This is a genomic window from Streptomyces omiyaensis (assembly GCF_014650895.1).
GTDB lineage: Bacteria > Actinomycetota > Actinomycetes > Streptomycetales > Streptomycetaceae > Streptomyces > Streptomyces omiyaensis.
In genome coordinates, this window is the sequence record NZ_BMVV01000013.1 from 171,883 (window position 1) to 218,604 (window position 46,722).

The window sequence follows — 46,722 nt, forward strand, 5'->3', positions numbered from 1 at the left end:
GCCACGACGGCCCCCCGGCCCACCGCCACCACCGCCACGCCCGGCACCGCCGGGAAGAAGACCCCCACCGCCCGCCCGACCACGGCGAGCCCGACCCCGCAGCGCACCACCGCGAGCCCCACCGCCACCCCGGCGAAGAAGCCCTCCGCCCCGAAGCCCACCCGCACCGCCCCGAAGCCGACGGCCGACACCGACCCCGGCGGCGGCGCGCAGAACGACTCCGGCCAGACGTCGGCGGCGGACCAGGTCCTCTCCCTCGTCAACGCCGAACGCGCCAAGGCGGGCTGCGGGCCGCTCACCGCGAACGCCGCCCTCGCGCGCGCCGCGCAGGGCCACTCCGACGACATGGCCGCCCGGGACTTCTTCGACCACACCAACCCCGACGGCGCCGGCCCGGGCGAGCGGGTCACCGCGGCCGGGTACCCCTGGGCGACCTACGGCGAGAACATCGCGATGGGCCAGACCACGGCGGAGCAGGTCATGGAGGGCTGGATGAACAGCCCGGGCCACCGCGCCAACATCCTCAACTGCGACTTCAAGGAGATCGGGGTCGGCGTCCAGACCGACGGAGGCCCCTACTGGACCCAGGTCTTCGGCGCCCGCTGAACCGCCCGCCGAACCGCCCGCCGAACCGCCCCCGGGCCGCCCGCCGAGCGGCCCGGGCGGCCCGCGTCAGTGCCCCGGCCCCGGCCCCGTCCAGGACAGGGGTTCCGGTCCCGCCCCCGCGATCAGGGCGGACAGCTCGACCCGGGAGCGGATCTGGAGCCGGGCGTAGATCCCGCGCAGGTGGTGGTCGACGGTCCGGGGGCTCAGCGTCAGCCGGGCGGCGACCTCCTGGTTCGTGGCGCCGTCCGCGACCAGCCGGGCGATCCGCTGCTGCTGCGGGGTGAGATCGGCCAGCGCCGAGGGCTCCGGCGGCCGCGCGCCCGGCGCGCCCGTCGCCCGGAGTTCGGCGCGGGCCTGGCGGGCCCACCCCTCGGCGGCGGCACGCTCGAACGTGACCAGCGCGTCGCGCAGCGGGCCCCGCGCCTCTCCCGGGCGCCGGCGCCGGCGCAGCCAGGTGCCGTACGCGAAGAGCGTGCGGGCCCGTTCGAAGTCGTTGCCGCCGTCCTCGTGACGCCGCAGGGCCTCGCCGAACCAGCGGCTCGTCTCCTCGCCGTGCCGGGCCAGCAGCGCCCGGCACCGCGCCAGTTGGGCCGGGGCCGTACGGTCGATCCCGAAGTCGCTCCAGAGGGCGTACTCCTCCGTCGCCCCCCGCGCCTCCGCCACGCGCCCCGACGCCACCGCCGCCTCCACGAAGCACGGCACGGCCAGCATCCGGAGCGCGAAGTGCCCGCCGCGCGGTCCGGGGCGGACCAGGGGCGCGAGGCGCGCGGCGGCCTGGGCGGCCAGCCCGCCGCCCAGCTCCGCCCGGGCCAGCGCCCATTCGGCGAGCGTCACCGCCTGTGCGAGGCCGTGCGGGCGTCCGATCGCCAGCGCCCGCTCCGCGTGCTCCGCGACCGACGACCCGTCGCCCGTCACCGACGCCACCAGCGCCAGCACCGCGTGCTGGTGGGCGGCGGAGTTCGGCTGGCCGGTGGCGCGGGCCGCGCGCAGCCCCTCGCCGGCGGTGTGACCGGCCCGCGCGTACCGTCCGGCCCGCAGCTCGGCGTACGCGAGGTGCTCCAGGATCCGGGGCAGGAGCGAGGTCCGCTGCTCCGCCCGCGCCCGGGCCAGCGCCCTGCCGTGCAGCCGGGCCGCCGCCGTGACGTCCCCGAGCACCAGCGCCGCCGACCCGGCCCGCAGCAGCAGCCGGGGCTCGTCCCGCACCGCCCCGACCGCGACCACCGGGGCGAGCCGGGCCCGCGCCCGGTCCGGGCGGACCGTGAGCGCCGCCCGCAGCCCGTCGGCGAAGGCCCGTTCGGTGCCCGGCGCGGCCGGGGCCAGGTCGAGCGCGGCGAGGCAGGCGCCGACGTCCCCCGCCGCCCACGCCGCCTCCATCGCGAGGAACCGCGCGTCCGCCGCCTCGGCCGGCTCCCGGTCCCGCAGCACCTTCGCCGCCTGGAGGAACGCCTCGTGCGCGTCCATGACCGGCCCGCTCGCGAGCGCCGCGAACCCGCGCGTCACCAGCGTCCGCCCCCGGGCCGCCGCGGAGCGCGCGCGCACGGCCGGCGGCGGTCCGAGCCGATCGGCCCGGTGCCGCTCGTGCCGGTCGGGCAGACCGGACGCGGCGGCACCCGCACCGCTGAGCCGGGTCCGCTCCCGGGCCGGCTCCCGGTCCCGGGCCTGGACCCGGTCGTGGTCCGGGCGGACGGTCCGGTCCGGGCGGACGGTCCGGTCCGGGGCCGGCTTCGGTTCCCGGCCCCACCCCTGCTCCCTGTCCTGCTCCTGCTCCCGGTCCTGGCCCTGCTCCTCGTCCCGGTACCGGTCCGGGGTCCTGGTGCGGGTACCGGTGCGCGTGGCGTCGCCGCCGTGGACGGCCGCCCGGCGCAGGAACGGGTCGGGGAAGGCGAGTTCGTCGTCCCGGAGGTGCAGGAGACCGGCCGCCACCAGACCGTCGAGGGTCTCCGTCGGCACGCGCAGGGACCGGGCCAGGGCCAGGGCCGTGCGGACGTCCGTGCGGTCCGGGTCCCCGGGCGGAGGGCCCTCCGGGTCCGGGGCGCCGCAGGCCCGGGCCACCACGCCCAGCAGCCTGCGCCCGTCCACCGGGAGCGCGCCGAGCAGCCCGCCGTACACCGTGGTCAGGACGGCGTCGTCGACCAGCCTCCCCCGCGGGGGCGTCGTCCCGGCCAGCACGCCCGGCGCGAGCCGGCGCACCGCCTCGACCAGGACGCCGGGGTGCCCGGCCGCCTCGTCGAGGAGCCGCTCGGCCACGGCAGGTCCGGCGCGCCCCCCGGTGGCGTCCCGCAGCAGGGCCCGGGCGCTCGCGCGGCCCAGGCGCGGCAGCCGGACCAGCGGCGCGGCGTCCGCGGCGGGCAGTGGCCGGCCGGGCGCGGCCGCCACCAGCCAGCCGACGCGGACCGTGCCCCGCGCGCCCGGCGCGCGCCAGTGCGCGGCGAACGCGGCCCGCGAGTGGGCGTCCCACAGCGGGAAGTCGTCGAGGCAGAGCAGGACGGGCCCCCGGCCGGTCAGGCAGGCGGCCAGCGCCGCCGCGATCCCGTCCGTGCCCCGGGCGAGCCGGGCCGCCCGGCAGGCCGCGGCCCCGGACGGGGCCAGCGCCGTGAACAGCGCCCGTGCTCCGCTCCACGGCACGTGCCGGCGCGGCGGGTCGACCGTGTACGCCTCGCCCGGGAAGTCCCGCGCCGCGCGGGCCAGCAGCACCGAGCGCCCCTCGCCGGGGCCCCCGGTCACGCGCACCACCCGTTCGATCCCGGGCGGAGCACTCTTCGGACACAACAGCTGGGAGACGGCGGCGAGTTCGGCCTCCCGGCCGTACAGCACGGGTCCGGTGTCGGCGGTCACGCCCGTCACGCTAACGGGCCAGGCCGGGGGCGGGAACGGAGCGGTACGGGGGTCTGGGCCGGAGCCCAGCCCCCCGTACGACGGGCTGTGCCCGCGCACAGGACCGTCGAGAACCCCCCTCGGGAACCGTCAGGACCCCTCCCCGGGAACCGTCAGGACCCTTCGCGAACCGCCGGGGCCCTTTCGTGAACCGCCGGCGGCCTGGCGGGGCCCTTCGGAAGCCGTCGGCAACCGTCGGGACCCCTCGCGGCCGGTCAGGAACCGAGCGGGCACGTGCCCCGGTACTCGTCGATCGTCAGGCTCGGCCGCGGCAGCGGGCAGAGGAACTGCTCGTACCGGGTGTCGTCGTCGACGAAGCGCTTCAGCCACGCGATGCTGTACTTCGCGATCGTCGTGTTCGACGTGTTGGGCGTGAAGTGCGTGGCGCCGTTCAGCTCCAGGTACGCCTTGTCCAGGCCGGCGGAGAAGCTCTCGTAGAACGGCTCGGAGTGGGTCGCGACGGGCGCGACCGTGTCGCCGTCCGCGCCGATGACGAGGGTCGGCGTGGTGATCTCGGGCCAGCTCTTGTCCGTGTTCCAGCCGGTGAGCGGCACCGCGGCCTTCAGGCTCGGCCGGCTCTTCGCCGCCTCCAGCGTGCCGCCGCCGCCCATCGAGTGACCCATCACGCCCAGCCGCGAGGCGTCGATCCGGTCCCGGACCGAGCTCCTCTGGGTGAGGTGGTCGAGCGCGGCGAGGAGCTGGCGGCCCCGGCTGTCGGGCTGGTCGAGCGTGGTGAGCGTGTCGATGACGAAGACGACGAAGCCCTGGGACGCCAGGCGCGGTCCGAGCCAGGCGACCGACGACTGGGTGGCGGTGAAGCCGGGGGAGATCGCCACGGCGCCGAACGTGCCGTCGCCCGTGCTCGTCGGGTAGTAGATGGTGCCGCCGCCGAACCCGGACGCGGCGAGCGAGGAGACGGAGGTCTGCGCGACCGCGTACGGGCCGCGCAGCGCCTCGACGCTCGCCTGGGTGGGGGCGGGACCGCGCTCGTACGGGTTGCCGGCGGCGGCTCCCGCGCCGGGGGCGAGGAGCAGCGCGAGGCCGGCGGCTGCGGCGGTGGCCGCGGCAAGGTATCGCTTCACGACGAAGTCGTCCTCTCGTGTCGTGGTACGGCCGCCCCAGGGGGAGGGGAGGCCGCTGCCGTGGGGCGGCCCCGCCACTGTGGGGGCGGCGCGGAACGCCGTCATCGGCACAATCACCGGTCCCGGGCCGCCGGAAGCGGCCGCACCGCCGGGCCGGGACGTGTGCTCCCGCCCTCCTCGCCTTCCTCGCCCCCCCTGCCTTCCTCGTCCTCCCCGCCGCCCCCTCCCCGCCGTCCCCTGCTCGCCCGGCCTCCACAGCCTCCCGCCCGGCGGCCGCCGATGCCCGCTCGCCCCGATTCCGCCCCCGATTCCGCCCTCGGTTCCGCCCCGCTCCCGCCCCCGCCCGGGCCGCGGGCGCCGGGCCCGTGGCAGACTGCGGGCCTCACCGCTCACCCCGCGACCGGCCGACTGGAGGCCCGATGACCGTCCCTTCCCGGTCCGCCGCCCCGCCCGAGCTGCTCGTGCGGTACGGGACCGAGGCGCCCGCCGGTGCCGTGCTGCTGCTGCACGGGGGGCGCGCCGACGGGCTGGAGGCCCCGCCGCTGCTCAACCTGCCCGCCCTGCGCATGCGGCCCTTCGCCGGGGCGCTGCGGCGGGCCGTGCGCGGGCGGGCGGTCCTGGTCGCCGAGGCCCGCTACCGGCACCGTGGCTGGAACGGGGAGCGCGCCGACGCCGCCCGGGACGCCGAGGCCGCGCTCGCCGGGCTGCGGGCCCGCTTCGGGGAGACGCCGGTGGTCCTCGTCGGCCACTCCATGGGCGGCCGGGCCGCGCTCGCCGTCGCCGGGGACCCGGCCGTCCTGGGCGTCGTCGCCCTCGCGCCCTGGTGCCCCCCGGGCGAGCCGGTCGCGCACCTGGCGGGACGCCGCCTGCACCTCCTCCACGACGAGACGGACCGGGTCACGGCGGCCCGCGACTCATGGGCGTTCGTCCGCCGGGCCCGGGAGGCCGGCGCGGACGCCACCGGCGTCCCCATGCCGGCCGGCGGCCACGCCATGCTGCGCGACGCCCGCCTGTGGCACCGGCGCGCCACCGAGCTGGCCCTGGAGACCCTGGCGTCCTCACCCGCCTGACGCGACCCCGCCCCCGCCCCCGTACCTCCCCCCGCATCGCCCTCGTGTCGCTTCCGTATCGCGCTCGATTCGCGGGAAAGGGCATATCGGGACAGGATCGGGCGGAGAGGGGCGTGTGGCGACGCCCCCGCGCGGCCGCGGGGCCCGGTCCCGCCGTCCCGCGCGTGTCCGAGGAGGCGGCAGTGTCTGAGCTCATCGTGATCGGGTACGAGGACCGTGCCGTCGCCGAGGAGGCCCTCGGCACGGTGCAGGAGCTCCAGCGCGACCAGGTGGTGGTGCTCAACGGCCTGGCGGTCGTCTCCGTGGACACGGAGGGCCGCACGCACGTCGACACCTCGAACCGGGTCGTCGGGGTCACCGCCGCGACGGGCGCCCTGTGGGGCACCATCTTCGGCATCCTCTTCCTCGCCCCGGCGGTGGGCGCCCTCGCCGGGGCGGCGCTCGGCGGACTCGTCGGCCGGCTCAGCCGGTCCGGCGTCGACGAGCGGTTCCGGCAGCAGGTCGGCGACCTGCTGCGGCCCGGTTCGGCGGCCGTCGTGCTCATGGCCGCGAAGCTCACCGAGGACAAGTTCACCGCGGCGATGCAGCGCCACGGGGGCACCCTCCTCAAGACCTCGCTCAGCGACGCGGACGAGCGGGAACTGGCGGAGCAGCTCGCCGGCTCCGGGTGACCGGAGTGCGCGTGCCCGGGCCCACGTCCCGCGCGCTCCCGTGCCCCCGCCCCGTCCCCCACCCCCTCCCCGCCCCGCGCCTGCGTTCGCCCCGGCGGCGCCCGTCCGTCCGACCCCCACAGGAAGGCCCCCTCCATGGACCCCGTGCTCAGCAGTGAGGTGCTCGCGAAGCTGCGCCGGCCCCGGCCGTACCCGGCCGTCTCGCTGGTGATGCCGACGCACCGCCGCGAACCGGACAACACCCAGGACCCGGTGCGCCTGCGCAATCTCCTCGCCGAGGCCGAGAAGGCGCTCACGGCCGATCCGGACGTGCCGCGCGAGCGGCGTCTCGACATCCTCGACCAGCTGGGCCGCGCCGCCGCCGAGGTCGACCTCGCGCACGCCGAGGACGGGCTCGTCATCTACGCCGCGCAGGGCGAGCGGCAGGTGTGGTCGCTGCCCCGCACCGTGCCCGAGCGGGTCGTCCTCGCCGACACCTTCCTCACCCGGAACCTCGTCGCCGCCCGCGCCGCCGAACAGCCCTACTGGGCCCTGGCCGTCGCCGCCGACCGGGTCTCCCTCTGGAGCGGCGACCCCGAACGGGCCCGCGAGGCCACCCGGGACGGCTTCCCGCTGACCCGCGGCCTGGAGGACCCGGACGCCGAGCGCAAGGAGCGCGTCGGCGACCTGCCCAGCACCTTCCAGGACGAGGCCACGCGGCAGTTCCTGCGGGAGGCGCACGAGAAGCTGCGGGTCGTCCTCTCCGCCGATCCCCGCCCGCTGTACGTCCTCGGCGCGGCCGAGGCCCTCGCCCTCCTGGAGGAGCTGGGCCCGCTCGCCCCGGACGCGGTGACCGTCCGGCACGGCGGTCTCGCCGACGGCCCGGCCGCCGCCGTCCACACCGCCGTCGAGCCGTCCCGGGCCGCCCGCGCCGCCGACGCCGTGCGGGCGGTCGCGTCCGAGCTCGACGCGGCGCGCGGCAGGCGCGAGTTCGCGGGCGGCATCGACGAGGTGTGGCGGGCGGCCAAGGAGGGCCGGGCACGCCTCGTCGCCGTCGAGGACGACTACCGGACGGTCGTGCGCGAGGAGGGCGACCATCTGGAACCGGCCGACCCCGCCGACCCCGGAGCCCGCGACGACATGGTCGACGAGATCGTCGAGCGGGCCCTGGACACCGGCGCCGAGGTGAGGTTCGTCCCCGGCGGCGCGCTCGACGGCCAGGGTCACATCGCCGCGGTCCTCCGCTACTGAGGACCGCCCTTCCGCTCCGCGATCGCACCGCGGAGCGCCGGGCCGGGCCGCCCTCACGGGCGTCCCGGCCCGTGCGTGTCCGGTCGACGCACCGCCCGGCCCCGCGCGCGCCGACTCCGCGCGCCCGGTCCCGTGCACGCCGACTCCGCGCGCCCCGGCCCCGTGCGCGGCGCGGCGCACGGCCCGTGCGCGTACCCGCTCGCGGCTGGGCTGTATACGCTGGTCGGGTGGCCAGCGGAGAGGGGAAGCGGGACGTGCGGGACGGTCGGGGCGAGGACGGCGGGACGCCGGGCGGCGAGGACGTCGGGCTGCAGCGGTTCGCCGTCGCGCTGCGCCGCACCCTCGGCGAGGTGAACCGCGTGGCGCACGGGTTCGCCGCCGACCAGCGGCTGCACCCCACCGACGTCCAGGCCCTCTCCTTCGTCCTCGACCACGACGGCCCCGTCACCCCCGGCCTGCTCCGCACCCACCTGGGGCTGACCTCGGGCGCGGTGACCGCCTGCCTCGACCGGCTGGAGAAGGCCGGGCACGTCCGGCGCACCCGGGAGAGCGCCGACCGGCGGGTGGTGCACGTCGAGTACGCCGACGGAGCCAGGACCGCCGCCCGCGACCACTTCCGCCCGCTCGCCGAGGCGACGGAGAAGGCCAGGGCGCGCTTCGACGCGGACGAGCTCCGCACGGTCCTGCGCTTTCTCGAGGCCCTCAACGAGGAACTGGCCGAGCTCCGGGTGCCCCGGCGCTGACCGTCCGGCGGCGCGGGCGCGTCCGGGCCGCCGTCAAAGCTCCCCGTCCGCCCGGAAGGCCAGCAGCGCCGTGTCGTCGCGGTGGTCCGAGAGCCCCTGGAGGATCCTGAGCAGGTCGGGGAGGGACCGGCGGCGGCACAGCGTGGCCTCGGCGGCCAGCCGGCGCTGCCCCTCGTCGATGGGGGCGGAGGGCGTCTCGATGAGGCCGTCGGTGTAGAGGAGCAGCGTGTCCCCCGGGCGCAGGACGTGGCCGTGGGTCGCACGGGCGAGGTCCGAGGCCATGCAGAGCGGCGGGTCGGCCGCGCCGGGGAGGTAGCGGGCGTCGCCGCCGGCCGGGACGAGCAGGGGCGGCGGGTGGCCCGCGCTGGACCAGGTCAGCAGCCAGGTGCCGTCCCCGCGGCGGCGCAGGGCCGCGTGCAGCGCGGTGGCCAGCGGGGCGGTGGCCAGGCCCGCGGAGACCTGGTCGAGGCGGGCGAGGACCTCGTGCGGCGGGGCCTCGGAGCCGCCCGCGTACGCCAGTGCCCGCAGCATGCTGCGCATCTGCCCCATCGCGGTGGCCGCCGTCAGGTCGTGGCCCGCGACGTCCCCGATGCCGAGGACGAGCGTGCCGTCCGGCAGCGTGAAGGCGTCGTACCAGTCCCCGCCGATCTCGCCGGTGGAGCTGGCCGGCTGGTAGCGGGCGGCCAGCGTCGCGCCCCGCACCGCGGGCGGCTCCGTCAGGTGCGCCCGCTGGAGGCCGAGCGCCGTGCGCCGCGCCCGCTGGAGGTCCAGGACCCTGCGGATGGGGCGCTGGGCGTGGTGCAGCACCTCCCGCAGGAGCTCGGTCTCGGCCGGTCCGGGGATCGGGGTGTCGCCGTTGCTGCTGGTGGCGGCGTAGCCGAGCACGAGGTCGTCCACGATCAGCGGGACGAGGGTCAGGCTGGTGGCCCCGGAGGCGCGCAGCCAGCGCTCGCTGACGGTGGGGATGAGCCCGGGCGGCACGGGGGCGCCGGGTTCGAGGCGGAAGGTGACCGGTTCCCGCTTCACCAGGACGTCGCGGACCGCGGGCGTGACCGCCAGCCGCTGGCCGCGCAGCGCGGGCGGGGCGGGCAGCCCGGGCCGGGTCGCCGACGCGATCCGGCGAGCCGTCACGCCCGCGTGCTCCGGAAGCGGCCACTCGTCGTGCGACAGGAGCAGGATCAGGCAGGCGTCGGTGAGCTCGGGCACCACCACGTCCACGACCTCGGCGAAGGCCTCGGGCAGGTCGGTCCCGGAGACCGCCGCGACCTGGGCGAGCAGCCGCTCGCGCAGGCGGGTGCCCCAGGCGTCCTCGATGTCGGCGGTCGCCGACACCCACTCGGCGATCCGCCCGTCCCTCAGCACCGGCACCGAGCGGGTGGACAGATGCCGGTACGAACCGTCCCCCGCCCGCACCCGGAACGTCGCCTCGAAGACGCCCGGCCGGTCCCCGCCGTCCGCCGCCCGCCGCCACGCGGCGCTCAGCTTCTCGCGGTCGCGGGGGTGGATGCGCGGGTACCAGCCCTCGTCCGCGCGCGGGTGCCAGGGCGAGCCCGTCAGCTGCTCCCAGCCGGGGACGAGCTCCTCCATCGTCCCGTCGGCCCCCCTCACCCACACCATCTGCGAGACGGCGGAGACGAGGGCCTCGTACCGCTGGAGCGTCTGGGTCTCCGCGGTGGTGTCCATGGCCAGGACGAGGATCCCGGGGCCCTCGGCCGTGGTGACCGGGCTGCACGAGTAGACGAAGTGCCGGGCCTGTCCGGGGGCCCCGGGGTCGGTCCGCCGCTCGCCGACGACCTGCCGGGCCCGGCCCGTGGCCCGTACGGAGTCGAGGACGGCCAGGAAGCGGTACCCGTCGGAGTCGGGGAAGGCGGCGTGGGCCGGAAGGCCGTTCCGGCGGGCGCCGAACAGCCGGGCGAAGGCGGAGTTGGTGTACAGCAGCCGGTCCTCGGGCCCCGCGAGCACGGCCACGGCGGCGACGGTCCCGTCGAACATCCGCGGATCGAACGGCGGCCCGTCCCCGGCCCCAGCGTCCCCGGCCCCCTCGGTCCCGGCCCCCTCGGGACGCGGCCCCGCCCCGTCCCCGGCGAGATCCGCCCCGCCCCCGGACGGCCCGGCCCCGGACGCCCCGCCCTCGGACGCCCCGCCCTCGGACGGCCCGGCCTCGGACGGCCCGGCCTCGGACGGCCCGGCCTCGGACGGCCCGGCCTCGGACGGCCCGGCCCCCGACAGGCCGGCTCCGGACGGGCCGGCCCCCGACCCGGGCGCGTCCGTCCCCGGTCCCTCGGGCCCTCCCTGGCTGTCGCCGGCGTTCACGCTCCCATCATGGCGGCGCGGACGGATCCCGGCCCGCCGCGGTGCGGCCGGACGGCGGCGTCCGGGGTGGTTGACGCGCGTCGACCCGACAGGCCAGGCTTCCTCCCGACAGGCGCTTTCTGACAGATGCATGACATGCAAGGTCCCCGCTGTACGTGCCCACCGAGGTGGAGGTCCGTCCGATGTCCGCGCACACCCGCGCTCCCGTCCCGCACGCCCCGCACGCCCCGTCCGTCTCCCTCGTCTCCCTCGCGTCCCCCCTGGGCCGGCTCCTGCTCGCCCTGGTGCTGCTGGTCGCCGGCCTCGCCGGGGTCGTGGCCGGCGCGGGCCCCGCCCGCGCCGACGGCTGTTACACCTGGTCGCGCACCCTCTCCCAGGGGGCGACCGGGGCCGACGTCACCCAGCTCCAGATCCGCGTCGCCGGCTACCCCGGTTACGGCGGGGTCCTCGAGATCGACGGCTCCTACGGCCCGGCCACCGCCGCCGCCGTCACGCGCTTCCAGTCCGCCTACGGCCTGGCCGCGGACGGGGTCGCCGGGCCCGCGACCTTCAGCAAGCTCTACGCGCTCCAGGACGACGACTGCACGCCGATCCACTTCACCTACGCCGAGCTGAACACCTGCAACTCCACCTGGGCCGGCGGGGCGGTCAGCGCCGCCACCGCCAAGTCGAACGCCCTGCGCACCATGTGGAAGCTGGAGGCCCTCCGGCACGCCCTCGGCGACCAGCCCCTGCGGGTGACCAGCGGCTTCCGCAGCACCTCCTGCAACGCGGCGGTCGGCGGAGCGTCGAACAGCCGGCACCTCTACGGCGACGCGGCCGACCTCGGCGCCGGCCCGCACACGCTCTGCCGCCTCGCCCAGCAGGCCCGCAACCACGGCTTCAACGGCATCCTCGGCCCCGGCTACCCCGGGCACTCCGACCACGCCCACGTCGACCACCGGCCCAGCCGCTACTGGTCCGCCTCGTCCTGCGGGATCTGATCCGACGCCGCTCCGGCCCGGCCCCGCGGGCGCGGCGGCCGGGCCGGAGCGGCGAGCGGGTCAGTAGGTGACGCCGACGTGGGCCAGGGCCTGCTTGAGGAGGACGCCGTGGCCGCCGGGCATCTCGCTCTGGACGGCGGGGGAGGCGGCCTCCTGGGGGGTGAACCAGACCAGGTCGAGGGCGTCCTGGCGGGGCCGGCAGTCGCCGCTGACGGGGACGATGTAGGCGAGCGACACCGCGTGCTGGCGGGGGTCGTGGAACGGGGTGATGCCCGCGGTCGGGAAGTACTCCGCGACCGTGAAGGGCTGGAGCGCGGCCGGCACGCGGGGCAGGGCCACCGGGCCCAGGTCCTTCTCCAGGTGGCGCAGCAGGGCGTCCCGGACGCGCTCGTGGTGCATGACGCGCCCGGAGACGAGGGTGCGGTTGATCGTTCCGTCGGCGCCGATGCGGAGCAGAAGTCCGATGCTCGTGACTTCGCCGCTGTCGTCCACCCGCACGGGAATCGCGTCGACGTACAGGATCGGCATCCGGGCGCGGGCCGTGTCCAGCTCGTCCGAGGTCATCCAGCCGGGCGTGGTCTCAGTCATGTCAGACATCGCCTGATCATACTTTCCGCCACGGCCGCTCCGCCGCGATTCCGGCATCCGCCGTTCGAGTGGGTCTCCCGGGGCACCGGACGGAGGCCGGCGCCCCGGGAGCCATGGACTGCGGGTCGTGGGTCGTGAGTTCTGGACCGCAGGGCGGATCGTGGGTCGGTCTACTTCACCGAACCCGCCATCACCCCCCGTACGAAGTGCTTCTGGAAGGCGAAGAAGACCACCAGGGGGACGGCCAGGGAGAGGAACGCGCCGGGGGCGAGCACGCCGATGTTGCTGCCGAACTGCCGCATCTGCGACTGGAGCGCCACCGTCAGCGGCTGGGACTCCCCGTCGGCGAAGAGCAGCGCCACCAGCATGTCGTTCCACACCCAGAGGAACTGGAAGATCGCCAGACTCGCGAGCGCCGGTCTCCCCAGGGGCAGCACGAGCCGCCGGAAGATCCGCCACTCGCCGCCCCCGTCGAGCCGTGCCGCCTCCAGCATCTCGCGGGGGATCTCGGCGAAGAAGTTCCGCAGCAGGAAGACCCCGAACGGCAGCCCGTACGCCACGTGGAAGAGGACGACCCCGGCGACCGTCCCGAAGAGCCCGACGGCGCCGAAGAGCTTCGCCACCGGCAGCAGCCCGATCTGCACCGGGACCACCAGCAGTCCGACCACCACCAGGAAGAGGGCGTCGCGGCCGGGGAACTCCAGCCAGGCGAAGGCGTATCCGGCGAGCGCCGCCAGTCCGACGACGAGGACGGTGGTGGGCACCGAGATCAGGACCGTGTTCCAGAAGGCCTGGACGAGCCCCGAGTCCGCGAGCAGCGCGCGGTAGTTGTCGAAGGACAGCTGGGACGGTTCGAGGAGCGCGGTCCACCAGCCGTCCGAGGCGTTGTCCCGTTCCGAGCGCAGGGAGGAGAGCAGCAGCCCGGCCATCGGGGTGATCCAGACGAGGGCGACCAGCAGGAGCAGGGTCCGCACCGCCGTGCCGCCGAGCCACCGGGTGACGCGCGCGGGCCCGTTCACGATCCACCGCCCTTCCGGAAGCGCCGGATGTTGAAGACCATCGCCGGGACGACGAGCGCCAGCAGCAGCACGCTGAGGGCGCTGCCGAGCCCCTGGTCGTTGCCGCCGCCGAAGGAGACCAGCCACATCCGGGTGGCCAGCACGTTCGCCTCCTCCTGCACCGGGCCGGGGGCGATGACGTACACGAGGTCGAAGACCTTCATCACGTTGATGACCAGGGTCACGAAGACGACGGTGAGGACGGGGGCGAGCAGCGGGACCGTGATCCGGCGGAAGACCTGCCGCTCGTTCGCGCCGTCGACGCGGGCCGCCTCCAGGACGTCCCGGGGGAGGGCCGCGAGCCCCGCCCCGATCAGCACCATGGAGAAGCCGGTCCACACCCACAGGTAGGCGCCGATGATCGCCGGGGTGACGAGGGCCGGTCCGAGCCAGTCGACCCCGCCGTACCCGGCGGCGAAGTTGGCGGCGGGCACCCGCAGCCGGTACGTGCCGTCGCCGAGCCCGTCGAGCCGGAAGGTGCCGTCGGCGGCCGTCCGGGCGGACGCCACCACCCGGCCGTCGCCGACCGCCTCGACCGTCATCCCGGGCAGTCCCTTCTCCTGCCGGTCCACCACTCCCGGCCGGCCGCCCGTCCCGGGCGTGAAGTCCAGGTAGACGGTCCCGGCCAGCCCGTCCGGTGCCGGGGCCGGGGTCCGCGCCGGTTCCGGGCCGCCCGGTACGGCCCCGGGGGCCACGCCCACGAAGGGCAGGGCGGCGACGGAGCCGGGCCGGAGCTCGCCGGACAGGTAGCCGTCGGCCGGTCCGCCGGTCAGGCCCTCGCCCTCCCGGGCGCGGGCGGTCGGATAGGGGGCCGGCGCGTCGAAGGCGTCGTGGACGCCGACCACGACCGCGTTGAGGACGCCCCGGTCGGGGTCCTGCTCGTAGGTCAGCCGGAAGACGATGCCCGCGGCGAGGAAGGACACGGCCATCGGCAGGAACAGCACCAGCTTGAACGCGGTGGCCCAGCGGATCCTCTCGGTGAGGACGGCGAGGACCAGCCCGAGGCCGGTGAGCAGGGCGGGGGCGACGACCACCCAGATCGCGCTGTTGCGCAGGGCCTTCAGGGTGGCCGGGTCCCGGACCATCTCCACGTAGTTGTCCGCGCCGACGAACCGGTCGCCGCCCGCGTCGAAGAGGCTGCGGCCGACGGAGAAGACGACCGGGTAGGCGACGAGGGCGCCGAGGAGCAGGAGGGCGGGCAGGGCGAAGGCGGCGCCGAGGAGCCGCTTCCTGCGCAGGGCGCGCCGCCGCGGGTCCGCCGCGGCGCGCGTCGTCGGGTGCCGGTCCATGGCGGGCCGGCCTCAGTTCCCGTACGCCTTGGCCGCCGCGGCCTCCAGGGCGGCCGCGGTCCGCTCCGGGTCCGAGGGGTCGCGCAGGAAGTCCTGGAGGAGCTTCCACTCGCCGGCGCCCTTGGTGCCGCCGAAGGCGGCGGGAGCCTGGTCGGACATGTCGAAGCGGACCGAGTCGCCGGCGGCGACGAGCGAGGCGGCGGTGGCGCGGGCGGTGTCGTCCGCGTACGCCTCCGGCTTCACGTCCTTGTTGGGGGAGAGGAAGCCGCCGGCGCCGGCCCACACCGCCGCGGCCTCCGGGGTGGCCAGGAACTCCAGGAGCCTCATGCCCGCCTCGGCGTTCTTCGCGTCCTTGAGGACGACGGCGGCGTCGCCGCCGCTGACCACGGGCGCCTTCCCCGCGCCGACCGGCGGGAAGGCGAAGAACGCGGCGTCCTCGCCGGGCTTCCTGCCGAACTCGTCCCGGGCGACGCCACCGACGAAGTCGCCCTCGTAGACCAGGGCGGCCTCGGGTTCGGGCCCGAAGACCTTCTCGACGGAGCCGGGGAAGTCGGTGCGCAGCGCCTCGGCGGCGCCGCCGGCCACCAGCCGCTCGTCCTCGAACACCTCGGCGAGGGTGGTGAGCGCGGTGACGACGCTGGGGTCGGTCCACTTCAGCTCGTGGCGGGCGAGCAGGTCGTACTTCTCCGGTCCGGCCTGCGACAGGTAGACGTTCTCGAACCAGTCGGTGAGGGTCCAGCCGTCCTCTCCGGCGACGGCGAAGGCGGGCAGGCCGGAGTCGGCGAGCGTCCGGCCCGCGGCGAGGAGCTCGTCCCAGGTCTTCGGCTCGGTGACCCCGGCCCGTTCGAGCGCGTCGGGGGCGTACCAGACGGTCGACTTGTGGGCGGCCTTGAAGTAGAGGCCGTAGAAGGTGCCGTCGACCGTGCCGTACTCCTTCCACACCGGCGCCAGGTTGCCGCCGGCGGTCGCGGCGGCCCGTTCGGAGAGCGGCGCGAGCCAGCCGGCCCCGGCGAACTGCCGGAGCACGCCGACCTGGGGGACGAGCACCACGTCGGGGGCGTTGCCGCCCTCGATCTTGCTGCCGACGAAGGTGGAGACGTTGTCCCCGGAGGGGACGAAGACGGTCTTGGCGCCGGTCTTCGCGCCGAACGCGTCGAGGACCTTCTTGAAGTTCGTCTGCTCGCCGCCGGTCCACACGCCGGCGACGGTGACGGTGGTGCCGCTCAGCTCGCCGCCGGATCCGGGGGCGGCCGGATCGTCCCCGCAGCCGGTGGCGGTGAGGGCGAGGGCCGCGGCGAGCGCGCCGGCGGCCCGGAGGGTGGTGAGGGAGGGTCGTCGCATGGTCGTCCTTCCATCGCTTCGATGCATTCATGTTAAGTAGCGATGGCGAAGGCATGTCAACGGTCGCGTCTCAACCTGCTTGAGAACAAGCCTTCTTGGGCATGCATATGGAGGACGTCGAAACCCCTCTACCTAACGGGTAGGTAGAGGGGTCGGAGACGGAAGGGAGGGCCGTGACCTCAGGGACCGGCGGGACCCGGCGCCCCGCGCCCCGCGTGCGGGATCGCCGCCAGCTCCCGGGTCAGCCGCAGCACGCCCTCCTCCGGCGAGGTCCGCAGCGCGAGCACGTCCTGCGCCACCGCCTGCACCGCCAGGCTCACCTGGTCGTACCGCGCGCTCTTCGGCCGCGGCACCGCCGCCAGCACGCTCTCCCGCAGGATCGGCAGGTACGGATGGGCCGCCACCAGCTCCGGATCCGCGTACAGCGAGGCCCGCACCGGCGGCAGGGAACCCCGCGTCAGCACCTGGCGCTGCACCCGCTCGCTCGTCAGGTACGCCAGGAAGTCGGCGGCCGTCGCGGGATGCCGCGACCGGGCCGACACCGCCAGGTTGGAACCGCCCAGCACGCTCCTGCCCGGCCCGTACGGCCCCGGCAGCGGCGCCGCCTCGAAGCGGCCCGCCACCCTCGACCCCGCCCGTCCCGCGTCCGCGTACACGTACGGCCAGTTCCGCAGGAACAGCAGCCGCCCCTCCTCGAAGGCCGCCCGGGACTCCTCCTCCGTGAACCGCAGCGCCTCCGCCGGGATCCACCCCTCCCGCACCCCGCCCGCGAGGAACGCCAGGGCCGCCCGCGCGGCGTCCGAGTCCACCCCGACCCGCGCGCCCTCCTCGCTCAGCACCGCGCCGCCCGCCGACGCGATCGCCTCCGTGACGTTCACCGTCAGCCCCTCGTACGGCAGGAACTGGCCCGCGTACCCCGCGAGGCCGTGCCGCGGCGCCAGCGTCCGCGCGAGGCGCGCCAGCTCCGCCCAGGTGCGCGGCGCCCGCTCGCCCGCCGCGTCCAGCACGTCCTTGCGGTAGTACAGCAACCCCGCGTTGGTCACGTACGGCACCGCGTACAGCCGGCCCCGGAACGTCGCCGTCCCCACCACCGGCGGCAGGAAGGCCCCCAGGTCGAACCGCTCCGGCTCCAGGGGGGCGATCAGACCCGCCGCCGCGAACTCCGGCGTCCACGCCACGTCGATGTTCAGCACGTCGAAGCGGCGGCTCCCGGAGCGCAGCTCGCTCAGCATCTGCGCCCGCGTCTCGTCCGCCGAGTCCGGCAGCTCCACCAGCGCCACCGGCTCCGCCGGCCGCTCCGCGTTCCACTCCGCCACCAGCGGCGCCAGGTAGTCGGTGAGGTCCCCCGCCGTCACGAAGGTCAGCGCCCCGCGCCCCCCGGCCGGGCCCGCACCCGGCTCCGGCGCGCCCCCGGCGCACCCCGCGAGCAGCACCGCCACCACCAGCACGCCCCTGCCCACGGACCGTACCCACCCCATGCGTTCCTCCCGGACGTGGTGCCGAACGCGACGGTCCATCGTGGCAGACGCACCGAGGGCCCCATCGGCGATACTGGTCCGGCGGACCCGGCGACCGCCGGTCCACCGGCCCCCGGGCCGCCACCACCGGGCCGGGAACGGCGCACGACACAGAAGGGGGAGCGCGTGCGGCAGCAGCTGCTGGCACTCCTCACCCGGGGCCCCGCCCACGGCTACGAGCTCAAGCAGGGCCTTGAACAACTCCTCGGCTCCGCCTACCCTCAGCCCAACATCGGCCAGGTCTACGTGACCCTCGGCCGGCTGGAGAAGAGCGGACTCATCGAGGGCGAGGACGTCGAGCAGACGGGCCGCCCCAACAAGCGGATCTACCGCCTGACCGACGCCGGACGGGAGGCCGTCGCCGCGTGGTTCGAGGACACCGCCGACGAACCCCGGGTGCGCGACGGATTCTTCATGAAACTCGCCCTCGCCCCCCTCTCCGGACTCGCCGACCCGATCGCCCTGATCAACCGGCAGCGGCGGCAGCACCTCAACACCATGCGCAGCCTCTCCCGGCTCGCCGCGGGCGAGGACCGCGACAACAAGATCGCCCAACTCCTCATCGAGGGCGCCATGCTGCACCTCCAGGCCGACCTCGACTGGCTGGAGCGCTGTCAGGAGGAGCTCGAATGACCGGCGCCCGGCCACCCGCGGGGGCGATCGTGCACGCCGTGGGCCTGACCAAGACCCACCGAGGCGACCGCGCCCCCGTCCACGCCGTCCGCGGAGTCGACCTCACCGTCCGCGAGGGCGAGTTCGTCGCCGTCACCGGCCCCTCCGGCGCCGGCAAGTCCACCCTCCTCCACCTCGTCGGCGGCCTCGAACGCCTCGACGCGGGCAGCCTCTGGATCGGCGGCGAACGGGTCGACGGCCACGGCGAGGCCCGCTGGGCCGTGCTGCGCCGCCGCGGCGTCGGCATCGTCTTCCAGTTCTTCAACCTCGTCTCCCACCTCACCGTCGCCGACAACGTCGAGCTCCCCGCCCTCCTCGCCGGCGCCACCCCGCGGGCCGCCCGCGCGAGCCGCGCCGAGCTCCTCGCCGAACTCGGCCTCCGGGGAAGGGAGAACGCCCTGCCCGGCGCCCTCTCCGGCGGCGAACAGCAGCGCGTCGCCCTCGCCCGCGCCCTCGTCAACCGGCCCGCCCTGCTGCTCGCCGACGAACCCGCCGGCAGCCTCGACAGCAAGGGCACCCGAGACGTCCTGCGCCTCCTCGCCCGCTTCCACGCCCGGGGCCAGACCATCCTCATGGTCACCCACGACGCCCGGATGGCGAGCGCCGCCGACCGCGTCATCAGCTTCTTCGACGGCCGGATCGCCGACGACGCCACCCTCGGCGACCCCGCCGCCACCCGCCCGGGGGTGACCGGCGTACTCGACCTGGAGGACTGACCGCACCGGCAGGACGGAAGCACCGAGGAGGGGGAGGGCGACATGCGGGCGACCTGGCGATGGGCCCACTCCGACCTCCGCACCCACCGCGGCGAGGCCCTCTTCGCCGTCCTCGCCAGCGCCGGCGTCATCGCCTCCCTCCTGCTGGCCGCCGCCCTCCTCAGCTACGCGGTCAACCCCTGGCAGCGCGTCTTCAACCAGTCCCGGGGGAGCCACGTCTGGATCCACGGCCGCGACGGCGCGGACGGATTCGACCCGGCCGCCCTCGCGCCGCTCGCCGCCCTCGACGAGGTCGACGCCGTCGCCGGACCCTTCCGGACCGCCGACGCCGTCCTGGAGACCGGCGGCACCCGCGCCGGCGTCGACCTGCGCGCCACCGGCGCCCGCCCGCCCGACACCGCCCGCCCCCTCCTCACCGCGGGCCGCTGGCTCGCCCCCGGCGGCCCCGCCGACGGGATCGTCCTGGAGCACACCCTCGCCCGGACCCTGTGGGCCGAACCCGGCGAGACGGTCACCCTCAGCGTGACCGGCCGGCACGGCCCCGCCACCCGCACCCTGTACGTCACCGGCGTCGCCGAGACCGCCGAGCCGCGCTACCGGGCGGGGCGCGGCGACGGCGTCGGCTGGGTCCTCCCCGGCACCCTGGACCGGCTCGCCCCCGCCACCACCGGACAGACCGTCGGCCTCCGCCTGAAGGACCCCGCCGACACCGACTACGCCGTCCAGCGCGCCGTCACCGTCCTCGGTGCCGGACGGATCGACCAGATCACCACCTGGCAGCGGGCCAGGGCCGACATCGGCGGCGACGACCGGCTCCTCGGCCAGATCTTCGCCGCCTTCGGCCTCGCCGCCCTGCTCGCCGCGGCCGTCGCCGTCGCCGGCGCGGTCCGGGCCCGGATCAGGGGGCAGGCCGGCGACATCGCCGTCCTCAAGGCGATCGGCTTCACCCCCGGCCAGGTCGTCCGCGGCTTCCTCCTCCAGCACCTCGGCCTCGCCGTCGCCGGCGCGGGCCTCGGCACCGCCGCCACCCTGGCCCTCGGCCGGTGGATCCCCGGCCGCGTCGGCGCCGCCGCCGCCCTCTGGCCCCGCATGCCCGGACACCGTGCCGCCGTCGTCGGCGTCCCCCTCGCCGCGGTCCTCCTGATCGCCGCCGCCACCGCCCTCGCCGCCTGGCGCGCCGGCCGCGTCCCCCCGGTCCCCGCCGCCCGCTCGGCCCACCCGGCGGCCCGCCCGCTCTCCGCGCTCGGCCGCAGGGCCCTCGGGCTCCGGCTCTCCCCGGTCCTCGTCCTCGGCTGGCGCTCCGCCTTCACCGCGCCCGGCCGCGGCCGGGCGCTCGGTGCCACCGCCCGGCTCGCCCTCCCGCTCGCCCTGATCACCGTGGCCCTCGTCGCCTGGACCACACTCGGCCAGTTCCGCACCGACCCGGCCCGCGTGGGCCGGGCCGCCGCCCTCACCGTGCGCACCGAGACGCCGCCCGCCGCCGGCCTCGCCGCCCGCCTGGAGGCCGTCCCCGGCGTCGCCGACGCCGTCCCGGGCGTCGAGTCCACCGCCCTCGTCCCCGGCCAGACCGGCACGGTCACCCTGCGCGGCCTCGGCACCCGCGACGCCCCCTACCCCCACACCGTCGTCGAGGGCCGGGCCCCCACCGGTCCCGACGAGGCCGTCGCGGGCCAGGGCCTCCTGGACCTCCTCGGCGTACGGGTGGGGGAGTGGGTGCGGATGACGGTCGAGGGACGGCCGCAGATCCTGCACCTCGTCGGCCGCAGCGTCGAACCCGACCACGGCGGACGGGTCGCCTCCACCACCCTCGACACCCTCCGCGACGGCGACCCCGGCCTCCGCCCCGCCTTCCACGCCCTCGTCCTGCGCCCGGGCGCCGACCCCCGGCAGGTCGCCGCCGCCGTCGCGTCGGCCGTCCCGGACCCCGTCGAGGTCCGCGCCACCGCCGACCCGGCGAACGGGGAGGACGCCCCCCGGGGCGCCCTCGCGGCGCTCGTCGCGGTCCTGGCCCTCATCGCCCTCGTCCAACTGCTCACCCTGATCGGCACCGGGGTCCGCGACCGGGTCCGCGACCTCCTCGCCCTCCGCGCCATCGGCCTGACCCCCCGCCAGATCGGCGCCGTCGTCGTCACCGCCGCCGCGCTCACCGCCCTGGCCGCCGCGCTCCTGGGCACGGCCGTCGGCGCCGCCGTCGGCCGCCGCCTCGTCGACGCCGAGGCCGCCGCGACCGGCCTCGGCGCCGGCGTGGCCCGGCTCCCCGCCCCGGCCGTCCTCGCCGCCCTCGTCCTCGCCGTCACCGCCGCCGGCGCCCTCGCCGCCCTCGCCCCGGCGGTGCGGACGGCCCGCCGCCGCCTCGTGGACTCGGCGGGCGAGACGCTCTAGCCCGCACGTGGACGGGGCCAGGGACGGGGCCGGGGCCGGGGACGACGGGGACGGGCCCGCGCCGCCCAGGGGCGGGGGCGGCACGGGTCCGGACCGGGGCCCCGTCGGGGGCGGAGTGGAGTGGGGAGGGAAAGGGGAGGGGGCCGGATCCGGGGGCGCCCGGCCGGGAGCCGGACGGTCCGGGGCCGGGCCGGGACGCCCGGTCAGGGCCGCAGGATCAGCCGGATCGGGTCACCGGTCTTCTTCTCCAGGCGCTCCACCGCCTCGGCCGCCCGGGCGAGGGGCAGTTCGCCGCTGATGGATCCGGAGAAGTCCAGCCGGCCGCCCTGCACGAGGGAGAGCAGCTGCGGCAGCGCGACCGGCATGTCGGAGCCGTAGTGACCGAGGATCCGCTGCTGGAGGTAGCTGAAGCGGGTGCCGTCGGAGACGGTGAGCGGCTGGTCGGTGAGGCCCACCAGGACGAGGCGGCCCTTGGGCGCGAGGACCGAGAGCGCCTGCGCCCGGACGGCCGGCACCCCGGCGAAGTCGAAGGCGGCGGCGAGGCCCGCCCCGCCGGTGGCCGCGCCGATCCGCTCCCGCAGCCGCGGGTCCGCGGGATCGAGGGCCAGGTCCGCACCCCGGGCGAGGGCGCGCTCGCGGGCCGCCGGATGGGGGTCGACCGCGACGATCGGGCAGGCGCCGACGGCTCGCAGCAGCTGTACGGCGTGGACGCCGAGCCCGCCCGCGCCCCAGACGCCGACCGCCTCGGCGGGCTGGACGGCGCCGGTGACCGTGAGGGCGCCCCAGGGGGTGGAGACCGCGTCCGGGATGATCGCGCCCTGGTCGAAGGGGATCGCGTCCGGCAGCTCGGTGAGGGCGTCCTCGGCGGAGAGCGCGTACTCGGCCCAGCCGCCGTCGTAGTCCACGCCCCGGGTGTACGTGACGCCGTCCCGGACCTCGCCCGCGTACAGCACGACCCGCCGGCCGGGCGTCCAGCGGGTCACGCCGGGGCCCGTCTCCGCGATGGTGCCGGAGACCTCGTGGCCCAGGGTGACGGTGTCGCCGGCCAGTAGCAGCGGGGTGAGCGTGCCGTCGATCAGGTGGACGTCCGAGAGGCAGACGCCGGCGGCCTCCACCTTCACGAGCACCTGGCCGGGGCCGGGCGCGGGCTTCTCCACCTCCTCGATCCGCAGGGTGCGGCTGGGGACGTGCAGCCGGGCGGCGAGCATCTGCTCCATGACGTGACCTCCTTGACACGGGGGCGACCGGGCGCCGGACGGGCCTTAACGCAAGTCGCCTTGCGATGAACGGTACGTCCGGTGCGCGGCGTAAAGCAAGTGGACCTGCGTTAGGCTCGGGGCATGGCCCCCGACGACCAGCCCGCCCCGCCCCTGCGCCGCCGCGGCGCCCGCATGCGCTCCGCCGTGCTCGCCGCCACCGTGGACGTCCTGGCGGAGCACGGCCTCGCCGGCACCACCGTGGGTGCCGTGGCCCGGGCCGCCGGCGTCCACGAGACCTCCGTCTACCGGGGCTGGCGGACCCGCGAGAACCTCATCCTGGAGGCCCTCGCCGAACAGCTCGACGCCGCCGTGCCGCTCCCCGACACCGGGCGCGTCCGCGACGACCTCGTCACCTACTTCGGCGCCCTCGCCCGCCTCCTCGCGACCCCCCAGGGCGAGGCCCTCCTCCGCCTCAGCGCCGAACGCGACGACACCCTCCCCGACCACCGCCTCGCCTACTGGTCCGACCGCCTCGACCGGGGCGCCGTCATGGTCGCCCGGGCCGTCGAGCGAGGCGAACTCCCCCCGGACACCGACCCCGGCCTCGTCATCGAGGCCCTCGCCGGCCCCCTCTTCACCCGCGCCCTCATCAGCGGCGCCCCCCTCGACGCGACCCTCGCCCCCCGTCTGGTCGACCTCGTCCTCGGCGGTGCCTCCGCCCCGAAACCGGGCGCGTGACCGCCCGCCCCGCTGCTCCCCTGCTCCGACGGCCGCCCCGATGGCCGACCCGATCAACGCTCCGATCCGGGCGCCGACCGCGAGTCCGGCGGCCCGGGCGTCACCGGTCTGCCCGCCCGCGAACCCCTTCCGCGCGGCGGTGCGCCGGACGCCCCGAACCCGGACGAACTGTGACGATGGGTGGGTTCGTCCCGTTCCCGAGCGCAGGAGGAGACCCGTCATGTCCGGCCAGTTCGAGGCGACCGTCGACGTCGCCCGCCCCGTCGACGAGGTGTTCGCGTACCTCGCCGACGGGCGCAACGACCCCCGGTTCAGCCCCCGCGTGCTCGGGATCGAGCGCATCCCCGAGGGCCCGACCGCCGTCGGCACCGTCTTCCGCAGCACCGTCAAGGACGCCGGGATGAAGACCGCGCGCACCTTCCGCATCACCGCGTTCGAGCCGCCCCGGAGCCTGCGCTGGGCCGAGGAGTCGAAGAACCTCGTGACGGCGAGCCGGGGCGGCTACGACCTGGAGCCGCTCCCGGACGGCGGCACCCGCGTCCGGATCCACAACGTCCTGGAGGGGCACGGCATCGGCAAGCTCCTCGTCGGCCTCGCCCTCGCCGCGGCCCGCAAGGACGCCCCCGCCTTCGGGCGGCGCATCAAGGCCGCGATCGAAGCCTCCTGAGACGGGCGGACGCCGGGCCGTCACCCGGACGGCCCCGCGCGGCTCACCCCGCGCCGGCCTCCCCCGTACGGCCCCGCGCGTCCCCCGCACGGCCCTCGCCCCGCCCCGTACCGCCCTGCTCCGTACCGCCCCGGTCCTCCTCCGTCTCCGTGCGGGAGCGCCTCTCCTCCCGCAGCGCCGAGTGCACCGACCACACCACCGACACCAGGGGGACCGCCACCACCGCCCCGACGATGCCGGCCGCGATCGATCCCGCGACCACCGAGATCGCCACGACCAGCGGATGGAGCCGCACCGCCCAGCTCATCACCAGGGGGTGCAGGAGGTGCCCCTCGATCTGGCCGATGACGACGATCAGCGCCACCACCAGCCCCGCCACCAGCGGTCCCTTCGCCGCCAGGGCCACCACGGCCGCCACCGCCAGGGCGATCGGCGAACCGATCAGCGGGACGAACGCGGCGGCGAACTCCAGCAGCGCCAGCGGGACCGCGAGCGGTACGCCCAGCAGCCACAGGGCGACTCCCACGAGGAGCGCGTTCACGGCGGCGACGAGCACGATCCCGTGCGTGTACCCCGTGAACGTGCGCCACGCCGCCCGTCCGCCGGCCGAGACCCGGCCGCGCGCCGACGGCGGCAGCTGCTCCCGGAACCACGCCCATTGGCGGTCCCCCGAGTGGATGAAGAACACCGACGCGAAGAGCGCCAGGGCGAGGGTGGTCAGCACGGCCACCACGTGATGGGCGCCGCTCACGGCCTCACCGACCAGCGCGCTGCGGTGGCTCGACAGGAACTGGCCGATCCTGGCCTCCAGATCCGTCAGGGCCTCGGGGCGCAGGTGGAACGGCGGGGCCTCCAGCCACCGCTGGATGCGGCCGAGGCCGTCGCGGAACTCCCGCACCAGTGTGGTCCGTTCGCCGGCGACGGCTTCTCCGACCAGTGCGAGCACGCCCAGGACCAGCGCGATCCCGCCGAGCAGGGTGAGGGTCACCGCGACCCCGCGGGGCAGCCCGCGGGCCGCGATGTCCGCGACCGGCCGCAGCAGCGCGGTGACGACGAGACCGAGGAAGAGGGCCACCCCGATCTCGTGGAACCGGCCGAGCAGGGCGAACAGGGCGTACACGAGGAGGCCGACGACGAGGAGCCGCCACGCGTACGCGGCGACCGTGCGGAGGAAGGGGGCCACCGGAGGCGGCCCTGCTGACTGCGGCTGCATGGCCGACGGCTACCACCACGGCGGGCCCCCGTCCGGCCCGCCGCACCGCGTCCGGCCGGTCTTCACCCGGCCAGCGGTCGACCAAGATCGATAGTATTGTCCGCAATGTACGACATCGTGTGATGACCGGAGGCCGTCATGAAGGACTTCAAGTACGAGCGGAAGAGGTCGCTCTCGCGGGCGGAGGCCGCCGACCAGTTGTCCGCCATCGCCACCGCGCTCCGCGCCGGCGGCGAGGCCGAACTCGGCTGGGGCGGGGGAGTGCTGAACCTCCGGATCCCCGAGGAGCTCCGCGGTGAGGTCGAGCTCTCCGTCGAGGACGGCGAGGTCGAGCTGGAGATCGAGCTCAAGTGGCCCGTCGCGGGTGCGCCGAAGAAGGCGGAGGCCAAGAAGGCGGAGGCCAAGAAGGCGGCCGCCAAGAAGTCGGCCGCCAAGAAGGCCCCTGCGAAGAAGGCCCCTGCGAAGAAGGCCGCCGCCAAGAAGGCCACTGCCAAGAAGGCCACTGCCAAGAAGGCCACTGCCAAGAAGGCGGCGGCCGAGAAGGCGGCGGTCAAGAAGCCCGACGTGACGAAGGCTTCGGCCAAGAAGGCGGTCGCGAAGAAGGCCGGAGCCAAGAAGGCGGTCGTGACGAAACCGGTCGTGGAGAAGGCCCTCGCCAAGGCCACCAAGGCGGTGAAGGGCACCAAGTCCGGCAATGGGGCCAAGCCCGCCAATGGGGCCAAGCCCGCCAACGGGGGCAAGCCCGCCAGCGGGGCCAAGGCGGTGAAGGCCCGCAAGACCGCGTAGGCCCCCGTCGAGCGGTCCTGGCCGCGTGCGACGGGGGCCTCGGGGGTCTTCGGAGGCCGGGACGCCGTGGTCCGCTAGCAGGTGACGGTGCCCCTGCGGAGGGCGTGGCCGCCGGTGGCGGAGTCGTCCGACCAGTAGGCGGGCCTGGTGCCCGCCACGCACTCGTCGGCCCCGGCGAGGGCGAAGCCCTCGTTGTTGAGGTCGGGCATGCCGGTGGGGCGGGAGTAGGCGGCGACGACGGCGAAGGCGCCGGTGGCGTCGACCTTCAGCGTCCGGTGCTGCCCGCCGCAGGTGTTGTCGCAGACGGCCCACAGGCGGGACGCCTGCGGCTCCCACTGGACCTCCATGACGCCCGCCATGCCGGTGGAGACGGTGGCGACGCGGGTGAAGGACCCGGAGTCCTGGAGGACGTACCCGTGGACCGCCCCGGTGCCCTCCACGCCGACGAAGAAGACGCCGCCGCCGTGGGGGCCGTACCCGGCGGGGTCGTAGGGGGCGCCCGTCGAGGCGTCCTTGAAGCCGGCGCCGGTGAACGCGGTGTCGGGGACCCAGGTGATGCCCTCGAAGCCGAGGTTGGAGCCGGTCGCGGGCAGGCTCGCGGTGAGGTTCCACTCGCGGACGGCGGTCAGGGCGGAGCCCGTACCGGCGACGTCGTACCGGAGCACGGAGAGGCGGCTGGTGCCGGAGGCGTCGCCGTTCCGCTCGCTCGCGACGAAGACGCCGCCGGCGGCACCCGCTCCGGTGACCGTCACTCCCTCGCCGTCGGGGGCGCCGGAACCACCGGGGAAGCGCAGGGTCTTGCCCGAGGTCCAGCCGTTCGCCGTGTCGGGCTTCCAGCCGCCGGAGCCGTCCCGGACGAGGCGCCACAGCTTTCCGCTGTTCTGCGCGGCCCACAGCACGTTCCCCTCCTGGTGGAGGCCGCTCAGGTCGCCGCCGAAGACGTTCGCCGCGTCCGCCGTCGCCACCGAGGAGCCGCCGGGCCAGGCCGCCGGGGAGGTGCCGTCGGTGCCGCCGCAGGAGTTGGCCGCGCCGAGGGTGACGGCGGCCGCCTTGAACGCGCCGGTGCCGTCGGGGCAGCGGGACCAGGACGGTGCGGAGTGGCTGCTCCAGGAGTGGCCGTCCACGAGCGTGGTGCCGCCGGGGAGGTACAGCCGCGCCTTGTCGCTGGAGCCGAGGCCGAACGCGGCGTGCACGTCGAAGGCGCGGAAGGCGCCCGGTGCCAGCGTCGTGCCGGCGGCGATCGTGTACGCCGAGCCGTTGTCGTCGTCCTTGAGGACCCAGCCGGAGAGGTCGACCGTCGACGCGCCCTTGTTGTACAGCTCGACCGAGTCCTCGACGGAACCGGTGGTGACGACCTCGTTCACCCGGATGTCGTCGGCGGGCGCGGCCTGCGCCGGAGCGGCGGCCAGCGCGCCGAGGAGGAGCGCCGGTACGGCGGTGAGGGCGAGGGTCACATCACGGCGCCGGCGGCGTGCACGCGAAAGGGTCACGGAGGTCCGTCCTGGAGTTCGAGGGGGCAGAGCGGCACGACGGTCCCGGCCCCACCCGAACGCCGCCCCTCGCTCCAGGACTCGCCGTGTGAACAGCAGCGGAAGCCTTCCCTCCCCCGCCCGGGCCGGGGCGCACCCGAACGGCCCCCTGCCGTCCGGTGGACGCGCACCTGCGCCGACGGCTGCGTGCGCGCCCTCGCGGCCGCGGAGGTCTTCGGCTTCCGGCGGGAGACCTTCCCGGGCGGCGTCACCCCGTCGTGCGGGACCGCGCGGTCCCGCACGACGGGCGAGATCGTTTTATTTGTATACCAAAAGAGATCGCCACGGGAAGGGGAGGGTCCGGCCTTTCTCGTGATGTGGTCATGTACCTCCTCTGCGTGGGCGAATGACCCGGTACCCCTTGTTCCGCATCGCAGAATTGGTATACAAAACGTGGACCCGTGGTCGCCCTGCCCCAAGGAGTCCCCATGTGCGTCGACGTCCATCAGTCGCTTCCCGCCGGCCTGACCCGGCGTGGCGTCCTCGCCGGTGCCGCCGTGCTCGCCGGGACCCTGGCCGCCCCCGGTGCGGCCGCGGCCGCCGCGCCCCCGCCGTCCGGGGCCGCCGCCGGGGTGCGGGGCGGGGACCTCGTCATCGAGGGCGGCACGCTGCTCGATCCCGCCACCGGCCGGGTCGTCGAGGACGCGGTCGTCGTCATCCGGGACGGCGTCGTCACCGCCGCCGGCCGTGCCGGCGCCGTGCGGGTCCCGGACGGGGTGCGGGTGCTCCCGGCGCACGGGCGGTGGGTGCTGCCGGGACTCACGGACGCGCACGTCCACCTCGCCACCGCCGCCGAGGCCCGGGCCGCGCTCCGCTGCGGAGTGACGAGCGCGCGCAGCGGCTCGACCTCCTTCTACCAGGACGTCGCCCTCCGCGAACTCGCCCGGCACAGTCCCGCGCTCGCGCCCCGTCTGCGGGCCGCCGGCGTCTTCGTCACCCCGGTCCTCGGCGACACCGTCCTGGCCGACCCCGACCTCACCCCGCTCGCGCGGGAGAGGGACGGCGTGCGCTCCGCCGAGGCGCTGCGGCGCGTGGTCGACGTCAACGCCGCCCGCGGCGCCGACGTCATCAAGACCAGGGTCAACGAGCGCGCCGGCCTGCCCGACCAGGACCCGCTCGTCCAGGTCTACTCGCACGAGCAGCTGTCCGCGATCGTGGCGGCGGCCCGCCGCCACGGCAAGGGCGTCCTCTGCCACAGCTACAGCGAGAAGGGCTGCCACGACGCCGTCACGGCGGGCGTCCGCTCCCTGGAGCACGGCGTGTTCGTCGGTGAGCGGACCCTGCGCGAGATGCGGCGCCGCGACACGTACTTCACCCCCACGCTCACCGCGATCGCCGGGCTCGCGGAGGACCCCGACCCCGTCCTCGCCGAACGCGGCCGCACCTTCCTGCCCGTCCTGAAGCGGGCCGTGCGGGCCGCGTACGAGATGGGCGTCCCGCTCGCCGCCGGCACCGACTCCTCCGGCGGCACGGTCGACCCCGTCGGCCGCGAGGTGGAGCTCATGCACGCGGCCGGCCTCCCGGCCCTGGACGCGCTCCGCACCGCCACCACCGGCGCCGCCCGCCTCCTCGGCCTCGACCGGACGGTGGGCCGGCTCGCCCGGGGCTACGCCGGAGACGCGATCCTCCTCGCCGGCGACCCGCTCGCGGACCTGGCGCTCCTGAAGGCGCCGGTGGGCGTCGTCCGCGCGGGCATCCCCCTCTGACCCCGGCCCCCCCGCCCGGGCTCCTCCCCTCGTCTTTCTTTCCTCCCCCTTTTTCTCTTCCTCCCGGTTTTCCTCTTCCTCCCAGAAGGAGTTCCCGATGCAGCCGTCCCCCGCCCCCGCCGGTGCGGTGTCGCGCCGTTCCATGCTGGCCGGTGCCGCGGCCGTCGCCGGTGCGACCGCGGTGTCGGCCGTCGCCGCGGCCCCCGCCTCCGCCGCCGCGCCCGTCGCCGCCGGCAAGCCGGACCGAGCGTCCCGCACCGTGGTCTTCCGCGACGTCCGGCCGTTCGGCGGGGCGGCCACCGACCTGGTGGTCGTGGACGGGAGGATCGCGGACGGCCCGGCGCCGCGAGGCGCGAAGGCCGTGAACGGCGGCGGCCGGATCGCGCTCCCCTCCCTCGTGGACGCCCACATCCACCCGGACAAGACGACGTGGGGCGGCCCGTGGGTGTCCCGGCGGCCGGCGGAGACCATCGCCGACTTCGTCGAGCAGGACGTGGAGCTGTTCCGGGCCCAGACCCGGTCGGTGGCGGAGCGCGCGTACGGCCTGATGAGCCACGCGGTCGGCCGCGGTACGCGCGGGATGCGCGCCCACGCCGACGTGGCCCCCGCCTACGGCCTGGCCGGGGTCGAGGGTCTGGCCGAGGCGCGGCGCCGCCTGCGCCACGCGCTGGACGTGCAGATCGTCGCCTTCCCCCAGCACGGCGTGATCCGCACCCCCGGCACCGCCCGGCTCCTGGAGGAGGGCGCCCGCCGGGGCATCGTGGACATGATCGGCGGCATCGACCCGATCGGCTTCGACCACGCCCTCGACGAGCACCTCGACACCGTCTTCGGCATCGCGGACCGGCACGGGGTCGGCGTGGACATCCACCTCCACGACGGGGGAGACGAGGGCGTACGGGCGATCCGCGGGATCATCGACCGCACCCGCGCCCTCTCCCTCGCCGGCAAGGTGACGATCAGCCACGTCTTCTGCCTGCCGGGCCTGTCCGGCCGCGACCTCGACGCGCTCGCGACGGACCTCGCCGACCAGGACATCGCCCTGACCACGGTGGCCCCCTCGCGCGACCTCGTCCTCCCGATCGCCCGCCTGCGCGAGCACGGCGTCCGCGTCGGGCTCGGCTCCGACGGCGTCCGGGACTCGTGGAGCCCCTTCGGCAACGCCGACATGCTCCACCGCGCCCACATCCTCGGCTGGGTCACCGACGTGCGCCTCGACGAGGAGCTGGCGGACTGCTACCGCGCGGCGGCCCACGGCGGGGCCGACGTCATGGGCCTCCCGCACGCCGACCTCAGGCCGGGCGCCCCCGCCGACTTCGTCCTCGTGCGGGGCCAGGGGCTGCCGCAGGTCGTGGTCGACATGCCGCAGCGCGACCTGGTCGTGCACGGCGGGACGGTCGTGGCCCGGGACGGCGAGTTCCTGTCCTGACCGATGGCGCGCCCATATGGGGAGGGTGGGATTCCACGCAAGGTCGCGAACCGGCCATGCGGGGGAACGCCGTAAAGGCGGACCAGTGCCCCGTACCCGACGTCGCCGCGGCCGTCGCACCGCCCTCGGTCCGGTGACGGCGGCGGCGCCGGAGGGGCGGGGGCGGTGAGGGCGGGCCTCCCCGCCTGAACTGCAAGGGGTGTCAGCAACTTTCCGATCGGTTTTCGGTGCGGGACGGGGTGGCGGGTCCGTGCGGAGCCACCCGTCGGCAAGCGGGGAGTGGACGCGCGTAGAGCGGCCGAAAGGCCACCTTGCCGCACCCCTCCGCGGAGTCGAGGATTCCCCCCAAGCGCTTGTCAGGTTCATGTCGTTACCGCGATCGATCCGCACCCCGCCAAGGCCGCCCACCCAGCGGCCCACCCCCCATACGGAGGATCCAGTGAACCGTTCCCCCCGCAACCGAGGCCTCGGCAAGGGCATCCGCCTCCTCGCCGTCCTCGGCGCCTTCGTCGCCGCGTCCGCGATGACCGTACCCACCTCCTCGGCCCAGCAGGCCGACACCCCGCGCGCCGCCACCGCCGCGGCCCTCGCGTCCACCAGCGACGCGGTCCTCCAGGCCGACGTCCCCGGCACCGCCTGGTACACCGACCAGGCCACCGGCAAGGTGGTCGTCACCGTCGACGCGACCGTCTCGCAGGCCGAGGTCGCCACCCTCCGCAAGGCCGCCGGCACCAACGCGGCGAACCTGAGGATCGAGCGCACCGCCGGCAAGATCAACAAGCTCATCGCGGGCGGCCAGGCCATCTACGCGGGCGGCGGCCGCTGCTCGCTCGGCTTCAACGTCCGCAGCGGCAGCACCTACTACGCCCTCACCGCGGGTCACTGCACCAACTCCGCGAGCACCTGGTACACCAACTCCGCCAACACCGCGCTGCTCGGCAGCCGCGCCGGAACCAGCTTCCCCAACAACGACTACGGCATCATCCGCCACTCCAACGCCTCCGCCGCCGACGGACGCGTCTACCTCTACAACGGCAGCTACCGGGACATCACCGCCGCGGGCAACGCCTACGTCGGACAGTCCGTCCAGCGCAGCGGCAGCACCACCGGCCTGCGCGGCGGCACCGTCACCGGCCTCAACGCCACCGTCAACTACGGCAACGGCGACATCGTCTACGGCCTGATCCAGACCAACGTCTGCGCCGAGCCCGGCGACAGCGGCGGCGCCATGTTCTCCGGCACCACCGCCCTCGGACTCACCTCCGGCGGCAGCGGCAACTGCTCCTCCGGCGGCACCACCTTCTTCCAGCCCGTCACGGAAGCCCTCAGCGCCTACGGCGTCAGCGTCTTCTGATCCCCCGACCGACCCCGCCCCGTGACCGGGGCACACGACGCGCCGGGCAGGCTTCCCCCTGCCCGGCGCGTTCCCCCGTGCTCTTTTCCCGCCGCCGGGAGGGAACCGCATCGTTCCGCGCCGGGTCATGACCTGCATGACACAAGGCGGGAACACCATGGGCGACGAGCCGACCTGGGGAGAACTCCTCCTGACCTTCGTCCTCGTCATGGGCGTTCCCACGGTCATCGTCGGAGGCGTGGTCTTCTCCCTCGTGGGCCTGGCCTTCTGGGCGACGGCACCGGAGCGCCCGTGGAGACGCTGAAACGCCGCCGTCGCCCGCCGCCCCGCCGCCCTGTCCGACCGCGCGTGCTTCCCGGGCGTCGCGCGGCCCGGATCCCTCCCGGCGGCGGGAGGGGGTGCGGCTGCCCCGATCGGCTGAAGGGACGGGCCACGCGGGCGGATGAACGGATCGCGGAGGGCCCGACGCCCTAGCTTGAGGAGCGTTTCGCCCTCCCGACCAAAGGTGTCCACCATGCGCTCCCTCCTCCCCGTCCTCGCCGCAGGCGCCCTCGTCCTCGGCAGCGCCGGATTCGCGAACGCCGACGTGAACGTGGAATACGAGCCCGAGACCTCCTACACCGTCGTCTTCGGCGACTGGGGGCAGTTCGCCGCCGACGACGTGTTCAACGCCGGCCACGACAACACCGTCGGTTCCGACGACTGATCCACGGGCCCCGGTACGGCACGCGGCGCGCCCGCGCCGTACCGGGGCCCGGCGGCTGTGCGACGACAGCGCCGGCCGGAGCCGTCGACGCACGGCTTCGACCGGCGCTGTCCCGCGACAGGGGCGCGCCGCACGCGCCCGGACGGGACATCGGCCGCGTCGGCACCGGCGGCCCGGGATCAGTCGTCGAGGGCGTCCAGGACCTCGCCGAGGTCGACGAACTTGAAGCCGGTCGCGTCGCGGCCGTCGCCGAGGGTGTCGTGCCCGTCCTGGACGACCAGGAGGCCGCGGGGGTACTTGGAGCCGAGGGGGGCGTTGAGGGCCGCGGCGCCGTCGCACTCCTCGGACCCGTCGAGGGCGCCGTTCGCGGCGGTGACCCGGAAGCCGCCCTCGTACTCGTTGGCGTCCGCCGGCTCGCGGTCGTAGGCGGCGAAGGTGTCGTCGCCCTGGCTGGAGGCGAGGAGGTAGCCGTCGCCGTCGGACTCGGTGAGCAGCGTCAGGCCCTCGACGTCCGCGGAGATCCTGGTGCCGCCGAAGCCGGGGTCGTCGCCCGGCGCGCACTCCTCGGTCTCCTCGTCGTAGACACCGGGAACGCCGTACTCGCGCACCTTGTCGATGAGCTTCGGCGTGCCGGTGAGGTCGGCCCGCAGGCGCCAGATGCCGACGTCCTCCTGGCCCGCGTAGAGGACGCCGTTCGCCGGGTCGACGACCATGCCCTCGACCTGCGGCAGCTCGCCGGGCTCGCCGCACGGGGACCACGAGGTGCCGTCGGGCAGCCGGAAGGAGGAGGGCAGGTCCAGGGTGCGGACCGTGCGGTAGGTGACCCTGCCGCCCGCGGCCGGCAACAGCTCCAGGAGGGCGACGGTGGTGCGCTCGCGGCGACTGACCAGGGCGTAGGCCTTCCCGGTCGCCGGGTCCGTCCAGGTCGCCAGGCCGTAGGCGGTCCGCTGGTCGTCGATCTCGTCCTGGTCCCGGGAGAAGACGGGCGGCGCGAGGGGGTCGGTGACGTCGGTCAGCGGACCGGAGGCCCGGTCGCGGTCGATGCGGTAGAAGCGCAGACGGTCGTGGCCGCGGTCGCTGGTGACGGCCAGGTCGGCCCTCCCCGAAGAGAGGCGCAGGCCGTGGACGAGGTCCACGTTGTTGAAACGGCCCGGGGCGTGGTCCTCACCGGCCGCGGGGGGCGCGGCTATCGACTGGACCGGGCGCGCGTCCAGGTCGTAGACGCGCAGGCCGCCCTCCTTGGCGGTGGCGACGACGAGGCTGCGTCCGGGGGCGGCGGCGTTGCGCCAGATGGCCGGGTCGTCCGCGTCGGCGTGACCGCCCTCCTCGTCGTCGTGCAGCGGCGGCGTCTCCGCACGGGGGGTCACGGCGGGCAGGGCGTCGGCGTGCACGCGGTGCCGGGCCTCGGCGGGCACGGCCAGTGCCGCCGCCGCGAGAGCGGTGACCACGGTCAGCACGGCTGATCGGACGATGACGGAGCGATGCACGCGACTCTCCTCTGCAGGCGGGTGGCCGGACCTGCACGAGCCTGATTCCGCGGGGTGTCCGTACGGCAGCCGCCGCACGACCGGGAGCACCCGACCCGGGTGTACTCCCGGTGAACGACCTGACTCCGCAACGGCTTTCGGTCGCGGACCGGCCGGCCCGGCCCGCGGCGCCGGCGGCCCGCGGCACGCAGCGAAGCGGCGCGGTGCGGACCCGGGCGCGGGGTTCGGGCCGGGGCGGAGACAGGTGCCGGATCACGTGAGCGCGCTCACTTTCCGGCGCCGAAGGGGAACCGGCGCGGGCGAGCGGACACTTTCCGGGTGTGAAGTCCCCCTTGAACGAACGGATCCGGTCCGGAGACCGGGCGGCGTTCGCCGAGATCTTCGACGAGCACGCGCGCGTCGTCTACGCCCATGCCGTCCGCACGACGGGCGACTGGGCCGTCGCCGAGGACGTCATGTCCCTCACCTTCCTGGAGGCGTGGCGGCTGCGCGACAAGATGGCGGCGGAGGTCGGCAGCGTCCGCGGCTGGCTGCTCGGCATCGCGACGAACGTCATGCGCAACACCGCCCGGGCGGCCCGCAGACACAGGGAGGCGATGTCCCGGCTGCCCCGCCCGGAGTCGCTGCCCGACTTCTCCGACGAGGTGGTCGGACAGCTCGCCGACGGTCAGAGACTGGCCGCCGTCGCCCGGGCGCTGCGGCGCCTGAAGCAGTCGGAGCGCGAGGTGTTCACCCTGGTCGTCTGGTCCGACCTGGGGTACGCGGCGGCCGCGGAAGCGCTGCGGATTCCCGTCGGCACCGTGCGGTCCCGCCTCTCGCGGGCCCGGGAGAAGCTGCGCGGGCTCGTCGACGAGGAACTGGCGGCCGGCGCGCGGGACGGGGGAGCGCAGCGGCGCAGCGGACACCCACCGGCCGACGGGGCGGCCCCGGCCCCGCTTCCCGACAGGGCGAGGACACCATGAACGCGGAACAGCGTGACCAGCAGGAGCGGTTCGAGCGCGGGCGGGCGAAGGAGAGCCTGCCGGCGCCTTCCCACCCGGAGCTTCCGCCGGACCGGATGGAGGCCCGTCGACGGCACCTCCTGGGCGAGGTCGACCGGCAGGCCCGGGCGGACTCCCGCGGTCGGGCTCCGCGGCCGCGGCGGCGGACGGTCCTGGTCCTGGCCACCGCCGTGACCGCGGGTGCGGCGGTCGGCGTGCTCGGCGCTCTCGACGCCGGACCCGGCACCCCCACCGGCCCGGCACGTGTGCCGCCGGCCTCCGCGGCGTCGGTCCGGCTGCTGGAACGGGCGGCCCTGGCGGCCCGTGTGACGCCCCGTGAGGAAGCGCGCGCCGGTCAGTACGTCTACGTCCGGACGGTCGGTCACACGTCGGCCCTGTCCGAGGACAAGGCCGGCCGGACGGACCTCGAGCGCGTGGACGACGGCATGGAGCAGTGGACCTCGGTGGACGGCAGCGAGGACACGCTGCAGAGGAAGGGGGGCAGGGACAGCGTGCTGCCGGGCGTCGAGGGCGGGGGCCTGGCCGCGCCGACGTACGCCTCGCTCGCCGCCCTGCCGACCGACCCCCGGACCCTGCTGGAGACGATCCGCGACGACGCCGAGAGGAATCACGGCGCCGGTTCGGGTTCCACGACGGGGCCGGACCAGCAGTCCTTCGTCGCCATCGGAGACCTGCTGCGCAGCGGTGCCGCCGGCCCGGAGCTCACCGCCGCCCTCTACCGGGCCGCCGCCCTCATCCCCGGCGTCGACGTCGCGCCCGACGCGGTCGACGCCGTGGGACGGCGCGGGGTCGCCGTCGCCCGCGTGCACGCGGGCGAGCGCACGGAGTGGATCCTCGACGGGAGCACTGCCCGCCTCCTGGGCGAGCGGACCGTGCTGCTGGAGGACGGCGCCTGGGGCGAGGCGGGCGACGTGGTCTCCTCGGTGGCCGTGGTCGCCGTCGGCATCGTCGACGACGCGGGGCAGAGGCCGTGAGGAGCCGGCGGGGCACGGTGCTCCCCACCGAAGCCGGCAACGGCGCGAGGGGAGTCGGCGCGGCGGGCGTTCCCGCCGCCCGGCCCGTCCGGCGGGCCCCCTTTTTTCCTCGCGGGGACCCGCCGACGCGTCACTCCGGCCTCACTCCGCGCGCCCCTCGAAGGCGGCGAGGATCCGTTCGGCCGCCAGGGTCGCGGTGAGTTCCCCGTCGCGGACCCGTCGTTCGACCTCCGGGGTGAGGGCGCGGACGGCCGGGGCGGCGTGGAGACGGGCGAGGAGCTCGTCGCGGACCATCGTCCAGGTCCAGTCGACCTGCTGGTCACGGCGTCTGGCGTCGAGGCGGCCGGTGGCGTGGAGGAGGGAGCGGTGCTTCTCCAGGCGCTCCCACACCTCGTCGAGGCCGGTGGACTCGCGGGCGCTGCACGTCAGCACCGGTGGCGTCCACACCGCCTCGCGGCCGTGCATCAGCCGCAGTGCGCCCGCGAGTTCGCGGGCGGCGGCGCGGGCGTCGGCCGCGTGCGGGCCGTCGGCCTTGTTCACCGCCACGATGTCCGCCAGCTCCAGGACGCCCTTCTTGATGCCCTGGAGCTGGTCGCCCGTGCGGGCCAGGGTGAGGAGGAGGAAGGAGTCGACCATGTTCGCCACGGCCGTCTCCGACTGGCCGACGCCGACCGTCTCCACGAGGACGACGTCGTAGCCGGCGGCCTCCATCACCACCATCGACTCGCGGGTGGCCTTGGCGACCCCGCCGAGCGTGCCCGCGCTGGGAGACGGCCGCACGAACGCGGCCGGATCCACGGCGAGCCGTTCCATCCGGGTCTTGTCGCCGAGGATCGAGCCTCCGGTACGGGTGGAGGAGGGGTCGACGGCGAGCACCGCCACCCGGTGCCCGAGGCCGGTCAGCATCGTGCCGAAGGCGTCGATGAAGGTCGACTTCCCGACGCCGGGCACGCCGCTGATGCCGATCCGCCGGGCCCGGCCGCCGTGCGGCAGCAGCCGGGTCAGCAACTCCTGGGCGAGGACGCGGTGATCGGGGCGGGTGGACTCCACGAGGGTGATGGCGCGCGCCACGAGGGCGCGCCTCCCCTCCCGCACACCCTTCTCGTACGTGTCGAGGTCGATGGCCATGGGTCAGAGGTCGTGTCCCAGGTCGGCCGCGAGCCGTCGCACCAGGTCGGCGGCCGCGTCCGGGATGACGGTGCCGGGCGGGAAGACCGAGGCGGCGCCCATCTCCAGGAGGGTGGGCACGTCCTGGGGCGGGATGACCCCGCCGACCACGATCATGATGTCCTCCCGGCCCTCCGCGGCCAGCTCGTCCCGCAGCGCCGGGACGAGCGTGAGGTGACCGGCCGCGAGGGACGAGACGCCCACGATGTGGACGTCCGCCTCGACGGCCTGCCGGGCCACCTCGGCCGGGGTCTGGAACAGCGGGCCGACGTCGACGTCGAAGCCCAGGTCGGCGAAGGCGGTCGCGATCACCTTCTGGCCGCGGTCGTGGCCGTCCTGGCCCATCTTGGCGACCAGGATGCGGGGACGGCGGCCCTCGGCCTCCTCGAAGGAGCCGACGAGGGCACGGGTGGACTCCACGTTCGGGGACTCGCCTGCTTCGTTGCGGTACACGCCGGAGATCGTACGGATCTGGCCGGAGTGCCGGCCGTACACCTTCTCCAGGGCGTCCGAGATCTCGCCGACGGTGGCCTTCTCGCGGGCGGCCCGCACGGCCAGTTCCAGGAGGTTGCCCTCGCCGCCCGCGGCCCGGGTGAGGTCGTCGAGCGCGTCCCGGCAGGCCCGCTCGTCGCGCTCCGCGCGCAGGCGCCGCAGCTTCTCGATCTGCTGGGCGCGCACGGACGAGTTGTCGACCTTCAGGACCTCGATCTGCTCGTCGCCGTCGACGCGGTACTTGTTCACGCCGATGACCGGCTGGCGGCCGGAGTCGATCCGCGCCTGGGTGCGGGCCGCGGCCTCCTCGACGCGGAGCTTGGGGATGCCCGCGTCGATGGCCTGCGCCATGCCGCCGGCCGCCTCGACCTCCTGGATGTGCTGCCAGGCCCGGCGCGCCAGGTCGTAGGTCAGCCGCTCCACGTAGGCGCTGCCGCCCCAGGGGTCGATGGTGCGGGTGGTGCCCGACTCCTGCTGGATGAGGAGCTGGGTGTTGCGCGCGATGCGGGCCGAGAAGTCGGTGGGCAGCGCGAGCGCCTCGTCGAGCGCGTTGGTGTGCAGCGACTGGGTGTGGCCCTGCGTCGCCGCCATGGCCTCGACGCACGTGCGCGTCACGTTGTTGAAGACGTCCTGCGCGGTCAGCGACCAGCCGGAGGTCTGCGAATGGGTGCGCAGCGAGAGCGACTTGGCGTTCTTCGGGTCGAACTCCCTGACCAGCTTCGCCCACAGGAGGCGCGCCGCGCGCAGCTTGGCGATCTCCATGAAGAAGTTCATGCCGATCGCCCAGAAGAAGGAGAGCCGCGGCGCGAAGGCGTCCACGTCCAGACCCGCCTCCCGGCCCGCGCGGAGGTACTCGACGCCGTCCGCGAGGGTGTAGGCCAGCTCCAGGTCGGCCGTCGCGCCCGCCTCCTGGATGTGGTAGCCGGAGATGGAGATCGAGTTGTAGCGGGGCATGTTCCGCGAGGTGAAGGCGAAGATGTCGGAGATGATCCGCATCGACGGCTTCGGCGGGTAGATGTAGGTGTTGCGGACCATGAACTCCTTGAGGATGTCGTTCTGGATGGTCCCGGCGAGCTTGTCGGCGGAGACGCCCTGCTCCTCCGCCGCCACGATGTAGAGGGCGAGGACGGGCAGCACCGCGCCGTTCATCGTCATCGACACCGACATCCGGTCCAGCGGGATCCCGTCGAACAGCTGCCGCATGTCGTAGATCGAGTCGATCGCCACGCCGGCCATGCCGACGTCGCCGGTGACCCGCGGGTGGTCGCTGTCGTACCCGCGGTGGGTCGGCAGGTCGAAGGCGACCGACAGGCCCTTCTGGCCGGCGGCCAGGTTCCGCCGGTAGAAGGCGTTGGACTCCTCGGCGGTCGAGAACCCCGCGTACTGGCGGATGGTCCAGGGCTGGTTGACGTACATCGTCGGGTAGGGGCCGCGCAGGAACGGCGCGATGCCGGGGTACGTCTCCAGGAAGTCGACGTCCTCCAGGTCGCTCCCCGTGTACAGGGGCTTGACCGTGATGCCCTCGGGCGTCTCCCACAGCAGCTCGTCGCCGCCGGAGGCCCGCTTGACGGCGGCCCGCCACTCCTCGGGGCTGCCGGCCGGGGACGGGGATCCGAGGTCGATCCCGGTGAAGTCGGGGATTCCCATCAGGACACTCCCATGCGGTCGAGGGTGGCGGAGAGGACGGTGACCGCGTCGCACCCGGCGTGGACGTAGGAGTCGACGCCCGGGTACGCGGCCGGGCGCCCGGCGAGCACCACGTGCCCGGCGCCGGCCGAGCGGAACGCGGCGGCCTCCTCGGCGGCCCGCTCCTCGTACACGGCGTCGCTGGAGCACAGGCAGACCTCGCCGGCGCCGCTGTCCTCGAAGGAGCCCTCGGTGACGGGCTCGATGCCGCCGGCCTGGAAGAGGTTCGCGGCGAAGGTCAGCCGGGCGGTGTGCGCGGCGGCCGGCCCGAGCGCGGCCAGGAAGACCCGCGGCCGGACGCCGGTCGCGGCCAGGTGCGCGTCGGAACGGGCGCGCAGGGCCTCGAACGCCTCGTCGCGGCGGACCCGCGGCAGCCCGCCCGAGGGCTGGGCGGGCGCGGGCTCGCGCACCACGGGCTTCTCTCCCAGGTACGGGAACTCGCTGACGCCCGTGACCGGTTCGCGCCGTCGGGCGAGCGCACGGGAGCGCTCGGCCCAGGTCGCGGCGAGCCGCTGCCCGATCCGGCCGGAGCGCAGCCCGGCCGCCTGGCCGCCGGACCGCTCGATCTCCTGGAAGAACTCCCAGGCGGCCCGCGCGAGTCCGTCGGTGAGCGACTCCACGTACCAGGAGCCGCCGGCGGGGTCGATCACCCGGGCCAGGTGCGATTCCTCGATCAGGACGGTGGAGGTGTTGCGGGCGATCCGGCGGGCGAAGGCGTCCGGCACGCCGAGCGCGTGGTCGAAGGAGTGGACGGTCACCGACTCGGCGCCGCCGACGCCGGCCGCGAGCGTGGCGATCGTCGCCCGCAGCATGTTCACCCACGGGTCCCGCGCCGTCGTCATCACCGACGACGTGACCGCGTGCTGGAGCTGCGCTCCGGCGGAGGGGGCGCCGCACGCCTCCGCGACCCGCGCCCACAGGCGCCGCGCCGCGCGCAGCTTGGCGATGGTGAGGAACTGGTCCGCGGTGGCCGCGTACCGGAACTCCAGCTGGCCCAGCGCCTGCTCGACGCTCATGCCGCCGTCGGTGAGCGCCCGCAGATAGGCGACGCCGGTCGCCAGCGAGGCGCCCAGTTCCTCCGCGGCCGAGCCGCCGGCCTCGTGGTACGGCAGGGCGTCCACGGTCAGGGCCCGCAGCCCCGGGTACGCCTCGACGCAGAGCCGCGCGAGCGCCACCGTGGCGGCGAAGCCGTCCCCGTCGTAGGCGGAGCCGGTGCGGGCCTCGGTGCCGAGCGGGTCGGCGCCGAGGTTGCCGAGGGCCGCCTCGGGGGCCACTCCGCGGCGGGCGTAGACGGCGAGCAGCTCCTGCGCCGCGTCCGCGGTCTCGGCCCCGGCGTCCAGGGCGACCGGGGCCAGGTCGAGGTACACGCCCCGAAGCAGCCGGTCCAGGCCGTCGACCGGGATGCCGCCCGGTCCCACGGCCAGCCACAGCGACGTGACGCCGTTCTCCAGGTCGGTGAGCACGGCCCCGGGATCGGCGGTGGCGTGCCGCTGGCGCACGTCCCAGCCGCCGACGGCACTGCCGGCGGCGCGTCCGGACCGGACGAAGGGGGGGAAGCCCGGCAGGCCGGGGTCGGGTACGGCGTCGGCGGCCGTGTACAGCGGACGGGTCCGGAGACCGTCCTCCAGCGCGGTGGACAGGGCGTCCTCGGCCTCGGCGGCGGGAACGTCCTCGCCCGACCGGCTCAGCACGCCTGTCACGAGGCGCTGCCACTGCGCACGGGTCGCTGCGGGGAACTCGGCGGCCAGCGAAAGGCCGTCGTCAGGCAGCACAGTCATGCCCGGAGCTTAGGTCAGACGAACAAAAGAGCAGCAGGGCGATCATCTGTGACCTTGGCCTCTCCGAGGTGCTCTTGATCGGGAGGGCCGGCCGTGCATGCTCCCGCGGCCCCGCCGGCCGCGCCGCGAGCCCGGCCCGATCGGCAGGGCGCCCCTAGGCGTTCGCGATGACCAGCAGGGTGCGGGCGGGCGTCGGGCCCGTCAGGCGGCAGCGGTGCGGGACGTCGCCCCGGTGGTGGGCGCTCTGGCCGGCGCGCAGGGGCAGGGGTTCCTCCCCTTCGACTTCGAGGACGACCTCGCCCTCCAGGACGTAGAGGAAGTCCTCGCCGGGGTGCTCGAACCAGCCGCGCTCGCCCCGGCCGGGCTCGAAGTGGTGCTCGTAGGCCTCCATCAGCGTGCTGCGCCCGCCGGGGATGAGCACCCGGGCGGTCTGCCCCGCGGCCTCGTTCACGCGGATCACCTGGGGGTCGCTCTCGTGGCTGACCGCGCCCGGCCGCTCGGGCGGCCGGAGGAAGGTGCCCGGCGTGACGTCCAGTGCCTCGGCGATCCGGTAGATCGAGCTGAGGCTGGGGGTGGCGAGGCCGCGTTCGAGCTGGCTGAGGAAGGGCTGGGAGAGGCCGGAGCGGGTGGCGAGGACGGCCATGGAGACGCCGCGCTGTCTGCGGCAGTTCCGGATCACCCTCCCGACCTCGATGGCCTCGGGCGTGGGTTCGGGGCGGGGCACACACGTGAACGTACCCCATCGCCGATCGGGGGCGGGGCGGCCCGGCGACGTTTCGTACGGCCGCAACACCGCCTTAATAAGCGTGGTCAATTATTGACCTCACTTATCGACGTCGAGGAACCGAACGAGGAGCCCCCGTGCACGCCACCCCCTCACCGCCCGGCCGGGCCCCCGGTCGGCTCGGACCGGCCCTGGGCGCGGCAGGCGCCGTACTCGCGCTCTGGTACCTCCTCGCCCGGTCCGGCGCGGTGGCCCCGGGCCTGCTGCCCACGCCCGGCGCGACCGCGGCCGCGCTCGCGGACGGCGCCCGCAGCGGCATCCTCGCCGCCGACCTCGGCGCCAGCCTGGCCCGTGCCGGACAGGGCTTCGCGCTGGGCGCCCTCGTCGGCGGCGCGCTCGGCTTCGCCACCGGTTACCTGCCGAGGCTGTCCGCCGCCGTCACCCCGGTCGTCTCCTTCCTGCGCCCGATCCCGGCCATCGCCCTGGTGCCGCTCGCGACCGCCTGGTTCGGCATCGGGGAGACCGCCAAGCGCCTGCTCATCGCGTACGCCGTGCTGCTCGCCGTCTGGCTGTACGTCCACGACGGCGTCTCCCGCGTGCCGGAGTCGTACCTGCGGGCGGCCCGCTCGCTCGGTGCGCCGCTGCACCGCCGGTTCACCGAGGTGCTGCTCCCCGCCGCCGCGCCCGCGCTGCTCGCGGCCCTGCGCTACGGCGCCTCGGTGGCGCTGCTCGCCCTGGTGGCGGCGGAGCTGGGAGGCGCGGACAGCGGCCTGGCGTACCGGCTCCAGGTGGACGGCCAGTTCCTGCGCGTGGACCGGATGTTCGCGGGACTGATCGTCCTCGGGCTGCTGGGCGTGGCCGTCGACTTCGTCCTGGCCGCGATCGGCCGCCGCTTCGTCCACTGGAGCGCCTCGTGAGCATCGCGGTACGACTGGAGGGGCTGTCGGTCCGCCACGGGTCCGCCCCGGTGCTGGAGCGCACCGACCTGGAGCTCCCGGCGGGCTCGTTCACGGCCCTGCTCGGACCCAGCGGGTGCGGCAAGTCCACGGTGCTCAACCTGGTGGCCGGGTTCCTGCGGCCCACCGAAGGGCGGGTGACGGCCGGTGCCGCACCGGTGCGCGGGCCGGCCCCGGAGCGGGGCGTGGTCTTCCAGCACTACGCGCTCTTCCCCTGGCGCACCGCCCGCGGCAACGTCGAGTTCGCCCTCAAGCGGCTCGGCCTGCCGCGCGCGGAGCGCCGCCGGCGCGCCCTCGCGGCCCTGGCCGAGGTGGGGCTCGCGGACGGTGCCGGGAAGTACCCCGCGCAGCTCTCCGGCGGCATGCAGCAGCGCGTGGCCCTGGCCCGCGCCCTGGCCGCCGAACCCGAAGTGCTGCTGATGGACGAGCCGTTCGGCGCACTGGACGCACTGACCCGGAGCCGGATGCAGGACCTGCTGCGCGAGCTGTGGCAGCGCCGCGGCACCACCGTCCTGTTCGTCACGCACGACATCGACGAGGCGCTCGCCCTCGCCGAGCGGGTCGTCGTCCTCGGCGGGACCCCCGGGCGGGTCCTGGCCGACCGGGCCGTGCCCGCCGGGCCGCCCTCACCGGACCTGCGCTCCCTGATCGCCCGGCACCTCGGCTCCGGCTGAGCCCCCGCGCGCCCCTCTCCCCCCTCCCCGTGCCCGCCCTGCTCCCCCCTGCCCTCGTCGTCCCCGCATCCGCCCCGTCTCCCTCCCCGGAAGGACCTCCCCATGCCCGGACCCCGCACCCTGGCCGTGCTGTTGACGGCGCTCCTGCTCTCCGCGTTCACCTCGGCCTGCACCACGGACTCCGGCCCCGCGGGCGGCGGCCGCCCCGCCGTGACGCTCGCCGCGAGCGACCACCTCGGCGGAGCGCCCGTCCACGTGGCCCAGGAGCGCGGGCTGTGGCCGGCCGAGGGCATCGACGTCACCGTGACCACGCAGCCCACCGGGCGGGACGCGCTGAACGCCGTGCTCGGCGGCCAGGCGCAGCTCGGCGTCGTCGGCGACCTGCCCGCGGTCACGGCCGTCCTGGGCGGACGGGAGCTGCGCATCGTCGCCGACCTGTCCCGGTTCTCCGACTGGCGCCTGCTGACCCGGACCGACCGGGGGATCACCGGCTTCGACGCGCTGAAGGACCGAAGGGTGGGAGTCCCGCAGGGGACGAACGTCGAGTACGCGCTCGCGCGGATGCTCGCCTCCGCGCGCCTGAAGTCCACGGACGTGACCCTGGTCAACCTCGCCCCGAACCAGGTCACCCCGGCGCTGGCGCGCGGCGACATCGACGCCGGCGTCACGTTCCCCAGCTTCTACGACTCCGCCCGCACCACGCTCGGCGACCGCTACGCCGAGCTCCCCTTCACCGGCTACACGGCCCGGACCCTGCTCGTCGCGGGCCCGGAGGCGACCGAGGAGACCACCACGGCCCTCCTGCGGGCGCTGCTGAAGGCCCAGCGCGGGATGGCCGCCGACCCCGCCGCCGCGCGCCGGGCCGTACTCGCCCGGTCCGAGGGCGTGCTCCGCGCGGACTACGTGGAGGCCTTCCAGCCGCGCTACCGCTACGGCGCGACCCTCTCGCCCGAGCTGCCGGCGCAGCTGGCGGAGGAGGCCGCCTGGGCGAAGGCCGCCCAGGGGCTGCCGGGCTCCGCCGACCGGGCCGCGCTGCTGCGGCACCTGGACCCCGCGCCCCTGACGGCCGTCGATCCGGCCGCCGTCACCGTCCGCTGAACCACCCGTCCCGACAGAGGAGATCCCCATGACCGTCGACCAGAACACCTTGCGCCGCCGCGGCGTCGGCCTGATCGCCCACGACCCCGAGCGCAGCTACGGCGGCCACACCCTCTACACGCCCATCACCAGCGCCGGCGAGATCCACCTCGTCGACATCGAGGGCAGGCCCGTCCACACCTGGACCTCCCCGCACCCGCCCGGCCGCCAGGCACAGCTCCTCCCCGGCGGCACCCTCTTCTACGCGGCCAAGGACACCGGCGGCCCCACCCTCTTCCCCATCTGGGACGTCTACCACGGCGGCATCCTCCAGGAACTGGCCCCCGACTCCACGGTGCTGCGCGAGGTCCGCCACCCGTTCCACCACCACGACGCCTCGGTCCTGCGCAACGGCAACCTCGTCGTCACCGTCGTCGAACCGCTGGACCCGGCGGACGCGGCCCGCGTCCGCGGCGGTGTTCCCGGCTCCGAGGCCCCGGGCGGGGTGATCTACGGGGACGTGGTGTACGAGCTGACCTGGGAGGGCGAGGAGGTGTGGCGCTGGGCCGCCATCGAGCACCTCGACCCCGAGGAGTTCCCGCTCGACCCGCACTTCGCACGTGAGCACTGGCCCATGGCCAACACCGTCAACGAGAGCGCCGACGGCTCCCTCGTGGTGGGCTTCCGCAGCGCGTCCACCACCGTCGCCGTCGACCGTGCCGACGGGTCCGTGCTGTGGCGGATAGGCCCCGACGTCCTGGCGCAGCAGCACCACCCGCACGAGCTGGCGAGCGGGAACATCCTGGTCTTCGACAACGGCACCTACCGCGACACCACCTCGGTCCCGTACTCGCGGGTGCTCGAACTCGACCCGCGCACGGGCGAGCGGGTGTGGTCGTACGAGGACAACCCGCCGCAGAACTTCTACAGCCCCTACATGTCGAGCGCCCAGCGCCTGCCGAACGGGAACACCTTCATCGCCGAGGGCTCCTTCGGGCGGCTCTTCGAGGTGACGCCCTCCGGCGACGTGGTGTGGGAGTTCGTGGTGCCGCAGTTCCGGTCCTTCGGCGAGGGAGTGGGCCTGGAGTCCTCGGCCGGTGCCCAGAACTCCGTCTTCCGCGCCTACCGTTACTCCCCCGACCGCTTCCCCTGGCTGTGACCGGCCACCCCCCTCCTCCACCGGGGGCCTCCGCGCGGCCGGCCGCCGGGCCCCTCCCGGTGCCACGGGACGGACCACCGGCGTGCGCGGGCGTCACCGCCCCGCCACCGGCCGTGCGGGGCCCGATCGGTGCCCGCGGGCGCCCGGTCAGGCGGGCAGGGCCATCAGGAGCAGCGGGTCGGTGGTGGGCTGTGGCGATCCTCCGGCGGGTTCGAGGGTGAGCCCCACGGCGCCCGCGTCCGCCGGGTCGCCGGTGAGGACCACGGTGCCGTCGCGGTCGATCAGACCGGCCGGGCGCATCGTGCCGTCGTGATCGAGCCACACCTGGTAGGTCCTGCCCGCTCCGGGGGCGGGCAGGTCCGCCGCGGTGAAGACGGCACGGTTCTGCCCGTCGGAGGAGACCACGGTGGCCAGGGCCCCGTTGGCGGTCTTGCCGTGGACGGTGCGCGCGTCGGGGGCCGCCAGCACCGAGCTCACCGCGTCGAGCCGCTGCTGGGACTGACGGGCCCGCTCTTCGAGGTCCTGCGCGTTCCGCGTCTGCCACACCGCGAGCCCGCCCAGCGCGGCCGCGGCCACGCAGGCGGCCAGTGCCAGCGGTGCCGCCCGGCGGCGCAGGACGCTCCCGAGAGCCGGCGCCGTACGGGGGGAGGGGATGCGCGGGGGCAGCTGGCGCACACCGTCGACGGCGGCCATGACCCGCGCCTTGGCGGCCGCCGGGGGAGCGTGGGAGACGGCCGCGGCGAGGCGTGCCGTGGTGGCCCGGAACTCGGCGGCTTCCTGCCGGCACGCCCCGCACGTCTCGAGATGGGCGTCGAAGTCCTCGCGCTCGGCGTCGTCGAGTGCGCCGAGGGCGTGGGCGGCGGCGAGGGCGTGGACGTCGGTGGCGTGGTGGTTCACGTGGTCACCCCCATGCAGTCGCGGAGCCGGACGAGCCCGTCGCGCATGCGTGTCTTGACGGTGGGAAGAGGCGTGCCCAGCGCTTCGGCGACTTCACGGTAGGTCAGTCCCCGGTAGTAGGCCAGGGTGACGGCCTGGCGCTGGAGTTCGGTCAGGCCGCGCAGGCACCGGCGCACCTGCTCGGACTC

At 75.7% G+C, this 46,722-nt stretch carries 41 protein-coding genes (1 of these 41 only partly in view); 23 read left to right on the forward strand and 18 right to left on the reverse strand.

Annotated features, from left to right (window positions below; translation table 11 throughout):
* Positions 1-606, forward strand: partial view of a CAP domain-containing protein gene (locus tag IE287_RS22320; protein ID WP_189850913.1) — the 3' end only. It extends 1,173 nt beyond the left edge of the window; only the last 606 of its 1,779 coding nucleotides appear in the window; the start codon falls outside the window, past its left edge; the stop codon is at positions 604-606.
* Between the two features lie 66 nt (positions 607-672).
* Here IE287_RS22320 and IE287_RS39135 read toward each other — a convergent pair whose 3' ends face one another.
* Entirely contained in the window at positions 673-3,441 is a 2,769-nt protein-coding gene (locus tag IE287_RS39135) for a helix-turn-helix transcriptional regulator (RefSeq protein WP_189850914.1), read from the reverse strand.
* A 254-nt stretch (positions 3,442-3,695) separates the two neighbouring features.
* Complete coding sequence (gene bdeA, locus IE287_RS22330) at positions 3,696-4,562, reverse strand: bis(hydroxyethyl) terephthalate hydrolase (protein WP_229883640.1); 867 nt, start codon at positions 4,560-4,562, stop codon at positions 3,696-3,698.
* 419 nt (positions 4,563-4,981) lie between these two features.
* Here bdeA and IE287_RS22335 point away from each other — a divergent pair, with 419 nt between their 5' ends.
* From IE287_RS22335 to IE287_RS22350, 4 genes are all read left to right on the forward strand, one after another.
* Positions 4,982-5,632: an alpha/beta hydrolase gene (locus IE287_RS22335; RefSeq protein ID WP_189850916.1), complete on the forward strand. Its 651-nt coding sequence runs from the start codon at positions 4,982-4,984 to the stop codon at positions 5,630-5,632.
* A 182-nt stretch (positions 5,633-5,814) separates the two neighbouring features.
* On the forward strand, positions 5,815-6,303 hold the full coding sequence (locus IE287_RS22340) for a DUF1269 domain-containing protein (RefSeq protein WP_189850917.1): 489 nt from the start codon (positions 5,815-5,817) through the stop codon (positions 6,301-6,303).
* Positions 6,304-6,438: 135 nt separating this feature from the next.
* A complete protein-coding gene (locus IE287_RS22345) occupies positions 6,439-7,533 on the forward strand; it encodes a baeRF3 domain-containing protein (RefSeq protein WP_189850918.1) in 1,095 nt (364 codons plus the stop codon).
* Between the two features lie 227 nt (positions 7,534-7,760).
* Positions 7,761-8,276, forward strand: coding sequence for a MarR family winged helix-turn-helix transcriptional regulator (locus IE287_RS22350; RefSeq protein WP_373307876.1), 516 nt, complete (start codon positions 7,761-7,763; stop codon positions 8,274-8,276).
* A 33-nt stretch (positions 8,277-8,309) separates the two neighbouring features.
* On the opposite strand, the gene IE287_RS22355 is transcribed toward IE287_RS22350, so the two are convergent.
* Positions 8,310-10,268: a SpoIIE family protein phosphatase gene (locus tag IE287_RS22355; RefSeq protein WP_189850919.1), complete on the reverse strand. Its 1,959-nt coding sequence runs from the start codon at positions 10,266-10,268 to the stop codon at positions 8,310-8,312.
* A gap of 503 nt (positions 10,269-10,771) precedes the next feature.
* Between IE287_RS22355 and IE287_RS22360 the strand changes: the two genes are divergently transcribed.
* Positions 10,772-11,572: a D-Ala-D-Ala carboxypeptidase family metallohydrolase gene (locus tag IE287_RS22360; RefSeq protein ID WP_189850920.1), complete on the forward strand. Its 801-nt coding sequence runs from the start codon at positions 10,772-10,774 to the stop codon at positions 11,570-11,572.
* A 60-nt stretch (positions 11,573-11,632) separates the two neighbouring features.
* Here the strand turns inward: IE287_RS22360 and IE287_RS22365 are convergent, their stop codons facing one another.
* From IE287_RS22365 to IE287_RS22385, 5 genes are all read right to left on the reverse strand, one after another.
* On the reverse strand, positions 11,633-12,169 hold the full coding sequence (locus tag IE287_RS22365) for an NUDIX hydrolase family protein (RefSeq protein WP_189850921.1): 537 nt from the start codon (positions 12,167-12,169) through the stop codon (positions 11,633-11,635).
* Between the two features lie 161 nt (positions 12,170-12,330).
* A complete protein-coding gene (locus tag IE287_RS22370; protein ID WP_373307877.1) occupies positions 12,331-13,182 on the reverse strand; it encodes a carbohydrate ABC transporter permease in 852 nt (283 codons plus the stop codon).
* Positions 13,176-14,507 (reverse strand): ABC transporter permease subunit, encoded by a 1,332-nt coding sequence (locus tag IE287_RS22375; protein ID WP_189850922.1) that lies wholly within the window; start codon positions 14,505-14,507, stop codon positions 13,176-13,178. Before IE287_RS22375 ends, IE287_RS22370 begins: the two co-directional genes overlap by 7 nt.
* A 12-nt stretch (positions 14,508-14,519) precedes the next feature.
* A complete protein-coding gene (locus tag IE287_RS22380) occupies positions 14,520-15,848 on the reverse strand; it encodes an ABC transporter substrate-binding protein (RefSeq protein WP_189850923.1) in 1,329 nt (442 codons plus the stop codon).
* A 179-nt stretch (positions 15,849-16,027) separates the two neighbouring features.
* Positions 16,028-17,326 (reverse strand): ABC transporter substrate-binding protein, encoded by a 1,299-nt coding sequence (locus IE287_RS22385; protein ID WP_189850924.1) that lies wholly within the window; start codon positions 17,324-17,326, stop codon positions 16,028-16,030.
* 165 nt (positions 17,327-17,491) lie between these two features.
* Here IE287_RS22385 and IE287_RS22390 point away from each other — a divergent pair, with 165 nt between their 5' ends.
* The 3 genes from IE287_RS22390 to IE287_RS22400 are packed head-to-tail and all read left to right on the forward strand — an operon-like array spanning position 17,492 to position 21,135.
* Positions 17,492-17,998, forward strand: coding sequence for a PadR family transcriptional regulator (locus IE287_RS22390; protein WP_189850925.1), 507 nt, complete (start codon positions 17,492-17,494; stop codon positions 17,996-17,998).
* Positions 17,995-18,753 carry an ABC transporter ATP-binding protein gene (locus IE287_RS22395; protein ID WP_189850926.1) on the forward strand — a complete coding sequence of 253 codons (759 nt, stop codon included), beginning with the start codon at positions 17,995-17,997 and terminating at the stop codon, positions 18,751-18,753. The genes IE287_RS22390 and IE287_RS22395 overlap by 4 nt, the downstream gene beginning before the upstream one ends.
* A gap of 42 nt (positions 18,754-18,795) precedes the next feature.
* The gene (locus tag IE287_RS22400; RefSeq protein ID WP_189850927.1) at positions 18,796-21,135 is read left to right on the forward strand and encodes an FtsX-like permease family protein; all 2,340 of its coding nucleotides are present in this window, start codon (positions 18,796-18,798) and stop codon (positions 21,133-21,135) included.
* Positions 21,136-21,338: 203 nt separating this feature from the next.
* On the opposite strand, the gene IE287_RS22405 is transcribed toward IE287_RS22400, so the two are convergent.
* On the reverse strand, positions 21,339-22,352 hold the full coding sequence (locus IE287_RS22405) for a zinc-binding dehydrogenase (RefSeq protein WP_189850928.1): 1,014 nt from the start codon (positions 22,350-22,352) through the stop codon (positions 21,339-21,341).
* A gap of 123 nt (positions 22,353-22,475) precedes the next feature.
* Here IE287_RS22405 and IE287_RS22410 point away from each other — a divergent pair, with 123 nt between their 5' ends.
* Together IE287_RS22410 and IE287_RS22415 are read left to right on the forward strand one after the other, a co-directional pair.
* Positions 22,476-23,072 carry a TetR/AcrR family transcriptional regulator gene (locus tag IE287_RS22410; RefSeq protein ID WP_229883642.1) on the forward strand — a complete coding sequence of 199 codons (597 nt, stop codon included), beginning with the start codon at positions 22,476-22,478 and terminating at the stop codon, positions 23,070-23,072.
* Positions 23,073-23,292: 220 nt separating this feature from the next.
* Positions 23,293-23,739: an SRPBCC family protein gene (locus IE287_RS22415; protein WP_189850929.1), complete on the forward strand. Its 447-nt coding sequence runs from the start codon at positions 23,293-23,295 to the stop codon at positions 23,737-23,739.
* 43 nt (positions 23,740-23,782) lie between these two features.
* On the opposite strand, the gene IE287_RS22420 is transcribed toward IE287_RS22415, so the two are convergent.
* Positions 23,783-24,952: an AI-2E family transporter gene (locus IE287_RS22420; protein ID WP_189850930.1), complete on the reverse strand. Its 1,170-nt coding sequence runs from the start codon at positions 24,950-24,952 to the stop codon at positions 23,783-23,785.
* A 138-nt stretch (positions 24,953-25,090) separates the two neighbouring features.
* Between IE287_RS22420 and IE287_RS22425 the strand changes: the two genes are divergently transcribed.
* A complete protein-coding gene (locus IE287_RS22425; RefSeq protein ID WP_189850931.1) occupies positions 25,091-25,738 on the forward strand; it encodes an amphi-Trp domain-containing protein in 648 nt (215 codons plus the stop codon).
* Between the two features lie 74 nt (positions 25,739-25,812).
* Here the strand turns inward: IE287_RS22425 and IE287_RS22430 are convergent, their stop codons facing one another.
* Positions 25,813-27,228, reverse strand: coding sequence for a lamin tail domain-containing protein (locus IE287_RS22430; RefSeq protein WP_189850932.1), 1,416 nt, complete (start codon positions 27,226-27,228; stop codon positions 25,813-25,815).
* A 467-nt stretch (positions 27,229-27,695) separates the two neighbouring features.
* On the opposite strand from IE287_RS22430, the gene IE287_RS22435 reads away from it, so the two are divergent.
* From IE287_RS22435 to IE287_RS22455, 5 genes are all read left to right on the forward strand, one after another.
* A complete protein-coding gene (locus tag IE287_RS22435) occupies positions 27,696-28,973 on the forward strand; it encodes an amidohydrolase family protein (RefSeq protein WP_189850933.1) in 1,278 nt (425 codons plus the stop codon).
* A 97-nt stretch (positions 28,974-29,070) separates the two neighbouring features.
* The gene (locus IE287_RS22440; protein WP_189850934.1) at positions 29,071-30,402 is read left to right on the forward strand and encodes an amidohydrolase; all 1,332 of its coding nucleotides are present in this window, start codon (positions 29,071-29,073) and stop codon (positions 30,400-30,402) included.
* 439 nt (positions 30,403-30,841) lie between these two features.
* Positions 30,842-31,756, forward strand: a complete 915-nt coding sequence (locus IE287_RS22445; RefSeq protein WP_444545982.1) for a S1 family peptidase — start codon at positions 30,842-30,844, stop codon at positions 31,754-31,756.
* Positions 31,757-31,883: 127 nt separating this feature from the next.
* The gene (locus IE287_RS22450) at positions 31,884-32,060 is read left to right on the forward strand and encodes a hypothetical protein (RefSeq protein WP_189850936.1); all 177 of its coding nucleotides are present in this window, start codon (positions 31,884-31,886) and stop codon (positions 32,058-32,060) included.
* Between the two features lie 210 nt (positions 32,061-32,270).
* Positions 32,271-32,462, forward strand: coding sequence for a hypothetical protein (locus IE287_RS22455; RefSeq protein WP_189850937.1), 192 nt, complete (start codon positions 32,271-32,273; stop codon positions 32,460-32,462).
* A gap of 179 nt (positions 32,463-32,641) precedes the next feature.
* Here the strand turns inward: IE287_RS22455 and IE287_RS22460 are convergent, their stop codons facing one another.
* Entirely contained in the window at positions 32,642-33,949 is a 1,308-nt protein-coding gene (locus IE287_RS22460; RefSeq protein WP_189850938.1) for a phytase, read from the reverse strand.
* Between the two features lie 332 nt (positions 33,950-34,281).
* Between IE287_RS22460 and IE287_RS22465 the strand changes: the two genes are divergently transcribed.
* Together IE287_RS22465 and IE287_RS22470 are read left to right on the forward strand one after the other, a co-directional pair.
* Positions 34,282-34,911, forward strand: a complete 630-nt coding sequence (locus tag IE287_RS22465) for an RNA polymerase sigma factor (RefSeq protein WP_229883643.1) — start codon at positions 34,282-34,284, stop codon at positions 34,909-34,911.
* A complete protein-coding gene (locus IE287_RS22470; RefSeq protein ID WP_189850940.1) occupies positions 34,908-35,924 on the forward strand; it encodes a CU044_5270 family protein in 1,017 nt (338 codons plus the stop codon). The genes IE287_RS22465 and IE287_RS22470 overlap by 4 nt, the downstream gene beginning before the upstream one ends.
* Before the next feature lie 141 nt (positions 35,925-36,065).
* Here IE287_RS22470 and meaB read toward each other — a convergent pair whose 3' ends face one another.
* From meaB to IE287_RS22490, 4 genes are all read right to left on the reverse strand, one after another.
* Entirely contained in the window at positions 36,066-37,052 is a 987-nt protein-coding gene (gene meaB / locus IE287_RS22475) for a methylmalonyl Co-A mutase-associated GTPase MeaB (RefSeq protein ID WP_189850941.1), read from the reverse strand.
* Between the two features lie 3 nt (positions 37,053-37,055).
* Entirely contained in the window at positions 37,056-39,230 is a 2,175-nt protein-coding gene (gene scpA / locus IE287_RS22480; RefSeq protein ID WP_189850942.1) for a methylmalonyl-CoA mutase, read from the reverse strand.
* Positions 39,230-41,047, reverse strand: a complete 1,818-nt coding sequence (locus IE287_RS22485; RefSeq protein WP_189850943.1) for a methylmalonyl-CoA mutase subunit beta — start codon at positions 41,045-41,047, stop codon at positions 39,230-39,232. Before IE287_RS22485 ends, scpA begins: the two co-directional genes overlap by 1 nt.
* A 154-nt stretch (positions 41,048-41,201) precedes the next feature.
* The gene (locus IE287_RS22490; RefSeq protein ID WP_189850944.1) at positions 41,202-41,771 is read right to left on the reverse strand and encodes a helix-turn-helix domain-containing protein; all 570 of its coding nucleotides are present in this window, start codon (positions 41,769-41,771) and stop codon (positions 41,202-41,204) included.
* A 137-nt stretch (positions 41,772-41,908) separates the two neighbouring features.
* Between IE287_RS22490 and IE287_RS22495 the strand changes: the two genes are divergently transcribed.
* The 4 genes from IE287_RS22495 (at position 41,909) to IE287_RS22510 (ending at position 45,637) form a co-directional block, all read left to right on the forward strand.
* The gene (locus tag IE287_RS22495) at positions 41,909-42,688 is read left to right on the forward strand and encodes an ABC transporter permease (RefSeq protein ID WP_189850945.1); all 780 of its coding nucleotides are present in this window, start codon (positions 41,909-41,911) and stop codon (positions 42,686-42,688) included.
* On the forward strand, positions 42,685-43,401 hold the full coding sequence (locus tag IE287_RS22500) for an ABC transporter ATP-binding protein (RefSeq protein ID WP_189850946.1): 717 nt from the start codon (positions 42,685-42,687) through the stop codon (positions 43,399-43,401). Before IE287_RS22495 ends, IE287_RS22500 begins: the two co-directional genes overlap by 4 nt.
* 102 nt (positions 43,402-43,503) lie before the next feature.
* Entirely contained in the window at positions 43,504-44,499 is a 996-nt protein-coding gene (locus IE287_RS22505; RefSeq protein WP_189850947.1) for an ABC transporter substrate-binding protein, read from the forward strand.
* A gap of 28 nt (positions 44,500-44,527) precedes the next feature.
* Positions 44,528-45,637 carry an aryl-sulfate sulfotransferase gene (locus IE287_RS22510; protein WP_189850948.1) on the forward strand — a complete coding sequence of 370 codons (1,110 nt, stop codon included), beginning with the start codon at positions 44,528-44,530 and terminating at the stop codon, positions 45,635-45,637.
* A gap of 147 nt (positions 45,638-45,784) precedes the next feature.
* Here the strand turns inward: IE287_RS22510 and IE287_RS22515 are convergent, their stop codons facing one another.
* Positions 45,785-46,534 (reverse strand): anti-sigma factor, encoded by a 750-nt coding sequence (locus tag IE287_RS22515; RefSeq protein WP_189850949.1) that lies wholly within the window; start codon positions 46,532-46,534, stop codon positions 45,785-45,787.
* Positions 46,531-46,722 (reverse strand): sigma factor-like helix-turn-helix DNA-binding protein (locus tag IE287_RS22520; protein WP_229883644.1); only part of this gene is annotated, 192 nt, incomplete at its 5' end. The genes IE287_RS22515 and IE287_RS22520, both read right to left, overlap by 4 nt.

Excerpts from the sequence above, each read along its gene's own strand:
- IE287_RS22440 (WP_189850934.1), top strand. The coding sequence starts at position 29,071 with ATGCAGCCGTCCCCCGCCCCCGCCGGTGCGGTGTCGCGCCGTTCCATG.
- IE287_RS22355 (WP_189850919.1), bottom strand. The coding sequence starts at position 10,268 with ATGTTCGACGGGACCGTCGCCGCCGTGGCCGTGCTCGCGGGGCCCGAG.
- IE287_RS22410 (WP_229883642.1), top strand. The coding sequence starts at position 22,476 with ATGGCCCCCGACGACCAGCCCGCCCCGCCCCTGCGCCGCCGCGGCGCC.
- IE287_RS22365 (WP_189850921.1), bottom strand. The coding sequence starts at position 12,169 with ATGTCTGACATGACTGAGACCACGCCCGGCTGGATGACCTCGGACGAG.
- scpA (WP_189850942.1), bottom strand. The coding sequence starts at position 39,230 with ATGGGAATCCCCGACTTCACCGGGATCGACCTCGGATCCCCGTCCCCG.
- IE287_RS22385 (WP_189850924.1), bottom strand. The coding sequence starts at position 17,326 with ATGGGGTGGGTACGGTCCGTGGGCAGGGGCGTGCTGGTGGTGGCGGTG.
- IE287_RS22425 (WP_189850931.1), top strand. The coding sequence starts at position 25,091 with ATGAAGGACTTCAAGTACGAGCGGAAGAGGTCGCTCTCGCGGGCGGAG.
- IE287_RS22470 (WP_189850940.1), top strand. The coding sequence starts at position 34,908 with ATGAACGCGGAACAGCGTGACCAGCAGGAGCGGTTCGAGCGCGGGCGG.
- meaB (WP_189850941.1), bottom strand. The coding sequence starts at position 37,052 with ATGGCCATCGACCTCGACACGTACGAGAAGGGTGTGCGGGAGGGGAGG.
- IE287_RS22510 (WP_189850948.1), top strand. The coding sequence starts at position 44,528 with ATGACCGTCGACCAGAACACCTTGCGCCGCCGCGGCGTCGGCCTGATC.
- IE287_RS22360 (WP_189850920.1), top strand. The coding sequence starts at position 10,772 with ATGTCCGCGCACACCCGCGCTCCCGTCCCGCACGCCCCGCACGCCCCG.
- IE287_RS22405 (WP_189850928.1), bottom strand. The coding sequence starts at position 22,352 with ATGGAGCAGATGCTCGCCGCCCGGCTGCACGTCCCCAGCCGCACCCTG.
- IE287_RS22455 (WP_189850937.1), top strand. The coding sequence starts at position 32,271 with ATGCGCTCCCTCCTCCCCGTCCTCGCCGCAGGCGCCCTCGTCCTCGGC.
- IE287_RS22435 (WP_189850933.1), top strand. The coding sequence starts at position 27,696 with ATGTGCGTCGACGTCCATCAGTCGCTTCCCGCCGGCCTGACCCGGCGT.
- IE287_RS22335 (WP_189850916.1), top strand. The coding sequence starts at position 4,982 with ATGACCGTCCCTTCCCGGTCCGCCGCCCCGCCCGAGCTGCTCGTGCGG.
- IE287_RS22415 (WP_189850929.1), top strand. The coding sequence starts at position 23,293 with ATGTCCGGCCAGTTCGAGGCGACCGTCGACGTCGCCCGCCCCGTCGAC.
- IE287_RS22485 (WP_189850943.1), bottom strand. The coding sequence starts at position 41,047 with ATGACTGTGCTGCCTGACGACGGCCTTTCGCTGGCCGCCGAGTTCCCC.
- IE287_RS22380 (WP_189850923.1), bottom strand. The coding sequence starts at position 15,848 with ATGCGACGACCCTCCCTCACCACCCTCCGGGCCGCCGGCGCGCTCGCC.
- IE287_RS22450 (WP_189850936.1), top strand. The coding sequence starts at position 31,884 with ATGACCTGCATGACACAAGGCGGGAACACCATGGGCGACGAGCCGACC.
- IE287_RS22375 (WP_189850922.1), bottom strand. The coding sequence starts at position 14,507 with ATGGACCGGCACCCGACGACGCGCGCCGCGGCGGACCCGCGGCGGCGC.
- IE287_RS22420 (WP_189850930.1), bottom strand. The coding sequence starts at position 24,952 with ATGCAGCCGCAGTCAGCAGGGCCGCCTCCGGTGGCCCCCTTCCTCCGC.
- IE287_RS22395 (WP_189850926.1), top strand. The coding sequence starts at position 17,995 with ATGACCGGCGCCCGGCCACCCGCGGGGGCGATCGTGCACGCCGTGGGC.
- IE287_RS22345 (WP_189850918.1), top strand. The coding sequence starts at position 6,439 with ATGGACCCCGTGCTCAGCAGTGAGGTGCTCGCGAAGCTGCGCCGGCCC.
- IE287_RS22400 (WP_189850927.1), top strand. The coding sequence starts at position 18,796 with ATGCGGGCGACCTGGCGATGGGCCCACTCCGACCTCCGCACCCACCGC.
- IE287_RS22505 (WP_189850947.1), top strand. The coding sequence starts at position 43,504 with ATGCCCGGACCCCGCACCCTGGCCGTGCTGTTGACGGCGCTCCTGCTC.